61 protein-coding genes (1 of these 61 cut by a window edge) are annotated in these 54,526 nt (G+C 53.1%); 25 read left to right on the forward strand and 36 right to left on the reverse strand.

What is annotated here, in order from left to right:
* Positions 1-36: 36 nt before the first annotated feature.
* Complete coding sequence (locus NMK_RS10340; protein WP_109015683.1) at positions 37-354, reverse strand: hypothetical protein; 318 nt, start codon at positions 352-354, stop codon at positions 37-39.
* Positions 355-715: 361 nt separating this feature from the next.
* Here NMK_RS10340 and NMK_RS10345 point away from each other — a divergent pair, with 361 nt between their 5' ends.
* On the forward strand, positions 716-934 hold the full coding sequence (locus NMK_RS10345) for a hypothetical protein (RefSeq protein ID WP_109015684.1): 219 nt from the start codon (positions 716-718) through the stop codon (positions 932-934).
* Between the two features lie 190 nt (positions 935-1,124).
* Complete coding sequence (locus NMK_RS10350) at positions 1,125-1,679, forward strand: M48 family metalloprotease (protein WP_109015685.1); 555 nt, start codon at positions 1,125-1,127, stop codon at positions 1,677-1,679.
* Between the two features lie 44 nt (positions 1,680-1,723).
* Here the strand turns inward: NMK_RS10350 and NMK_RS10355 are convergent, their stop codons facing one another.
* Positions 1,724-2,260, reverse strand: a complete 537-nt coding sequence (locus NMK_RS10355; RefSeq protein ID WP_109015686.1) for a hypothetical protein — start codon at positions 2,258-2,260, stop codon at positions 1,724-1,726.
* Positions 2,261-2,759: 499 nt separating this feature from the next.
* Here NMK_RS10355 and NMK_RS10365 point away from each other — a divergent pair, with 499 nt between their 5' ends.
* The 3 genes from NMK_RS10365 (at position 2,760) to NMK_RS10375 (ending at position 5,769) form a co-directional block, all read left to right on the forward strand.
* A complete protein-coding gene (locus tag NMK_RS10365; RefSeq protein ID WP_109015687.1) occupies positions 2,760-3,356 on the forward strand; it encodes a hypothetical protein in 597 nt (198 codons plus the stop codon).
* Between the two features lie 169 nt (positions 3,357-3,525).
* Positions 3,526-5,349, forward strand: a complete 1,824-nt coding sequence (locus NMK_RS10370; RefSeq protein WP_109015688.1) for a site-specific integrase — start codon at positions 3,526-3,528, stop codon at positions 5,347-5,349.
* Between the two features lie 96 nt (positions 5,350-5,445).
* The gene (locus NMK_RS10375) at positions 5,446-5,769 is read left to right on the forward strand and encodes a hypothetical protein (protein WP_109015689.1); all 324 of its coding nucleotides are present in this window, start codon (positions 5,446-5,448) and stop codon (positions 5,767-5,769) included.
* A 1,515-nt stretch (positions 5,770-7,284) separates the two neighbouring features.
* Here the strand turns inward: NMK_RS10375 and NMK_RS10380 are convergent.
* The gene (locus NMK_RS10380) at positions 7,285-8,286 is read right to left on the reverse strand and encodes a ParB/RepB/Spo0J family partition protein (protein ID WP_109015690.1); all 1,002 of its coding nucleotides are present in this window, start codon (positions 8,284-8,286) and stop codon (positions 7,285-7,287) included.
* Between the two features lie 9 nt (positions 8,287-8,295).
* Positions 8,296-9,528: a ParA family protein gene (locus tag NMK_RS10385; protein ID WP_109015691.1), complete on the reverse strand. Its 1,233-nt coding sequence runs from the start codon at positions 9,526-9,528 to the stop codon at positions 8,296-8,298.
* Between the two features lie 693 nt (positions 9,529-10,221).
* On the opposite strand from NMK_RS10385, the gene NMK_RS10390 reads away from it, so the two are divergent.
* On the forward strand, positions 10,222-11,625 hold the full coding sequence (locus tag NMK_RS10390; RefSeq protein ID WP_109015692.1) for a replication initiation protein: 1,404 nt from the start codon (positions 10,222-10,224) through the stop codon (positions 11,623-11,625).
* Between the two features lie 4 nt (positions 11,626-11,629).
* Here the strand turns inward: NMK_RS10390 and NMK_RS10395 are convergent, their stop codons facing one another.
* On the reverse strand, positions 11,630-12,412 hold the full coding sequence (locus NMK_RS10395; protein WP_109015693.1) for a UCP032817 domain-containing protein: 783 nt from the start codon (positions 12,410-12,412) through the stop codon (positions 11,630-11,632).
* Positions 12,413-12,592: 180 nt separating this feature from the next.
* Here NMK_RS10395 and dsbG point away from each other — a divergent pair, with 180 nt between their 5' ends.
* Entirely contained in the window at positions 12,593-13,417 is an 825-nt protein-coding gene (gene dsbG / locus NMK_RS10400) for a thiol:disulfide interchange protein DsbG (protein WP_109015694.1), read from the forward strand.
* Positions 13,418-13,546: 129 nt separating this feature from the next.
* On the opposite strand, the gene NMK_RS10405 is transcribed toward dsbG, so the two are convergent.
* Positions 13,547-14,212, reverse strand: coding sequence for a hypothetical protein (locus tag NMK_RS10405; protein WP_146187175.1), 666 nt, complete (start codon positions 14,210-14,212; stop codon positions 13,547-13,549).
* Between the two features lie 61 nt (positions 14,213-14,273).
* Between NMK_RS10405 and NMK_RS10410 the strand changes: the two genes are divergently transcribed.
* The 7 genes from NMK_RS10410 to NMK_RS10440 all read left to right on the forward strand — a co-directional run bounded on the left by NMK_RS10410 (position 14,274) and on the right by NMK_RS10440 (position 20,430).
* Complete coding sequence (locus NMK_RS10410) at positions 14,274-14,816, forward strand: hypothetical protein (RefSeq protein WP_109015696.1); 543 nt, start codon at positions 14,274-14,276, stop codon at positions 14,814-14,816.
* 28 nt (positions 14,817-14,844) lie between these two features.
* On the forward strand, positions 14,845-15,219 hold the full coding sequence (locus tag NMK_RS10415) for a hypothetical protein (RefSeq protein WP_109015697.1): 375 nt from the start codon (positions 14,845-14,847) through the stop codon (positions 15,217-15,219).
* A gap of 243 nt (positions 15,220-15,462) precedes the next feature.
* Complete coding sequence (locus NMK_RS10420; protein ID WP_181376243.1) at positions 15,463-15,747, forward strand: DUF2274 domain-containing protein; 285 nt, start codon at positions 15,463-15,465, stop codon at positions 15,745-15,747.
* Positions 15,748-16,041: 294 nt separating this feature from the next.
* Positions 16,042-16,971 (forward strand): hypothetical protein, encoded by a 930-nt coding sequence (locus NMK_RS10425; protein WP_109015699.1) that lies wholly within the window; start codon positions 16,042-16,044, stop codon positions 16,969-16,971.
* A 3-nt stretch (positions 16,972-16,974) separates the two neighbouring features.
* A complete protein-coding gene (locus NMK_RS10430) occupies positions 16,975-17,793 on the forward strand; it encodes a hypothetical protein (protein WP_146187176.1) in 819 nt (272 codons plus the stop codon).
* Positions 17,794-17,804: 11 nt separating this feature from the next.
* Positions 17,805-19,331: a TraU family protein gene (locus NMK_RS10435; protein WP_181376244.1), complete on the forward strand. Its 1,527-nt coding sequence runs from the start codon at positions 17,805-17,807 to the stop codon at positions 19,329-19,331.
* A 1-nt stretch (position 19,332) separates the two neighbouring features.
* Complete coding sequence (locus NMK_RS10440; RefSeq protein ID WP_109015702.1) at positions 19,333-20,430, forward strand: TrbC family F-type conjugative pilus assembly protein; 1,098 nt, start codon at positions 19,333-19,335, stop codon at positions 20,428-20,430.
* Between the two features lies 1 nt (position 20,431).
* On the opposite strand, the gene NMK_RS10445 is transcribed toward NMK_RS10440, so the two are convergent.
* Both NMK_RS10445 and NMK_RS10450 read right to left on the reverse strand, forming a co-directional pair.
* Positions 20,432-21,121, reverse strand: coding sequence for an N-6 DNA methylase (locus NMK_RS10445; RefSeq protein ID WP_181376245.1), 690 nt, complete (start codon positions 21,119-21,121; stop codon positions 20,432-20,434).
* A gap of 14 nt (positions 21,122-21,135) precedes the next feature.
* Positions 21,136-21,930, reverse strand: a complete 795-nt coding sequence (locus NMK_RS10450) for a Mom family adenine methylcarbamoylation protein (RefSeq protein WP_109015704.1) — start codon at positions 21,928-21,930, stop codon at positions 21,136-21,138.
* 195 nt (positions 21,931-22,125) lie between these two features.
* Between NMK_RS10450 and NMK_RS10455 the strand changes: the two genes are divergently transcribed.
* Genes NMK_RS10455 through NMK_RS10470 form a run of 4 tightly spaced genes read left to right on the forward strand, consistent with a single transcriptional unit; the run spans position 22,126 to position 25,775 of the window.
* Positions 22,126-24,312 (forward strand): putative bifunctional diguanylate cyclase/phosphodiesterase, encoded by a 2,187-nt coding sequence (locus NMK_RS10455; protein WP_109015705.1) that lies wholly within the window; start codon positions 22,126-22,128, stop codon positions 24,310-24,312.
* 55 nt (positions 24,313-24,367) lie between these two features.
* A complete protein-coding gene (locus NMK_RS10460; protein ID WP_109015706.1) occupies positions 24,368-24,616 on the forward strand; it encodes a hypothetical protein in 249 nt (82 codons plus the stop codon).
* Between the two features lie 38 nt (positions 24,617-24,654).
* Positions 24,655-25,152 (forward strand): DUF4262 domain-containing protein, encoded by a 498-nt coding sequence (locus NMK_RS10465; RefSeq protein WP_181376246.1) that lies wholly within the window; start codon positions 24,655-24,657, stop codon positions 25,150-25,152.
* Positions 25,152-25,775 carry a uracil-DNA glycosylase gene (locus NMK_RS10470; RefSeq protein WP_109015708.1) on the forward strand — a complete coding sequence of 208 codons (624 nt, stop codon included), beginning with the start codon at positions 25,152-25,154 and terminating at the stop codon, positions 25,773-25,775. The genes NMK_RS10465 and NMK_RS10470 overlap by 1 nt, the downstream gene beginning before the upstream one ends.
* Here NMK_RS10470 and NMK_RS10475 read toward each other — a convergent pair.
* From NMK_RS10475 to NMK_RS10485, 3 genes are read right to left on the reverse strand one after another with little or no spacing between them, the layout of a single operon-like run.
* A complete protein-coding gene (locus tag NMK_RS10475) occupies positions 25,772-26,230 on the reverse strand; it encodes a hypothetical protein (protein ID WP_109015709.1) in 459 nt (152 codons plus the stop codon). The genes NMK_RS10470 and NMK_RS10475 overlap by 4 nt on opposite strands.
* Positions 26,227-26,613: a helix-turn-helix domain-containing protein gene (locus NMK_RS10480; protein ID WP_109015710.1), complete on the reverse strand. Its 387-nt coding sequence runs from the start codon at positions 26,611-26,613 to the stop codon at positions 26,227-26,229. The genes NMK_RS10475 and NMK_RS10480 overlap by 4 nt, the downstream gene beginning before the upstream one ends.
* 24 nt (positions 26,614-26,637) lie before the next feature.
* Entirely contained in the window at positions 26,638-27,195 is a 558-nt protein-coding gene (locus NMK_RS10485; RefSeq protein ID WP_109015711.1) for a hypothetical protein, read from the reverse strand.
* 292 nt (positions 27,196-27,487) lie between these two features.
* Here NMK_RS10485 and NMK_RS10490 point away from each other — a divergent pair, with 292 nt between their 5' ends.
* The 3 genes from NMK_RS10490 (at position 27,488) to NMK_RS10500 (ending at position 29,095) form a co-directional block, all read left to right on the forward strand.
* The gene (locus NMK_RS10490) at positions 27,488-28,018 is read left to right on the forward strand and encodes a hypothetical protein (protein WP_109015712.1); all 531 of its coding nucleotides are present in this window, start codon (positions 27,488-27,490) and stop codon (positions 28,016-28,018) included.
* 379 nt (positions 28,019-28,397) lie between these two features.
* The gene (locus tag NMK_RS10495; protein WP_109015713.1) at positions 28,398-28,850 is read left to right on the forward strand and encodes a hypothetical protein; all 453 of its coding nucleotides are present in this window, start codon (positions 28,398-28,400) and stop codon (positions 28,848-28,850) included.
* Positions 28,847-29,095 carry a hypothetical protein gene (locus NMK_RS10500; protein WP_109015714.1) on the forward strand — a complete coding sequence of 83 codons (249 nt, stop codon included), beginning with the start codon at positions 28,847-28,849 and terminating at the stop codon, positions 29,093-29,095. The genes NMK_RS10495 and NMK_RS10500 overlap by 4 nt, the downstream gene beginning before the upstream one ends.
* Positions 29,096-29,144: 49 nt before the next feature.
* Here NMK_RS10500 and NMK_RS10505 read toward each other — a convergent pair whose 3' ends face one another.
* The 4 genes from NMK_RS10505 to NMK_RS10520 all read right to left on the reverse strand — a co-directional run bounded on the left by NMK_RS10505 (position 29,145) and on the right by NMK_RS10520 (position 36,304).
* Entirely contained in the window at positions 29,145-31,190 is a 2,046-nt protein-coding gene (locus tag NMK_RS10505) for a S8 family serine peptidase (protein WP_109015715.1), read from the reverse strand.
* A 104-nt stretch (positions 31,191-31,294) separates the two neighbouring features.
* Positions 31,295-33,343: a putative bifunctional diguanylate cyclase/phosphodiesterase gene (locus NMK_RS10510; protein ID WP_109015716.1), complete on the reverse strand. Its 2,049-nt coding sequence runs from the start codon at positions 33,341-33,343 to the stop codon at positions 31,295-31,297.
* A 205-nt stretch (positions 33,344-33,548) separates the two neighbouring features.
* Positions 33,549-34,793: a glyoxalase superfamily protein gene (locus NMK_RS10515; protein ID WP_109015717.1), complete on the reverse strand. Its 1,245-nt coding sequence runs from the start codon at positions 34,791-34,793 to the stop codon at positions 33,549-33,551.
* Between the two features lie 920 nt (positions 34,794-35,713).
* Positions 35,714-36,304, reverse strand: coding sequence for a hypothetical protein (locus tag NMK_RS10520; protein ID WP_109015718.1), 591 nt, complete (start codon positions 36,302-36,304; stop codon positions 35,714-35,716).
* 156 nt (positions 36,305-36,460) lie between these two features.
* Here NMK_RS10520 and NMK_RS10525 point away from each other — a divergent pair, with 156 nt between their 5' ends.
* Complete coding sequence (locus NMK_RS10525) at positions 36,461-37,243, forward strand: hypothetical protein (RefSeq protein WP_109015719.1); 783 nt, start codon at positions 36,461-36,463, stop codon at positions 37,241-37,243.
* Between the two features lie 41 nt (positions 37,244-37,284).
* Here the strand turns inward: NMK_RS10525 and NMK_RS10530 are convergent, their stop codons facing one another.
* The 3 genes from NMK_RS10530 to NMK_RS10540 form a co-directional block, all read right to left on the reverse strand.
* Positions 37,285-39,246 (reverse strand): helicase-related protein, encoded by a 1,962-nt coding sequence (locus NMK_RS10530; RefSeq protein WP_109015720.1) that lies wholly within the window; start codon positions 39,244-39,246, stop codon positions 37,285-37,287.
* A 150-nt stretch (positions 39,247-39,396) separates the two neighbouring features.
* Positions 39,397-39,672, reverse strand: a complete 276-nt coding sequence (locus NMK_RS10535; RefSeq protein WP_109015721.1) for a hypothetical protein — start codon at positions 39,670-39,672, stop codon at positions 39,397-39,399.
* Positions 39,673-39,705: 33 nt separating this feature from the next.
* Entirely contained in the window at positions 39,706-40,047 is a 342-nt protein-coding gene (locus NMK_RS10540) for a hypothetical protein (RefSeq protein WP_109015722.1), read from the reverse strand.
* Positions 40,048-40,387: 340 nt separating this feature from the next.
* Here NMK_RS10540 and NMK_RS18305 point away from each other — a divergent pair, with 340 nt between their 5' ends.
* Positions 40,388-40,852 (forward strand): hypothetical protein, encoded by a 465-nt coding sequence (locus NMK_RS18305; RefSeq protein ID WP_146187177.1) that lies wholly within the window; start codon positions 40,388-40,390, stop codon positions 40,850-40,852.
* A gap of 30 nt (positions 40,853-40,882) precedes the next feature.
* Here the strand turns inward: NMK_RS18305 and NMK_RS10550 are convergent, their stop codons facing one another.
* The 16 genes from NMK_RS10550 to NMK_RS10625 form a co-directional block, all read right to left on the reverse strand.
* The gene (locus NMK_RS10550; RefSeq protein ID WP_109015724.1) at positions 40,883-41,158 is read right to left on the reverse strand and encodes a hypothetical protein; all 276 of its coding nucleotides are present in this window, start codon (positions 41,156-41,158) and stop codon (positions 40,883-40,885) included.
* 51 nt (positions 41,159-41,209) lie between these two features.
* On the reverse strand, positions 41,210-42,199 hold the full coding sequence (locus NMK_RS10555) for a hypothetical protein (RefSeq protein ID WP_109015725.1): 990 nt from the start codon (positions 42,197-42,199) through the stop codon (positions 41,210-41,212).
* Positions 42,200-42,261: 62 nt separating this feature from the next.
* Positions 42,262-43,008 (reverse strand): beta/alpha barrel domain-containing protein, encoded by a 747-nt coding sequence (locus tag NMK_RS10560; protein ID WP_109015726.1) that lies wholly within the window; start codon positions 43,006-43,008, stop codon positions 42,262-42,264.
* Positions 43,008-43,682, reverse strand: a complete 675-nt coding sequence (locus NMK_RS10565; RefSeq protein WP_109015727.1) for a thiol:disulfide interchange protein DsbA/DsbL — start codon at positions 43,680-43,682, stop codon at positions 43,008-43,010. Before NMK_RS10565 ends, NMK_RS10560 begins: the two co-directional genes overlap by 1 nt.
* Positions 43,672-44,256 (reverse strand): rhomboid family intramembrane serine protease, encoded by a 585-nt coding sequence (locus NMK_RS10570; protein WP_109015728.1) that lies wholly within the window; start codon positions 44,254-44,256, stop codon positions 43,672-43,674. Before NMK_RS10570 ends, NMK_RS10565 begins: the two co-directional genes overlap by 11 nt.
* Entirely contained in the window at positions 44,256-44,549 is a 294-nt protein-coding gene (locus NMK_RS10575) for a hypothetical protein (protein WP_109015729.1), read from the reverse strand. The genes NMK_RS10570 and NMK_RS10575 overlap by 1 nt, the downstream gene beginning before the upstream one ends.
* 15 nt (positions 44,550-44,564) lie before the next feature.
* Positions 44,565-45,248 carry a BtpA/SgcQ family protein gene (locus NMK_RS10580; RefSeq protein WP_109015730.1) on the reverse strand — a complete coding sequence of 228 codons (684 nt, stop codon included), beginning with the start codon at positions 45,246-45,248 and terminating at the stop codon, positions 44,565-44,567.
* Positions 45,245-46,054 carry a hypothetical protein gene (locus NMK_RS10585; protein WP_109015731.1) on the reverse strand — a complete coding sequence of 270 codons (810 nt, stop codon included), beginning with the start codon at positions 46,052-46,054 and terminating at the stop codon, positions 45,245-45,247. Before NMK_RS10585 ends, NMK_RS10580 begins: the two co-directional genes overlap by 4 nt.
* Before the next feature lie 95 nt (positions 46,055-46,149).
* A complete protein-coding gene (locus NMK_RS10590) occupies positions 46,150-46,617 on the reverse strand; it encodes a hypothetical protein (RefSeq protein WP_109015732.1) in 468 nt (155 codons plus the stop codon).
* Between the two features lie 80 nt (positions 46,618-46,697).
* Positions 46,698-46,904, reverse strand: a complete 207-nt coding sequence (locus NMK_RS10595) for a hypothetical protein (protein ID WP_109015733.1) — start codon at positions 46,902-46,904, stop codon at positions 46,698-46,700.
* An 82-nt stretch (positions 46,905-46,986) separates the two neighbouring features.
* On the reverse strand, positions 46,987-48,117 hold the full coding sequence (locus tag NMK_RS10600; RefSeq protein WP_109015734.1) for a hypothetical protein: 1,131 nt from the start codon (positions 48,115-48,117) through the stop codon (positions 46,987-46,989).
* 102 nt (positions 48,118-48,219) lie between these two features.
* Entirely contained in the window at positions 48,220-48,849 is a 630-nt protein-coding gene (locus tag NMK_RS10605) for a transglycosylase SLT domain-containing protein (RefSeq protein WP_109015735.1), read from the reverse strand.
* Positions 48,850-48,970: 121 nt separating this feature from the next.
* Positions 48,971-49,621, reverse strand: coding sequence for a hypothetical protein (locus NMK_RS10610; protein WP_109015736.1), 651 nt, complete (start codon positions 49,619-49,621; stop codon positions 48,971-48,973).
* 82 nt (positions 49,622-49,703) lie between these two features.
* A complete protein-coding gene (locus tag NMK_RS10615; protein ID WP_109015737.1) occupies positions 49,704-50,843 on the reverse strand; it encodes an AAA family ATPase in 1,140 nt (379 codons plus the stop codon).
* A 65-nt stretch (positions 50,844-50,908) separates the two neighbouring features.
* Positions 50,909-51,316, reverse strand: a complete 408-nt coding sequence (locus tag NMK_RS10620) for a hypothetical protein (RefSeq protein ID WP_109015738.1) — start codon at positions 51,314-51,316, stop codon at positions 50,909-50,911.
* 66 nt (positions 51,317-51,382) lie between these two features.
* Complete coding sequence (locus tag NMK_RS10625; protein ID WP_181376247.1) at positions 51,383-52,921, reverse strand: Sak single strand annealing protein; 1,539 nt, start codon at positions 52,919-52,921, stop codon at positions 51,383-51,385.
* 169 nt (positions 52,922-53,090) lie between these two features.
* Here NMK_RS10625 and NMK_RS10630 point away from each other — a divergent pair, with 169 nt between their 5' ends.
* Positions 53,091-53,324 carry a hypothetical protein gene (locus NMK_RS10630; protein WP_109015740.1) on the forward strand — a complete coding sequence of 78 codons (234 nt, stop codon included), beginning with the start codon at positions 53,091-53,093 and terminating at the stop codon, positions 53,322-53,324.
* Positions 53,325-53,359: 35 nt separating this feature from the next.
* Here NMK_RS10630 and NMK_RS10635 read toward each other — a convergent pair whose 3' ends face one another.
* The gene (locus NMK_RS10635; protein ID WP_109015741.1) at positions 53,360-53,698 is read right to left on the reverse strand and encodes a hypothetical protein; all 339 of its coding nucleotides are present in this window, start codon (positions 53,696-53,698) and stop codon (positions 53,360-53,362) included.
* 164 nt (positions 53,699-53,862) lie between these two features.
* On the opposite strand from NMK_RS10635, the gene NMK_RS10640 reads away from it, so the two are divergent.
* Positions 53,863-54,384 (forward strand): hypothetical protein, encoded by a 522-nt coding sequence (locus NMK_RS10640; protein WP_109015742.1) that lies wholly within the window; start codon positions 53,863-53,865, stop codon positions 54,382-54,384.
* A gap of 44 nt (positions 54,385-54,428) precedes the next feature.
* Here NMK_RS10640 and NMK_RS10645 read toward each other — a convergent pair whose 3' ends face one another.
* Positions 54,429-54,526, reverse strand: partial view of a hypothetical protein gene (locus NMK_RS10645; protein WP_109015743.1) — the final stretch only. It continues 733 nt past the right edge of the window; the window shows 98 of its 831 coding nt (coding positions 734-831); the start codon falls outside the window, past its right edge — the gene reads right to left on this strand; its stop codon occupies positions 54,429-54,431.

Raw genomic sequence — 54,526 nt, forward strand, 5'->3', positions numbered from 1 at the left:
CGACAGATTTAATTGTTTGCTACTGATGGGTATCTGTCAGTAATCGACCTTGAGTCCTAGTGATTTGCGCTCATCAATTAAATGCAAAGGAGCATCGGCAAACCCTTGGGATTCATCAAGCAGGTCGCAAAACACCAGCTTTAGCCCACCTTTCTCTAGTCCTAGGGTATGTCCAGTTTGGTAGACCACCCAATCTGGGCCGAGAAGTTCCTTAAACTGAGGAACGGCAACAGGGTCTGCTTGCACTCGAAGGTGCGATAAAGCCATTGCGGCGTTTAACCCTATCAACAAGTCGGCATGCCAATCAGCTACCGATATTTCTGGCGAACTTGTAATTCTATGAACTCGAAGCATAGTAATCCCTTATAGACCGGTGCTCGGGATTGAGCACCCATACATCTATATAGGCAAAACCAGCTTTAACTCTAAATCTCGACAGACTATCGCGTAATTTTTTTTTATACCTATCCTTTCCGGCGCCCGGTCCGACAGACTTTCTCGGCTATTTGTAATTCATACGGGCTATTAAAATCAATGCCTTAGGAGGTAGCTCTCAGACAGACTTTATTGTTCGCTTTCACGCTAAACCATCTTGCCGCTTGATAGCCATCAAGAGCATCGCACGCATTCCAGGTAGATAAAGTTGTTTGCTGTGTCTTCTCGCAGCAGTTCGACCTATACGCCAATAGGTTTAACTACTCTTGAGGACATCCCTATGAACGACTCTAAGATTGTTTACGTGTTTCGGAATGAAGCTGATGAACCCCAGTTTGACGAGGCTTCGCATTCAGGTACTTTTGGTGACGTTCTGGAAGCTGCAAAGCGACTGGCACGCACGACCGCAGGCTTTATGTTTGCCCAGGTACTCGACCATTCCGGAAAGGTTATGGCCAACGTATGCCAAGAAGGCGTTCATCTCAGCAAAGACGCCTAACTCTCCAGTGCCCATCATCTCTCGATGGGCACTTGTTTTTACCCAAAATCCTTCAATTTTGTCAATATTGCAAAAATCTAATATTTAGCAAAATCACCAAATCCCGCGCTCAGCTTGGGTTCCACGCGCCTTAGATTTTTAAAACTCCTGTGATAGCCTATTCTTACATCAACAACAATCATGGAGTTATATGACAAAATTTGATAAAGCTGTAATCCTTGGCGGGATTGTTGCGCTAGTGTGTCTCTCAATCTGGGGCGAATTTTTGGTGGCTATTTACGACCGCTCTGTTGCCAGACCGTTGGATACCAGCAACCCTATTGAGGTGTCGATTGGGCGAACGGTGGAGGAGTATGCTCGGCGCAATAACATCCCTACGCCAGCCGTTCGAATCTCTGGAACGGACCCCCTTTCCCTACGGCCGTGGTTCACGAATGGCGTTATCGTCTTCCCAAGCACCCTACTCACTGCTGAATCTATAGATATTGCCGCAATTCTTGGCCATGAATCGGGCCATATCACAAATCAAGACAAGCTTTTTGGGGGTGTGGATTTGCACGGCCGTGAATCACGACTTCGCAGTGAATCTGCAGCCGACAAGGTGGCGATAGCTTTGGCAGGATGCGATGCACAACGTCACTTGTTGACGCACTATAGGAAGAAATTTGAGGAGGCTGCCGCAAATATCAAGGACCCTCACCCCTCCTATGCTGACCGTCTTGCCCTGACAAAGGACTGCAGCTAAGTCCTCTAAAGAAAAACCCGCTGAAAAGCGGGTTTCGAGAGCCATCAATTCGATGGGTAATCCACGGTTAAGGTGGCTTGCACCAGGTTGGCCACATGCTGATGGAAGTCGGGTCGATTAGCCAGGCTAGCCGGCAACTCAACCACATCAGAGGTGCGATAACTCCCCTCCTCCTCGCATTCCACTCGGTACTCCTCAGCCTCTTCTGCCGTATCCAGCAAATGCAGATAGAGCTCAGTGCTGCTACCGCCTTCCTGTATCACCGCATACACCGACCCTCGTACCGCGGGCACAATGCGACCAAGATACAGCGTCGCAGGCGTCCCCTCATGGTCAGACAAGTAATACAGATTGGAGCCGGTATCGAACACCGCTTCCTCAAGGTTTTCTTCAGTGAGAATCATTGAACAGGCTTGCCCCTCCTCGTCCATCCAGGAAAAGCGTGCTACCTGGTTCTCCGCCTCCCCTACAGCTTCTGCCAGACTGATTGCTTCCGGAAGCAAGGCCTTTCCATCAAGCCGAACGACGTCGACGCTGACCAGTTCACCCAGAAACTCCGATACTTTTATAGATGCACCCATTATTTCCTCCTATAGGCGAGAATGCCAATTGTGTATAGGAAAACATTTCGACCCTATACAGCGTAAGGCCCTACAGAAGCACCCTCATTGAATTTAGTGCTGGACAAATACACGCAATGAGTGTATACTGTGTTTCATGAAATCGACTAAAGGGACGCTTGAATCGGCCAATTTCCCCTTAGGGACAATAGCTCAGAGCATTTCAAGCAGAATCTCCCGCCCCTCAATCGATGAAATTAAGCGCGCCAGGACAGCTGCTGGTTTGAGTCAAGCGCAGGCAGCACAATTGGTATCACCCGCTCCAACCCAGCCATACCGCACCTGGCAGGGATATGAAGCCCCTCCTGGTCGTGGTCATCGAGAGATGCCACTGGCAGTTTGGGAGTTATTTTTACTGCTTACCGACCAGCACCCAACCCTTAAGGTCGTTAGTAGAAACACTGAATAGGTGCCGCTATACTTGCGGCGTCCAAAAACTCAAAGAATCAAAGGAAAAATCATGTTAGACGTAATTGCAAATGCACTTTATCTTGGCTTCCTGACCACTACTCAAGTCAGTCTCTTGACTGTTGGGGATGTGCCTAAGATGCCCTTACATACTGTGGCTCAAGTCGAATTCAAGCCACAAACCACTATTTTTAGCGAGAACTTCCGTTGCCGTTATTCCGGCATTACGGTTCCATTTGAGCGTGATTGGGAAGAGGTGACTGAAAACACCTTTACCCATAGCAAAACGGTCAATCCGCCGGAATTGGGCAAGACTTATAAGTACGCCATTCTGGTAAACAAAAAGTCATGCCCGGGTAAGCCCGTTGAACATATGTTCAGCACTGGAACGTACATGGCTAAGTTCAGTGATGCAGGAGTACCTGATGACATGTTGGTTGTCGCGATTGGGCTGAACCCAGAAGCTGACAAGCAGCCTCAATGGTTCCAGCAGGTAATGAAGGCAGTTCAAGATGCGGCAGGGTCAAACGCTGTCGCCAAGGACTTCTTGGATTTCAATGCGAGCGGTGTTCCCAAGGACGCTGTTGCAAAACAGTCTAAGAAGGAAGACGCTCAGCCCGGCGCTGAGCAAGCCAACAAGGCAAATTAAGCAAGGAAACCCCTTCGCTCTCTAACCCCGGTTCGCATGTCGTTCCGGGGTTTAGCTTTTCAGTCCCAACTTGGGATTTTTCGTTCTCAAATTGGGTACTCCCCTCCCCTATTCTTATTGCCGCTGATTGGGTATATTGACCTCATCTCACGAGGTCCCTACATTCAGCATGGCGCAGAATAACGACATTGCCAAACCGGTAAGGCGGTATACCCGCGTCGATTTTGCAGCCCTTCGTGCTTTTCTTAATGGGGTGCAGCTCGACCTCCTTGTCGACCGCTATTATTCGGAGGACGATATGCTCGACCGCGGCTGGGAATCAGCCCGGGATGTGCATAGCTGGCTAGAAGTCATGTCTCAAGACATGGCCGACCGGGCATTGAAGACCTACCCCACCATCGCTGGAATTCTTGCTGATTCCAGGAGGTCTGGAAGGTGGTCCAAACCCGTCATCGATTTTCTGACCGTCAATGCCGAGAAAGACCTTAGTCGCCCCTTTCCTACCGACTCCATCTCAGTATGGTTCAAGCCGCGATTGGCTGATGCCCTGAAGGGAGTTGGCCTGGCGTCCCTCGCCGACCTCAAGCGATATATCGAATCGGCTGGCCTTGGTTGGTGGCGCCCTATTCCCCGTGTTGGCGCTGGTAAGGCGCGAGTAATCGAGCACTGGCTTACCCAAAACTCCCAATTCATTGGGGCATTAACGCTGGAAGCCTCCCTCCCCGCTGTTACTAACCAGGTCACCGTTGGTATGGATACTGGATTGCCGGTTCCACTAGAGCGTATTGGAGGCATTACGCCTACCCTGAATGGGTCCCAAGGGAGAAACCGTAACACCTCCTTTTGCCTCATCTCGGCCAGAAATGACTTGGAAGCCATTCAAGCCTACCTTTATCGCTTTCGCGGTCGGGAAAAAACACTCCGCTCCTACCGAAAAGAGCTTGAACGGTTCCTGCTGTGGTGCGTTCTCGAGCGTCGTGTGGCCATGTCTAGCGTCCTGACGGATGAATGCGAGGCCTACAAGAACTTTATTGCCGATATCCCTGCAGATTGGTGCGGGAAGAACCCTCAAATACCCCGCCTTTCGCAGCGTTGGCGCCCTTTCGCGGGTCAACTCCAGCCTGAATCTCAGCGCTATGCCATCCAGGCAATTCGAACATTTTTCGAGTGGCTGGTGGATGTCCGATACCTCCTGGGGAATCCATGGAAAACGGTAGCTGACCCCAGCACCATCCACCGAGAGATGCCAATGCAAATTGAGAAAGCCCTCCCTCAGCAGCTATGGGAGGAATTGGCTAATCAAGGAGGGTTATTGGACAGGGTTTGTGATGGCGAAATATTCAACGCGATACGCCGGCCAAAGACCTCCTCGCTACCGGCGCAATTCCGGCTAGCCCGCGCCGCCATTCTTTTGATTGGCTTTACAGGGATTCGTCGTGAGGAGGCTGCTCGAGCCACTCGAAACAAGCTTAAACCAGTCCCTGGGCGGAATCTCTGGCAGTTAACCGTCGTCGGGAAGCGCAATAAGGAACGCACCGTATTCTTCCCACCACGTGTGATAGATGCGTTGAAAGCACATTGGCTAGACCGAGGACATGATTTTTCCGACCCCCACCAGGAGCTCGCATTAATTGCTCCTATCGTCATAGCGCCAACCAGGTCGGCCTGCGCGAAACATGAGGTGGAGGGTGATGACATCCTTTCGGGTCGAGGCTTTGCCCCTGACAGCTTAGGCCGGCTGGTCAAATCCTCATTGCTGCGCTTGGCTGACGACCATGAGGCGCCTATATCGCCAGAGGAACGTCACCTGCTGCGCTCAGTTGCACCTCACGCATTACGGCATACATTCGCCACTGTTTCCACTGCAAAGCAGATGCCCCCTGACGTCCTGCAGCAGCTCCTTGGCCACGCATCTCTCACGACCACCTCCATATACGTGCATGCTCAACGTCAGCGCAGTCTCGACGAAGTAGCAAAACTCTACAAAGGTTAGCCCATCCCCCACCCCTCAATTACGAGGTGGTTCCTATACATGAGTAGGTTATATCGCGAGCCCGTTATTACCGAGGGCACGCAAAAGGACATACTCATGACTTACAACAAAATCAAACAAAACTCAGCCCATAAAAACAAGGGCGATATCGCAGCAAAGCATGATGTTCTGGATGTCGTATCGTCAGGTTTCGTAAACCTGGTCGGTATGTTTGTCTCAGCCATCATTTTCGTTGCCATCATGCTTATCGCAGGTGGTCTTGGATTCATTCTCCATTGGGCACAGGTTAATTTTCCCTGGATGCCGCACTGGATGATTGACCTGGGACACATTCTCGAAGCTTCGCTGTTCGTACTCGACTGCGCCGGTCTTTTCTGGTCAGTGCTGAAGCACAGCGTTATGCAATTCAAGCATGCATAAAAGGACTTAATTCATGTTAGGAACCGATGTTTTTAGTGTGGAGCGCCTTCTTCGTGCAGGTGCCCAATCAGGCGTCAAGGAATTTTTCGTGCCTTGGCTATTCGTCTTCAAGTTCTTTAGCAGGTTCTAGCTTAGTTAAGCTCAAAACGGTCAAGCCATCTCGCTTGGCCGTTTTCATTTCGCAGTCGCGAATTTTCCCCAAAAAAGCTCACCATAAAATTTTTAGCGCACGACACACTTTGGAACCAGAGGAACTCTTTTATGGTGAGCTTTTTTGTTGGATTGGGACTGATAACCTCTGAAAAGTGTTCCAACTTGGAACACTTTTTTCGCTTATCGCACCGGCTCGAACTGCTAGAAGGGAATGACTTATGGTGAGCTTTTTTGTTTAATTTTAACTGCCATATTTAAAAGTGTTCCAACTTGGAACACTTTTTTGGCGTTTACATTTTGCCCGTGTGAATTTCAACCAAAAAAGCTCACCATAAATTTTATGTCGCCCAATACACCACACATCATAGTAATTGGCTTTGGTGAGCTTTTTTGTTGCCATGCTCCTGGCTACATATGAACAGTGTCCCAATTTTAAACATTTTGTCGTTTACTGATTAAATTCTGCAAGCCTTCTACTTCGTCCAGCCGCATTATTTATGGTGAGTCTTTTTGTTGAAGCTAAACTGCCCCATTAAAAAGTGTTCCAACTTGGAACACTTTTATTGTCGATAGCATTAGATGGTGTGAGTCTCCACCAAAAAGGCTCACCATAAATTTAATCGCGATTCATCCCGCGTAACCTAGTAATTGACGTCGGTGAGTGATTTTAAATGGACATCCCCTGGTTAATACTAAAAAGTGTTCCAACTTGGAACACTTTTTACACCTACGCCTAGGCTCAACTTACTTGAAGTAGACAGCTTAATGGTGAGTCTTTTTGTTCAGTCAAACCAGCAGTTCCAGCTGATTGAGGAATTCTCGACAAAAAAGCTCACCATATATACTGAGGATACCGGCGGTTTAAGCCTGATGAGGAAAGAATTTTCCAAAACATTATGAGCAAATTTACAAGGAAGAGTTGTTTTAAGTGGCGGCGGCATAAAAAGTGTTCCAAGTTGGAACACTTTTTATATTGAACCACTGGCCGATGGCCAGAGAAGAACTAATTTTTCGTGAAATTTTGTGGTGAGCTTTTTTGGACGGAATTTTCTACCTATCCAAAAGTGTTCCAACTTGGAACACTTTTTCCAGCCTTTGGGGTGAGGTAATTTGGGGAGTTTGTCGAAAGACAGGAAGGCAGCTTGTTGCAATAAAAAGGGACAGTCCGAGCTTTGGCAATTCCGTATTAAACCGAAAATACCATGCCCACTCACATCACTGTTGGAACGCGCAAAACAAGGAAGCTAAATTTTCCACGTGGAAACTAAAAAGGTTTAGCTTATTGAATCGATGGTGATGGATTTTAGCGCCTGAGAAACAGGCGAAGAAAAAAGTGTCCCGAGTTGAGACACTTTATATTTGCTAGGACGGGGTATAGAGCTTAGTAGTCAAACTTCTAAGTTCATGTTCAATTTCGGGCGTAAGTGAGGATGCCTTAATTTTGATAATGAAGTGATTTTGGTCTTTCGTAATGCTGCCTGCCTGCGTCCCCTTGAAGAATAGCTTATGAATGTCGCGGGTATCAGGAGGGGTGGTCTCGGTTGTTGCCGACGTCATTGCTGCCTTAAGCTGTGCCGTTAATTGACTCTGATTAATCGCACCAGAAACAAACTCTGGCCATAGCTTGCCTAGTGAATCTTGAGCCTTATCGCCATGGTTATCGAGGAGAGACTTAATTTCTTGCGCAGCAGCTGCACCAAGAAGTGAAGGCTGAGAATCTAGGTCGGATAAAACAAAATCAGGTAGCTCGTCAAAAGATTTAAGTCGGTAATAATTCGAGCGCTTCATACGCATTTCAGAAATGAGTGCTGTCTTAAAGCGAAATTTGGACTCGATGCGCGTCAGATGCTTACTAATTTCATAGTCCGAAAGGTTGACCCGGCCAATATTCTCAAGGAGGCCAAGCAACGCCATATCCGCATCAGATACTTCACGAATCCTGCCTGGAATGTGAGTTTCGCCGCGTAGCTTATAAGCTTCTACTCGACGCTCACCAGCAATTAATTGGTAACGGCCGGGGACCTCCGGGGAGGGCCTAACAAGAATAGGATGAATAAGGTCGCCAGCAACCTCGATATCGCGGGCAAGTTGGACTAGTTCTTCCTGGTCGAACTCAATACGAGGCTGTTCAGGATTGCGGTCGATAAGCTCGAGGGGTAGCTTATCTTCTTGTTTAGCCGCCAACTCCGCTTCAAGGCTTCTAATCTTTTCCTCATACGCCTGAAGCTCATCACGAAATTGCATAAGCTGGCCAGGAGCTGATTTATTCACTTGCCGTGCGGAATTTCTCTCCCTTGAGGCGAGCGCAAGTGCGTCATCGAGACCATCTCCCGTTATCTCTCCTAATTTTTTTCCAACTGACATAGCTTCCTCCTAAGCGCCTGCGCCGAGTTGACGTGCCCATACTTTTCTTATTGAATCTTCTAAGCTGAGCGCCAGTTCTTCATAGGCATCACGTGCACGTTTATAGGTCCGAGAATCACCTTCGTATTTCGTAATATCGAAAACGGTCATGAACTGGTTGACCTTACTCTTGGTCACGGTCGTCTCGGGTATCTCGCAGCGAAGAACTTTTTCACCATAGACCTTAGAAATCCACTCTTTAACCTGCTCGGTGGTGGATTCTTTGTTGTCGACTCGCGATAAAAGGATGTTGATAAAGTCGTAGTCCTTCACCACTCCCTTTCTAACCAATCGCCCAGAACCATCAAATCTGTCCTCGGCAATTTTCCCGGCATATGTGCCGAAAATTTGCCAGAACTGTGCGCTACTGGCGATATCCAGCATATTGGTAGTCATGGGCACGAGCAGCCCATCTGCGGCGTAAAAAGCATTGAAGGTCATATAAGAAAGGCTAGGCGGTGTGTCTATCAGAATGACATCGTAGTCATCCTTTACCACCTCAAGCCCCTTGTTCAACACATTCCAAAACTCGAAACTAGAGTCTTTCATTTGTCGACTTGGCAGTGAAAATTCAGCCGAGAAGAGCGTGCTGGATGCTTGAATTAAATCGAGGTCCGGCCAATAGGTATTGCGAATGCAATACCTGACGTCGTCCTGGTCACCATCAAAGAGAGGGGCTAATGTATCCTCATAGGCGATATCTGCATCTGGGGCCAAGCCATGAAGGGTAGACAGGCTACCCTGAGGGTCAAGGTCAATATTCAATACTCGATGCCCAAGTAACGATAGGCCCTGGGCAAGGACCATCGTTGAGGTGGTCTTTGATACGCCGCCCTTGAAAAAAGTAATGCCAATTACCGCAGCTTTTGCGCCGTCAGGTCTTAGCTTGCGAGTTCTCTCAGCTCGCGCCCATTGTTGCGCCTCAGCAACCGTGAATTCCCTGCGACCGCCTCGCCCATGAAATTGTCCGCCTGGGGCGCCATTCTTTAGACGGTAGGCCATTTGCCCTTTAGTTAATTGGCACATGTCAGCGACTTTATCGCTGGAAATCATGGGTGGAGACTTGGTGCGGTCAGGAATGAGCAGCCTACTTCTCAGAAAGTCTATGAGCGCACTAGCACGGTCACCAAGTTCCATAATTTCATCTAAGTCAACCGGCTGGACGATTGGAATGTCAGTTAAGATAGCCTCTTGGTCCGTCATTACCTCTCCTCTTTTAAAATAACTCGTCACTTTTAAGGAAATTCCTCAAAAAGTGAACTACTCCCCATTAGTCAAGCTATGATACCAAATCTGGATAGTTAAGCTACACTTATTCTAAAAAAAGACAAGCAGAATCGCTGTTTAAGCGACTTTCTTGAAGTGATGTATACCTTGGCCTTAAAAAAGGGCACTTGTTGGCCTAAGGACCTTAAAATGGGCTTGCTGAGGATGCAAATATTTACAAGGGACGAGGTTATGGGGCTATGCTAGAAGTGCTGAAGTACAAAAATATAGAAATTAACATTCAACAAAAAGGCTCACCATAAATCCAACAAAACTACTCACCATAAAAAGACCAACAAAAAAACTCACCACACTCCACAATAATTCCCACCACTTCCAACAAAAGTTCTCACTAATACCTCACAAAAGTGCTCACCACTTGAGAACTAAGTGATTGATTCTCTACGCGCGCGTACGCATGCGAGGTTTGTTAGTTTGTTTTTTTAGATATTTTGTATTTTTAAAAACCAACAAACAGTTTTTTCTTTCCTGAATGGCTTCAAATTTATGGTGAGCTTTTTTGGTGCGATTTAGTACATTCGGTCGGTAAATTTATGGTGAGCTTTTTTGTGTTGACTACTCACCAGTACCGGTTTTAGATTTGCGGAACTTATGAAAAGGAGGCTTTGAATGGCCATCGAGAATCTACCAGAATCAACGCCCATGCAGATGGCCTTTGATGTGTTTGAAGACCTCTTCTCGAAGGACATGTCAATTGTCGAGTCTACGACCGACATCGGCTTTCAACGCAATAATGCAATTTTTCAGGTCACGAATCTTGGCGCTGCCTGTTACAAGCTGCTGGATACAGTAGTCTTTGTGGTCATCCAGGAAAAGGATGTGCAGGGTCGGTATGACGTTGACTTGGACTACTTCAAATGGCTCATGAAGTATGAAAGTAACAATTACGGGCATCTCAGGACTATTTTCCGTGAGCTGCAGAAGGCTGCAATCGAGCTTGTGCCGCTGACACCTGAGGAGGCGCTGGCCCAGGGAGAATCTCCTGAAAACGGAGGGGCAATCCCGATGATTGGAGCCTACCGCATAACCAAGGGTAGAGTTTTTTTCGAAATGTCACCCCCGTTGCAGCGGCATCTAAAAGACCCTACCTACGCACATTGGCAGAGTTTGAGGGTTACAGCACAACTCACCTTGGTCTATGCCCGAGTGATTTATAACCATTTGCTGCCCTATATCGATGATGGTCACACCCCTTGGTTTACGGTAGAAGAGGTTCAAGGTTGGCCAGGAGCGAAGGCCTCTAAAGCCGCATACAAATACTTCAAGCGCGACCAGCTAGACCCCGCTATCAAGCAGCTCAATGAGGTTGAACACCTCGATATCAACGTTAGTTATGAAACCAAGGGAGGGCAAGGCCCCATTCCGGTGACTCATTTGCGCTTCAGGGTAACGAGGAAGGGGGGGCAACATAACAATGATTTCGAGCAAAAACCTTTGGCCCTAAATGAGGCAGATGAGCTCTACCATGTGTTGAATGAAGAGTTCGCCATCGGCCCGAAAAACTTTGGTGAAATCCAGGCCAATCGTGAGAAGTGGACGGACCAATGGATTTGGCAGGCCGTGGAGTTTACGAGGTGGAACTTAGAGAAAGGTAAAATCACCAAGTCTCCTTCCGGATTCTTGATGCATGCCCTCAGAAATAATCTGCGGGTGTCCTCTGCTGAAAAGATAATGGAGGAACAAAATAGATTACTGGCTGAGAGTAGGGCAGCCAAGGCAGGGATAGCAAAAGCCCGGGAAGATGCGCTCAGCCAATCCCATGATTTGAGTAAGCAAGAAACACAGAACGAAGCGGAATCTCTTGCCTTGCAAGGGTTGTCGCAATTTGATGCACTGGACTTGGTTGGACAGGAAGCCTACTTCAAAGAGTTCTGCAATACATTCCAAGCGAAGCTAGTTGCAAAACGTGAGAAAGTTAACCTAGAGGCGATTTCAATTGAAGAGTTACGGAATAACAAACTCCTTTCCCATGCGCTAGGAATATTTGTTCAACAGGCTATAAGCAAATCATAAATCTTTAGCACCCTCCACAGCCGCTACCCCCGCCACCACATCCAGACCCGCAGCTGCCTCCACCGCAGCCACTTCCACCAGCGCTGCAGGAGGTGCCTGCGGAGCCACAGCCGTCGACCGCAACAACCCCGGCGACGGCAGCTGCGCCATCCGTGAATTCATTTACGGTCGAACCACCTTTCTTATGCGGGGTGAGGGTGGCGGTATCAAGTCGCTTTAGCGACTCTTCAGACCAAATCCAACCAGGACTTACGCTGCTCGAGCTGTCCGCAGCAAATAGCAAGGGAAGGCCGTTGAAGGGTTCGAACAGGCCGGGCCACTTCTTGTAGTTCTGCTTCAACGCCTTCCAAGTATTCATGACATCGGGCTTGAATACTCGAGCATCTTCCATGGAATGGGGAAGGGCGCCGACATCCGGAAAGTGATGGATGAGTCGGCCATAAAAGTGCTTACAGAACTTCTCGTAATCGTGCGTGCATACAATAAACGCGTGCCAGGCATCATCAATGAGCGCCGACGGCATTCCCAGCTGAAGAGACCGGTTCGCTTCCTTCTCCAGAAACAGCAGTAGAAAGAATTCACACAGACCCTTGAAAGCCAGGTCCTCATCAGCCTGGTCGTACCCGGGATGCTCGCGACGGAACACGTATCGAACCACCTCCGGAAACTGATAGTCTGCGAGCTGCTCCACCTTGGACTTCTCAGGGGTGCCCTTGTGCCAAAAAACAGCCCACAGGTATACGCCGCCGAGAGCGACAGGGGTGATGAATTGCAGGAACTCTGACATAAGCGCCTTCTCGTTATTAATGTTGGTTGAAGTTGGTAATTACACTATAGCAAGAAATATGCAATGACGCAAGAATATGTCAGTATTAGAAACAAGTTGACAGAACTGATATTTTCCAATATACTTCAATCATCCGCAATGCATTTTGCGTCACCTAAATCCAAAAGGAGCATACCTTAGATGTTGAAACGCACCCTTATCGCTACCGCTCTCATGTCCTTTATGGGGGCTGCGATGGCCGCCACGGCGCTGCCTCCTTTCCTGAAGTCGGCAACTGATGCTGGCCAACTCCAAGTTATTCGTGATTTCAAGGCCGCTGCCGGGATGACTGGCTGGGTCGTGAAGGAAACCAAGGGCGGTCAAGCGACTGTTATTTACACCAGCGCCGACGGCAACTACACCTTCTCTGGCATGCTGCTCGACAAGGACGGCCACAACCTGACTGCCAAGTACGCCGAAGACTATGTCCCCAAGCCCGACTACACTCCAGCATTCAAGGCATTCTCCGCAGGCGGTGAAGCGGCCGGTGTAACTGTTGGTTCTCCTAATGCTAAAGCCGAAATCGTCGTGATTTTCGACGCTAACTGCGGCTACTGCAAGCTCCTGCACCGCATGACCAAGCCCGCCGTGGACGCTGGCGAGCTGCGCATTCACTATGTACCGGTTGCCATTCTCGGCCGTGACTCCGACGTGAAGGGTGCTGGTTTGTTGGCTGCCAAGGATGCCAAGGCTGATGCCGATGCAATCGTGTCCGGCTCCGGCGCAGAAACCTCCAGCGACAAGGCATTGCTGGCCAAGGTGCAGAACAACACCAAGCTGATGACCCAGAAATTCGGCTTCAACGGTACTCCGGTCGTGATGTACAAGGTCAAGAACGGCAGTGATGAAACCCTGTCCGTATCTCCTGGTGTGCCGAGCATGGCTGAAATGTTCAAGGCGTTAGGCATCTCCGGTCAGCTCGACAAGCTGAAGAACGACCCTGAGCTGGCGAAGTACCTGCGCTAGACTGTAATAGAGGGCTGGAAATCCCAGCCCTCATTGTCAGGAGAACGAAATGCGTAATGATAACATTGGTGGTGGAAGCAGCAATATTGGCGCAGGCTGCGCCGACGGTATCACCAAGATTTAACCGAGTTAAATAGCGTCCTCGCTATGGTTGTTCCGCCGGCATTGCTCGTTGAAGAGGATGCCGGCATCTGTTGCCCAGGCCCAGCCGTTGTCCGATAGGAAGCCTGTGCGTGTCGGCAGCGTTGAGGCGTTCGCAGACGCTTCCAGCACTCGCGCGGCCTCGATAGCGTCAGGGTAGGGTAGCAGCATACGGGCGGAGAGTTGAATGTTTCCGGCCACAGGGCGGAAAAGCTCTCCCCACCAGAGATTGGGTAGCTCGAGGTTTTCGAGGTCGAATACCTCCGGCGTGCTGCGGAATAAGGCCACAGCAGCAAAAATACGGTTCATGGGCACCGCGGTGTCGTAATGGGCAGGGTTAAACGGCAGACGCACCGGTAGCTTGGCTGAAGTCGGAAGCCATCCAATGAAGTGCAGCTCCGCGCATGGCTGATTCTGGTCCCTGGTAGGGTAGGGGAGGTGGGCAATAGCAACATTTCCCTCCGGCGGCAAACACTCGGGGTCATTGCCGGGCTCGATGTAAAGCAAGACCGGCGCACCAATCACTGTCGAGGGGTACCGGGCAAGCAGGTCGCGCATCAGCAGGGCAATTTTAGCCCGCCACTCAGTCGGGCAAGCGGCAAGCAGCGCTTCAGGTTCACCTTCTTCGGAAGACGCTAACCAGGCGCGCATCATTTCAACGCTTTTTAGAACATTCCCTTTTTTAAGGGTCTCCATTAACGACGGAAGCACAGACATGCTCATCAAAAATTCCTCCTCATTTGTCGCGAATGATACCAAGCGCGCTGTTAACCTGCAAAACAAAATGAACACACACCCGAAAACATCCTTGCGAGCAAAGGCATTTATTGCTCTGTTGTTAACATTTGGCCTGACCGGGATGGTGGCTGCGGCCGACACGGACCCTTTGGCCGGCGATGCTTGGCATGCGGTGAAGGGTAGCTGGCCGGGCACCATCAAGTTCGACGGTAAATCCAAAAAGGTTCTGCTGGAGCCGTACGGAAGTGAAGCAATTAATGCCAGTTACAGCTATACCTTAGCGCCTGCTGATTCTTTCGCTGCCAAATCCGGCAATAAGGCCGGTACCTTGGTGATGACCAATACCCTTGGGCAAGTGAGCAAGGCTGAGTTTCGCATTGAGGGAAAAGAGCTGACGCTTTCATTCCCCAGCGGTTTTCAGGCTGAGCATTACAAGCGCATGACCAAGGCGGAAGAAGACGCTGAAATTCATCGTATCGAAAAGCTGATGGCTGAGGGAAAGTTAAAACTCCCCAGGTAGCCATTGGCACAACCAGGAGAGTTTTAATATGACCCAATCCGTAACCAAGGCCACACCGGAACTGTTGGCCCAACTGCGTACACCTGAAGCCCTGGCTGCCATTCAAGTAGCCCGCGACAATAAGTGGCTGATGGTGGACGAGCCCTCGCTGCAGGCTGTATTCGCAGATGACAAAGAGCATCCCGTATATAAGCTGCTGGAGGAAGATGCCAAGACCGGCGGCCTGTTCGGGCTGGTGCAGTACTCGATTCTTGCGGTGTTCTTCGGCCTCGCCTTCGGCATGACCATCTTTAAGCCGCACATGCCTGCAATGCTGTTCGTCATGTGGGGCGCTATTGCAACGGCCACAGCCTTGCTCTACAAGAAGCATCCGGCGCTGATTATGGGCAAGTCCAAAAAGTAATCCGCCTTCGCAAGATAACGGCCGATGTCACCACGTGGCGTCGGCCTTTTTTATTTGATGCCTATACTCATTCTCTCTCTTGCTGGAAGGTAAGTCCCGCATACCCGTTTAATTTTGAACGGTAACGCTCCGCCCTCAGATGGATGCATGCCTGAGGTCCCTGCGGCACTAGGCTTCCAGCGATTGAGCACTTGCAATTTTGCATATTCTTTAGTATACTATCCTCAATGGAATGGAGCACTGATGAAACTTTCGCGCATCCCAGTAAGCGAGTCCACCGTCAAACACACTTTTTCTCTGAAAGAGTCGACTTCGGACCTGCTGCATAAGTACCAGGCCTGTTACATGGCCGAGCATGAAGTTGAAATTACGATGAAGGATATGGTGGAAGCCATGTTGACCAGCTTTATGGCTGACGACAAGACCTTCCAGAAATATCTGAAGCAGCCTCAAGCAGCTGCGGCCCCTTCGGCCCCGGCAGCTCCGGCTAGCAACTATGGCAGTGGTGCGGAATCCTCCACTCTCTAGTACCAGGAATTATTAAGTCGGGTGTTTCGTGCGAACACCTTCGTCAATAGCTGCGCATCGCGTGGCTATTGACTTCTATCGCACCAAGGAAATTTGAAGTTTGCGGGGTATCGAGCGCGGTCACGGTTGAGCCGCAGTAGGTATCGAATACCACCGTCACAGAGGCCATTTTGCGCGCAGTCGGCGTGCGAATGGGTCTGCGCAGCAATGCGCGGGAATTGCATCTCCCTCGGGTCAGCTGGCAAGCGAGTATAGCGCGCCACGCGGCTCTGGGATTTTTCTGTGAACCGTGGAATGCACACTTCTCCTGTTAAACACTTTACGCATCATGGCGAGCCGTTTGCCATTGATGTTTTGCTCTCCAACGATACGACCGGATTTGCCGAGTCGTTCGAGCATGTTGGCGCGGATATCGATTCCGACGAGACCCACCTGCTGGCACAAGGTAGTGGTGTCGATGACGATATTTCGCTGGACGACGAAGAGCTTGTCCAAGAAGAGCGGCCGCAACCTGGTCGCCGCGTTCGCTCGGCGCCTGTTCAGGTTCGCGAGCTTGCTGAGGGTGAGGTCGTATCGGTATACACCCGCCTCGTAGATTACGGCTTACTGAAGAAGCTAACCGACATTGTGCTAGCCAAGGTTTCCGTGCCCTGGCACCTGCGCGACGACGCGGCGCAGGAAGTGCACGCGGCCTGGGCTGCGTTGACCGCTAAGCCGAATTTTCAGCGTAACCAGCTGGCACGCTATGCCTACATGTCGGGCCAACATGCCGCTTTGAAGCTACGTCGCAACATCGGTGCGGTCGTCGCCATTCCGGGCGCCTTGTTCCGCACCGGTCGGGACAGCTCCTTCATGGAAGCGATTGGCGCCGCGGTTAATCCTAAGGACGTCGATGACTTCAAGGATTCGCTTGAACTGTCGGTTGAGCCAGAAGATTACAGCCAGCTGCCGCAACAAGTAACGCCGGATTATTTCCGAGTGCGCATTGAAGGGCTGCCGCTCTCCAAGAGCCAGCGCGCCGTCGCCGAACGGGTACTGGTGCGCCGTATGAACGTGGATAGCATCGCCACTGAACTGAATGTACGCCCGACGTATGTCGAGCGGTTGATTGCACAGGTCACCCAGATGCTCAATTCAAGGGATGACCAGGTACTGGGCAATGCATCGGCCGCCCGCAAGAAGTCCAAGAAAGCCGCCGGCATGGTGGGAATTAAAGGGGAGTAGTTGATGCTGCGCATCAGGGTGAAACACACATTGTTCTCCGTCGCCGCGCTTGCGGCGCTTAGCCTTGCCCATCCTGCCCAGGCGGTTGACCTCGGGGTGGAAGGGCAGGTCTACGAGGTGATTGAAGAGGATTTTCGTGTCACCCTGATGCGGCTTGTTGCGCGTCACGATTGGTCGACCGACCAGGAGGAACTCAAGGAGTCCGCGCAAGACTATACCAAGAATCTACCGTCCTACATGCTGCCTCGGGCAGATGTGACGCGCACGCGTTGGAAGGATGTGGGTATCGTTGTTTCGGAGGACATCTACCTGCCTTGGGTGGACTGGCAGTCAGGTTCCGTGTTTGCTCCCGGCAAGGTGCTTGCCGCGCAGGCGGGCACGTATCTCAACCCTATTGCCAAAATGCCAGCCGCGGGCATCGAGCGCTTGTTTATTTTTGATGGCACCGACCCGGCGCAGATGAGCTTCGCACGTGAGTTGCTCAAGCAGAACGTTGAGCAACTGAGCTTCATGATGATTGCAGGCGATGTTGGCGAGCTTTCGAGCGAAGTCGGTCGCCCCATTTACCATCCAGCGCCCAGCATGCTTGAGAAGTTTCATGTGGAAGCCGTGCCTACGCTGATTGGCTTTGGCCGGGGGCCGCACCAGGGGCATATGGCCATTACTGAAATCAAGCTCCCGGCCGACAGTTCCGTCGTCAAGGAGGCGTGGTTTGGCTTAGGGGATGCTGGAGAGGTTGCGCCTCCGCAGCCCGCTGTACTGACAGAAACAACGCCCGCCGCTGACCAGCAAGACGCCCAGCAGGATGGTGCAACCGAATAAGGATGGTCGCTATGCTGCGTAAAGTACAAAAATTCATTGCATCCCTCAGTCTGCTAGCTGCAGCTGTGCTCCCCCTTGCCGCTGAAGCGTCCCCTGGATGCGTTGGCAAGATGTGGAACCCTCTCACTGACCTTGATTTCCGCAACATGGGCGGCATCAAGATTGTCGGCTTTCCATTAATGGACGCTCCCAAGTCTGTAGGGGAGCCTCCAAAGCATAAGGCTGACCCGATTTGCTTCTGTGAGGATGGTCTGAACTCTGGCTTCGGGTTTGGGCTGACCTTCTGGATGCCTTCATACATCAATGACGTGGCTCGCCAGGCGGGCTGCCTGGGCTTCCTGTCCGGCATCAACATTCTCCCCGGCTTCATGTCGCTTTCCTCGGGCCAAGAGTACAACGCACACTCTCCGCGCAAAGACGGTGTTACCAATATGCAGGTGCACTGGGTCTATGCGGACGTCGCCGCGATTGCTGGCAAGGCACTGTTCGAGAAATGCAATGCTGTGACAGGTAGTATGAAAATCGGCTACCTGACCGAGCCTGACTTCATCTTCCAAAACGACGTTTACTCCGCCATCATGACGCCGCAAGTCTCCCTCCTGGCAGAGGCACCGCTCCTTTCCCAGATGGCGTGTGGATTCGAGTCCATGGCGAACACATTGGGCGATTGGCAGGACTGGGGTATTTGTGCCTGGAAGGGTACCCGCATGCCTCTCACGGCGAATGCCATCGCCAAGGATTCCGCACAGGTGACTAATATGGACGTCACCATCAAGTACCTGACCCGTTCAGCGCTTCTTGGCCTGACTATGCGCACCATGGGCGACGACGCGGTATGCAAACCGAAATACCAGCCGTTCTATGACCCGTTCCAGCATCGCTATCAATGGGCCTTCCCGGCTAAAGTAACGACGCGCTACAACATCGACATGATTCGCTGGGGGACTTTCATCAAGGATGATGGACAAGCCAGCATGATTTCGCTGAATGCGGATGCGGCTGCTATTGCCAACATGGACTCCACTATTGCGGTTGGCCAGGCTGGCGCGCCGTCCTCGAGCGGGTTGTCCATGGCTGAAGGGATTGTGAGTCGCCTGCCCAAGCCCCTTAACTTCCCGTCCCGTGAAGCCGGCTACATGCAGGTTTGGGAGGCACGTCAGTGCTGCCTCATGGTGCTGACCATCGAGAATGTGATTGAGATGATTGCAAGCAACCTGATTCCCCAAGGCAGCTTGTTGGAACAGCTCTATAACGCCTACAAGGTCGCGGATGCGGTGTATCAAGCCGTTACAGACCCGGTTGGCGCAGCCTTGGGATTCATCGGTGATGGCTTGGGTGCCGTTTTCGATGGTGTTGGCAGCAGCGTCGGGGATGTGTTCAGTGATGGCGTAAGTGGCGCTGTCAGTGGCATCGGCAACTCCCTTGGGCTGAATGGCGGCAATATTTTCGGCTCTGGCGCATCGCTTGAGCCGGCGTACACGGCCCCGACACCACTATCCATTGCTTTGGCAGATATACCTTTGACGGAACAAAACTGATATGAAGCCATCCTCCCTAACGCGCGCCGTGATTCTCGCGGCTTCCCTGGGGCTGCCGATGGCAGCCCTTGCTGACACCGAAGCCGCTACGGCAAAAATGCAGGCCATCATGAAAGGGGATGTTTCCCAGTTGCCGGAAGCGACGCAGAAAGCCATTGCCTCCGTCGAGGCCAGCACCAAGGCAGAAGCGGAAATGAACAATGTCCCGCAATCGGTCATCGACTTCTCGATTGAGCAGTCCGCCAAGCTGCGCCAACAAGCTTTGCAATCGTACGTTAAAGCGCTCCCTCCCAAGGACCAGGCGTTCGGCGCCCAAGTGTTGCTGGGAGATGGCTCCATTGGCGGCGGATACGGCAAATTCTACTTTTTTGTCTCTCGCTCTATGCCTGTCTCTCTCTTGAAGGCCTACTCGTTGGCGGCGCTCAATACTGGCGGCACGTTGGTAATGCTCGGCGTTCGCAAGGGTGACACCATCAAGGAATACATGGATGAAGTCGTCGAGGACTTCAATAATGCGGATGGACAGGTATTGGGCGGCATTGAGCTGAACCCGAACTTGTTCGACATGTTCGACGTTAAAGTCGTCCCCAGTGTCGTCTGGTCGAATCGCATGAACCTGGATGATATCGGCTCAGGATGTGAGGACGCCCCTGGTGCGCAAGCTCAAAAGCTCACGCTGCAGGGCCCGGATGATGAGCCCCTGGTCGTGGATAAGCCGGTATGCGCCAAAGCGAAGGAGAGCACCTATTTCAAAATTTCTGGGGCACTCAACATCAACTACGTCCTGGAACGATTCAAGGACGCTGGCGCCCCCGCAGAGGTCATTCAGCACTATCAGGACCTCCTGGCTGACCAGCATGGCAATGTGAATGACCGTAATCAGGCTGTTCAAGTCACCGGCAATGCCATCACCCCCATCAAGGGAGACTTGCATATCGACTCACTGCCCAAGCATGTGTTGCAGCATTGGCAGGAGGAGTTGGCCACCAAACACGTGATGCGCGGGCCGTACGGCCCGGTGTTCTCTGAAGACGGTAAGGATGACGTGATTTACCGCAAGGAGCTAGCAGAAAAGGTGGCACACGGGCTCGGCCTGTAAGTCATACCAGTCCTGGGGTGACAGCGGCCGCTTCTGCCAGGGCCGCCAGGCGCTCAGGGGAGAGTGGTGGCGCAACGACGATATCGGCAGTTGCGGTTCCATGCGCGACCACCTGCATCCCCTCCCATGGCATCAAGGAGTTCCCGCGGAGCACAAGCAGCTCCCCAAGCTTCAATGAGTGCACATTGCAATTAGCGATGAGCTGGACGGCCGTCATATGCGCACAAATCACATCCAGGTCCACGCCCGTTACTGAGATGCGCTGAAGCATCGATGGGCCATAGTCGGTCCACGCCGCATTCAGGAATGCGAGTAGCATCACGCCACTTCCGCAGGCCGGGTCACATACCCGAATCAAACCCCCGTCATGCGCCTCAAGGTCTCCCATGGACATCCTGGCCATCATTGATGCCACCGGGAATGGGGTAAAAAACTGGGCCAAGCCCTGTCTGGAGCCGTGGGATGCCAACTCCATGTACATGGGACCCAAGATGTCCTCGAAGGGCACAGAGCGCGATACGAGCTCGCTGTACGCCTCGATGCCGGCGACCACGGCATCACTTGCATCCTCGGGCACCGTATCAAGCTCAGGGAGGCCCCATAAAGTACGAAGGCCGCTCAAGAAGTAGCGCAGCATCTCATAGGGCCTGTATCGATATCCCATGTCCAGCGCAGACACTAAGGGCTTCATGCGCCGTGCATCCATTACGCCACCCTCCAGCTGAAGACATGGTTGCCTGGATGGCGACTTTTTCTAAATCCGCCCTCAGCCAGTGCGCGCTCGACGTAAGCGCGCCCATCTTCATGGGGAAGGCGAGCTGGGGCGCCTAACGCTATCAGCTGCCGAATGGAATAGTCGACACCGGACTCGCCTAACCTGATTTTTGACAAGCTGCGTTCCGATACCACCCGGCCATCTCGCGCAATGATGTGCGTCCGCGCAGAAGACCTGCCGTGATAAAGACCATTCAAGGCCCGATATACAATCCCCGCATGGCCAGGTTTAACCACTTCGCCATCTGCGTTGTAGCGGGTAACAGGGTCGGAGTAGGACACCACCCCCTTTACGTCCGGTAGCGCAGCTTTAAGCAACCGGAAGGCGCGAGCGACAAACCAGCTCTCCGCGTTGTACCCCAGAAGCGGATGGTCCAGAAGCACCAGTCGGCCTAACTCAACCCCTTCAAGCAGCGAGCCACCGAGGTATTTACTGATGGCGGCCGCCTGCATAGGTACAGAGAACACCGCCACCCCACCCAGGAAGGCGATGCCGTCCCGAGGCTTTGCAACAAGTCCAACACGGAAGCGTGCCGCGGGATAACTCCCGCTATAGTGATGCTGAATTACAAACTGCTTGGCCTCAGCTTCCGGTAAGGCCACGACTTCGCACCTGCCGGGGTCAAATCGATTGGAGGGAGGGACAAACGTATCCCGTCGATGATGCCATCGTTGAGCACCGTCACTGCCCATTACGGCGGTGAGCGCGAGTTGTGAAGCTTGCATGGGTTGCCTTTTGTAAGGTGTTAACAAGATATACATCAATGTTAACAAATCCACAACCAGAATTTAAGATTGATATCAAATTAACTCTACCCAAATGACGCCGCAATATAGCATTAAATGCTATACTATTGAGATTCCTGGCCGGACGGAGCGTAAGTGTCCGCCTCGACCGCCATTTATAATCAAGGATTAGGCATGTCGTTATCAACCACGGCCGCAGGCACCAATGCCGCGGCCCTTGTTTCCGTTAAAAACATGGATAGGCTAAAAATGTTCTCACCTGGTGGGCTGGAGAAGCTGTCTGTGTTGGTGGTTGAAGATGACCCTGCCATCCAGGAGCTGATGGTTTCCTTCATCAGCAATGACCCTCATGTGGCGGTACGCGCGGTCTCGACCGGCGAGGAGGCCATTGAGGCCTTCCGCGAGAAGTCTTACGACCTCGTCTTTATGGACGTCATTCTTCCCGGTATGCTGGGGACCCTTGCGGCCCGGGACATATCAAAGCTGGCAGCCGAGCGCGGCCATTGGCTTTATCTCACCTACGTGACCTTGTCTCCGCTGGACCCGGACGACCTTACCTTGGTTGAGCGCGGCGTTTGTGACGTCATCACCAAGCCGGTACTGCCGCCGTCCCTTACGGCCCGTATTGCAACCATTCGCGAGCTCGAGTCGGCCCGTCGCTATGCGCTCAACATGGAAATGCGCATGCGCTCGATGATAGAGCAGTCGATTGATGGCTTCATGCTATTCTCGTCCGATGATGAGGTGCTGGAAGCCAATCGTTCAGCCGAGCTTATCCTGAGCGCCGAGCCGGGGCAGTTGATTGGCCGCAAGGCGCAAGAATTCATTCACGGCGAGCAGCAGAAGGAGTATGAGGGCTTCAACGAAGAGTCGTCATTCTCCGTGCATCGCCAAGCACATCCCATTCAACTCGAGATTTACCGTCTGGATGGCACTAAATGCCTCATCGAGGCTCGGTTTAGCGAAGTCCATCTGCCCAAGGAAGGGCGGTGCCTGGCGGTAGCCTTCCGGGACGTCACGGAGAAGGTTGAATACGATAACGCTATTAATTACGTCGCCTCGCACGACCCCCTGACCCGCTTGCCCAATCGCCGACTGATGCAGCATCGCTTGGCGCAGACCATTCAGCTGGCCAAGCGCCATAACCGCAAGATGGCGCTATTGTTCATCGACCTGGATGGGTTCAAGATGGTGAACGACACGTATGGCCACGCGGCCGGGGATAAGGTGCTCCTCGAGATTTCTCACCGCTTCAAAGGGCTCATCCGGGACAGTGATACAGTTTGCCGCCAGGGTGGTGACGAGTTCGTCGTTATTCTCGCCGAAATTGAAGGTGAGGATGACGCTATGGATGTCGCCAAGCGGTTCTCCGAAGCGGCCTGCAAGCCGGTTCAGGACCAGAATCGGCTCTATCAGGTTGGTGCCTCCATTGGGATTGCCTCGTTCCCGGACGCTGGCGAAGACGCTGAAACCTTGATGCGCCATGCGGACATGGCGATGTATCACGTCAAGGAAAATGGGAAGGGCGCCGTATTGAGCTTCTCCACCGCGATGCACGAAGAAGCCTCGCGAAAGATTCAGCTCGAAAATGCGCTTCATGAAGCTCTGCGTAACAAGGAATTCGTCCTGCACTACCAGCCGCAAATCTGTTTCAAGACAGGACAACTAGTGGGTGTTGAAGCGTTGATTCGCTGGATGCATGAAGGCGAGCTCATCTACCCAGACAACTTCATCGCTGCAGCGGAGGAGAGCGGCCTGATTGTGCCCATTGGTGAATGGGCCTGTTCTGAGGCGGCACGCCAAATCGATTTCTGGCGCAAGAAGTATGGCTGGTCGCCATCAATCTCAGTCAATGTGACGGCAAATGGCTTCACGGGTCGCCTTGTGAGTCACTTGAAAGCGGTGCTGGAAGACTATCGCCTGCCTGAAAACTCGCTGGCGCTCGAGCTGACTGAAAGCATGTTGGCCACGGACTTCGATGGCACGCTCTCCTGCATGCATGCGCTCCAGGCGATGGGCGTGTCCATCTCCCTGGACGATTTCGGAACTGGTTACTCAGCGATGGCCCAGCTGCGACGGTACCCGCTGAGCGCCCTTAAAATCGACAAATCCTTCATTGGCAACCTGAGCGACCGCCGGGACGCCGCAATTGCAGAAACGGTGCTCATGATTGCGAAATCGCTCAACATGAAGACGGTGGCAGAAGGGGTTGAAACCCGCGAGCAATACGAGTGGCTAAAGGAGAAGGGCTGCGACGTATGGCAAGGTTACCTGGCGTCGGCACCCAAGCCCCCTGACCAAGTCGTCTGGATGTACCCGAATGAATTCAACCTGCGCAAGCAGGGTGGAAAAGTAACTTGACATAAAGCTACAAATTTGGCATAGTTAAGCCTCTCCCTCCGAGAGGCTTTCTTGTATGACCATCCGCCAAACAGAAGCGCAGTTCAAGGCTGCGTACATATCCCAGTTTCTTGCCACATATATGGCGCATCGGTATGAAGCAGACTGCATGAGCGGTCATGCTGGCGAGCCCTATAAGCATCAGCCTATCGAGGATGCGGCATTCCTGGCGAATGAAGCCTGGAATCAGATTTCTGAATTTGTGGAAAACTCGGCCCCGCACGCGCATACGCTATGTGGCGTCTTTGCCATTCCAGCGAAGTAATCTGGCATACTCTAGCAACTTTAAACGAGGATAGCTTGATGGCCGACCACGACCATGATGAAGATTGTGAATGCTGTCGCCTTGGGCCTGACGAATACCTTGAACAAGTAGAGGCCATAATCGAGCAATACGGGCTGGCTGTCATTCCTACTGGAACTGAATGTGCCGGTAGACCTGTCAAATTTTCCTACACGGTGGGGCTATCCTCTCAAGGAATGCCAGAATTGATTGTCTTCTCCATGCCGCCGGATATCTCCCAGCCTATCTTGAATCACGCTGCCAACTTGTTGCGCAAGAATGCGCTTGCTTTCGACGAGCCGGTCCAGTTCAAGTTCTTGCCGCTCCCGCTCGTTTTCAAGAAGGTTCCGGCAGGGGCTGCTGAAGATTTCATCTGCGTCGCCAATGTGCGTGCGGGAGAACCTCTTCCCGCGGTGCAGGTGGTCTGGTGTGATGCCGATGGTAACTTTCCTTGGCAAGCAGGCTTTGATGAGCGAGCAAAATTCGCCCAACCCTTACTGTTTGAGAGTATGCACTGATGACGGTCGTTACCCACTGGCAAGATAAATCGTGCCAGCAATGCCCCAGCCTGGCTTCCTGTCGCACGCAAATCGTTGTCGCGTCCCCTTGTCGTGTCGGAGGGCTGCTTGCCATTGGCGAGGCCCCTGGCGCTGACGAGGATGTGCAAGGTGTTGGCTTTGTGGGTACGGCAGGTAAAACCTTGGACCGGCTGATGTTAGCGGAAGGGGTGTCTCGAGATGAGTATGGTCGAGCCAACATCTGCCGATGCCGGCCACCTGAGAACAGGAAGCCCAGCTCGAGCGAAATCAAGGCCTGCATCCCGTACTTGGCCAACTTGCTTGAAACCTTCAAGCCGCGTGTTGTTCTAGCGGTCGGGGGAACCCCAACGGCTGTCTTGTCCGGGGCCGGTACGCTCTATTCGAAGCTGGAAGCGCGGAATTCAGATGGAGACTGGTCTGCGGCCAGGGAGGCCGGCTCCGCGCATCCTGGAATACAGGACGCATTGCGCAGCGTGGAGTTCCTGGTGCCGATGCCGCACACCAGCCCACTCGCCTTTAATCGCAATGCGCCGTCAGGGGAAAAATGGGCCAATGTTGCAGCGCGCCAGGTTGCGCTTGCTGTGGCCCTTGCCAAAGGTTAGTGGCGCGGTCTGTCGGTGGCGCGATTCATGGCTTTAATTTGGTCGGCCATCTGCTCCACCGTCATCTCCTCGTCGCCTATCATTACCTTGGCGCCTGAGGGCTTCTCCTCAACATCGCCATCATCGGAGTTGTCGGCCGTTGCAGCCTGCTGCTGAGCGACAGGGACCGCAGGAGATTGCGAGACCTCCTGGTGCTTCTCCTGAGCCTGAATCCGGCTCTCCTGGTCAGCCTGCGCATTCTTCATGACCGCGAGGTCGGCGGACAATTCCTTCACGATAGCCTCGGTGTCATTAAGCCTCACACTCAATTCCTTGGCTTGCGTAAAAAGAATAAACACCCACGACCCCATTGAAATCATGACCCCGAGCGCGACCAGCATGCCTGCGGCGATAAGGACCCCCTTGGGTACTGGCCGCTTGGCTTGGGCTTCTGTTGCCGCCACCTCCGCGCTCATCGAACACCTCCATTGACTGCTCGACGACGAGCGCTGATACGGCTGTTGGTCTGTTTCGCCGGGCGAGCCGCCGCAATCGCTTCCTGTCCCTTCCAGGTCAGTACGAGATACGCCTTGCGCCCACGCTTATCCCGCTCCCATGCCACCAGTTCCTGCAACTCAAGGGGGATAAGGTGCTCATTCAGTTGCTCGCGCAACTCCTTGGGAATCTTGCTCTGCGTGAGCCCATCCTCACCTGCAGAGGCAATCAACAGGAATAGGCGGACAGCTTCATCCGTCAGGCCATAGGCCTTGGTGCAACCGGACTTACCTTGCAGAATGCCAGTTGCGTCCAACATGCTCTCATCGACTAATGAGACGCGAACCCCATCTTGGTGGGCCATTTACTACTCCAGTGGTTGATGAATTTAGTTACGGAACCCGCAGTTCTGCTGTAACCCACGCGCAACCAGACCGCTTTCGTGCTGGTCAACTTTGAACCAGGCCGCCGCCAGGCCAGGCTGGTTGGCTTTTACCTGCTCAGGGGTCTGGGGGTACTGCAGCGACATTGCGGAGAATTGGGAAACGGCATTTAAGAGGTCGGGCGTTGCGCCGGCAAACACCCCGTCCAAAAGCGGAATGCGGCCGAACTGGAAGTCCAGCATCATGCGGGAAGGGATGGGCTGTCCATTCAGCTGCGTTATTCGAATCGCAGGGGCTTCCCCAGTACGACAACCTACAGCAACGCGATACTGACCGTCAGCGGACATCAGCCATACTGCGTAGCCCGCCTCAGTCTTGGCTTCGGCCCATTTGGTGGGCAGCAGGGGTTGTTTGTCCTGCCCCGGGGCCTGCCCGGCAACACCCTGCTTATTGGAGCCCTTGTCCGGGAAGTACTGCGACAACTGGGGGAATAGGGTCACCACGGAATCCGACCAGTAGTAGGTCATCGGAACAATCGCCAGGATGAACAGAAAAATCCACATAGCAGCCTTCAGTTACTCAGCAAGTAAATAAAAAGGCGCCATCAAGGACGTGAGTCGCATGATGGCGCAAAACCGAAAATTCGTTCCAACCAATGAGAGATGCACGGCGGCAAGCCAGGTAAGGCTGATAGATGTCAGTGCAGATACCACTCATTCACAGTGCCCGAGGGCATTAATTTGTCGGATATCGTAGTATAGTAAGAAATGCTATATAATGTAACGTCCGCATAATTAAGAGTGCGCGCCGGCGCTATACCTCCACAGGTATCTTAATTTTTATTCAGGAGGAAACATGACAACAGAAGTTAATGTCGCCGATGTCCAGGAGCGCTTCGGCAAGGTGATGGCAGCGCGCAAGACTGCCAATGAGCTGATAGGGCTCTTTGACCGTATTGTCGATAGCACGAAGTTTAGTCAGGATGAGAAGCCTTATTGCTTCGGCTACCTGCTTCAGCGTGCTGCCCAGACGGTACCGGCCAAGGACGCCAGCTCATTACTGGCCGCCATTCGACGTACGGAGGCTATGCCGGAAATGCGAAAGGCATTCAGTTATGACGACGCAGAGCGAATTTCTGCTGCAATCGTGCGCCGGATGCTCACCAGTGTTCCGTTGGAGCAGGAGCCGCTTAATCGCATGCTTGATGCACTCGAGCGCGCCAAGGTCACCTTGGATAGCGGCAACTGCATGAGTCTGGCGGTATTGGCCGAAATGGAGTTCGACACGTTGGAGCGAATTGCCGTGCTAACGGATTACGCTTACGACCCGAAGACTGACCCGCTGTTGAATTCTGAAGGGGTCGTCACCAATGAGGCTTTATTCTAGGAGAGCATGATGTGGACAATTTCGTATAAAGGCCTGTACATCCATGGCTACTGTGACAAGGATGTATGTCGAGTAACCGCCGCGGATGGCATGAGTATCGCCAGAAATTGCAAGTCATTGCATGCGGCCAAACTTGCTGCCACCAAACACCTTAAATCGGTATAACCTCTAACTGCCAGCCCATTTGGACTGGCAGTTTTTACGCACAGGCTGTGCACAGATTTTGTGTGAAACCTTGTGGATAACTCTTCCAACTTCAAGAATTCGTTTGAAAAGTTTTGCTTGCCTAAAAAATACTCAGCCCACTGCGGGATTGGCTAACCACTTGACAATTAACTAAAAATATGTATAATAAAAAGCAATCATTTGGAGTTAAACGATGGCTGAAAAGCTAACGGAATCGCAAAAGGCGCTAAACAAGGAAGCAACTCGATTGCGCAATAAAGCCTATAACGCGCGTAAGGCTGCTTTTTATGCCGCGGTTGATGCCGCAGAGCAGACCATCAGGGATGGCGCGTTGGGTGCGGCCTCGGATTCATCAAGCAAGGCGTTGGATGCGGCAATCACCCAGCGCAATGCTGCCTTGGCTGAAATTCGTGCTCAAATTGAGGTGCTGACCGCAAAGCTTGCTGAAACTGAGGCCGCGTATTCTCCAGTCCTTAGCGAGTTGAGGGCGGTGCGCGATGACGCCTACACAAAGTTGCGCGCCGCTGAACGCGAGGTTAGGCAGAAGATTGAGCAGGACTATGCGGATGTAGCCGACTGCAACAGCGCTACGCAATGGAAGGATTTCGAGGAGTTCTTGCCTGATGTTGCGGGGAAGACCGAATGAGCCACAGCATTGTCGTCTCGCCGGCAGAGCAGCACTGGAAAGCGCCAGGTGCTACACCGGCCACGGTCGGGGAATACCTTGCCGCCCTGGAGCCCGCGTCAGCGGACCCGGGCAATCGGCGCTGGTGGAACGGTAAATCTTGGTCCAAGCCCTATAATGTGTGTTGGCCTGAAGAATTAAAGGCGCAAGCGCGCGCGGAGCTGGATGACTTCTTCCCCTACTGGGTAGATGCTCGGTTGGACTGAGCAGACAAACAAAAAAGGCCGGGAATTCCGGCCTTTTTTGTTGCTGCGTTTAGTGGTGAACAGCCATGGAGCCGATGAGATTCAGCGCCACCGCACCGCAAACCACATCCTGAACTGCCTGGCTGGACGTTACGCCATGCCCATAGGAGAGCAGGTCGGCGCATTCTGCGGCGACGAGCGGGGAAGCCATTGAGGTTCCACCCCACACCCCAAGGGCGCCGTGCAGGTCATAGCCGAGCACATTATTGCCAGGAGCTTCAACGAAGTTGTACCCCGTTGTGCTACCCGTGTGGTTGCTGAATGAGGCCGAGGACAGGCCGGTGCTGGTTTGCTGGTCGGCCCCGACCGCGATGCAGTTGGTGATGGTCTGGGCATACCCCGCTGGATAATCAGGCGTGTTGCTGCCTTCATTTCCGGCGGCCATGCAGACAATCACGTTATGCGCCGATGCATACTGCAGCGCTTGCTGAAGAATGGCGTCAGGGCTGCTCGCGCCGAGCGACAGGTTGATGACGTTGGCGCCGTGGTTGACCGCGTAGTTAATAGCGGAGGCAATATCTGTATCCGAGCCGTTGCCGGCAGCGTCCAGCGCCTTCAGAACCATCAGGGTGGAATCGTAGGCGCCGCCCACGACACCATTCCCGGTATCAGCCGCGACCATTTCGCCTGCGGTGAAGGTGCCGTGGCCATTATCGTCCTGCACATTGGCGCTATTGTTGACGAAATTCCAGCTGTACTGGCTCAGGTGCTGGGTCAGCGCCGGATTGGTCAGGTCGATGCCGGTGTCGATGTCCGCAATAACCACGCCTTTACCCGTCATGCCATTCGCCCAGGCGTCCTGGAACTTCGGGGTGGTCACACTCCAGTCCAGATTGGTCGGGGTTGCGGCGGCCTGATGCACGGTACCGGTCACCAGATTCACAGCATTCAAGACATTGACTTCACCATAGCCAGAGGTTGTATCCCAGGCGCCAGGCACCGGGAAGGGAGTAGGTGATGTAGCCGGAGTCGTAGCCACTGGCGCCGTCACCACATGATTTAGGGTGCCATCGGCGTTGAAGTAGTCCGTCTCGAGCAGCGTGCCGGAGCCGTCGTACTTAGTCTCCGTGGTAAGTACGTTATTGACGTACCCAAACACATCATTTTCGAACACCGTCTGGCCGTGATAGTGCGTTTCAGTCGCCACCTTGTGGGCGGCGGTGTAGGTGAAGGTGTCGGTTTCAGTAATGGAGGTGCCGTCAGAGGAATACACATCCACCGATTGAGCAAGGCCCAAGCCGTTGTTGTATTGAACCTGGGCCAGTGTGCCGTGATTGTAGGTATCCACCTCAAGCGCGACGTGCCCTGGTCGGCCGGAATAGGTCGTCACAGACGCGAGCGTATTGTCTGCGTTATAGATGGAGGCCTTGGCCACTTGGCCATGCATGAGCACATCGGTTTCCAGCAGATTTCCTGCCGCGTCATAGCGATTTTCAAGAGCGCTATCCCGGGGCATGGTGGCGAGATAGGAAAACTTATCTACCTCCGTCACGCGACCGGTACTGTCCGCAATCACCGCCTGCGTCAGCACAAGTCGATTACCTGCGGGAGAATAGGTGTCGGTCTCTGTGCCACCGCTTGCGGTCGGCTTGATAGCGGTCACCCCGGTCAGGGTCGTGCCGGTGTAGCTGAAGGCGTCCTGCTCGACGATGGTCTTGCCATCAGGGCCATACAGGGTCGCCGTCTGCTCCAGGCCATTCGTGCCGTAGGTCAGCACATCACGAAGGCCGCCATTGCGCAGGTTGTAGTCCGTTTGGGTGATGCCTTGCGCGGATATCGCCACCGTTTTTGCGAGCGCGCCGTTGGCATAGAAATCACGCTCGATAAGCGTGCCATCCGGAGCGTAGCGGTCAAGCTCGGTTAACACTCCGCGGGAATATTGAAACCGGTCTTGCTCCTTAACGTGCCCATCGGCACCGAACTTCGTAATCGAAGAAAGAAGCCCATTGGAGCCATAGGTGGCATGCTCCTGGACGTGGACGTTGTCAACTGAATAGGTATCAACCTGCAGCTGATGATTTTGTACATACTTCACTACTTTTTGTTTGGCCGTCATAGGCACCTCTCAAAATCAGCGGGGAGTTCCCCCAATGCCCCGTATAGGCGTAAAAATGGCGCCGCTCCCTTGGTGGAGAGGCGCCAGATTGATAGCCGCGATACTTAGGCGATGCGGTGTTTCGTATGCCAGGCATTACGCCAGGCGATAAGGGCATCCGGAGGTAGCGCTCGAGTAGCAAGGAATCCTTGCCAGATATCGACGCCAAGGTGTTCCAGCACGTCGAGCTGGGTTCGACTTTCAACGCCTTCTACGACAGTCTTGAGTTGCATGCTGTCCGCCATGGCCAGTACCGCTTGCAGGATGGCGATATCCGGGCGGCCGCCGGCGGAGACCAGAAGCTTGCCGTTTTCAACCTTGGCATCCTGGGTGGACTGGATGAAAGAGCGGTCAATCTTAAGTGTCGCCACCGGGAAGGATTTCAGGCGTTCCATTGAGGAATACCCGGTACCGAAGTCATCCACATGAAGGCGAACACCAATATCGGCTAAGGCCTTCATGACCCGCTGGGCCTCATGATTGCTGGCCCCCATGGCAAGTTCAGTAACCTCCAGCTCGAGGAGGTGCGGCGGAAGATTGAACTCAGCGAGCACGTTGCCAACCAGGGTCAGCAGCTCGTCGGAGAAGTCGGCCGGGGGGACATTCACGGCAATCGGGAGTTCATGGCCTGCCGCGCGCCACAGGGCGCCTTGCTTCGCCGATTCACGCAGCGCCCATTTGGTAATACGGGTCACCACGTTAAGGTCCGAGGCTACCTGCAGGATGACATTTGGGCCTCGAATGACGCCGCCGTCGTTCCAGCGCAACAAAGCCTCGACGCCAGTGACTTCACTGGTCTTCACGTCGACCTTGGGCTGGTAGTACATGACGAGCTCGTTATTGGTCAGCGCCAGGAGCACTTTGCGCTCAATGAAGAGCTTGTCCGCATCAAGGCGGGTTTCCGGCGCGTAGGTCTCGATAGAGCCACCCGACAAGCCGTTGTGCTCGGCACGTGAGAGTGCGACTTGGGCACGCGCCAGCAAATCGGTAGTTGATTTCCCATGGGCTGGGAAGCAGGCAATGCCAATGTTGACCGGCAGCACCATTGAGGTGCCGTCATCAAACTCTATAGGCGCATTACAGGCTGCCTGTACGCGTTTTGCGACCATCACCGCGTCGTCATGGTCTGAAATCTCCTGGAGCAAGGCGACAAACTCGGTACCGGTCTCACGTGAGACGCTGTCTTCCAGGCGGAGCGCGCCCATCAAGCGCAGGGACAACTCGCGGGCTAGAACGTCCACAAAGTTACGGCCCTTGAGCTCAATGATGTCCTTCAGATTGGCCGAGCCAATGGAGATTTTGAGGACGCCTAGATTGCGTGAGTAGCGGGAGCAGAGCTGAATCGACTTGTTGAGCCGGTCATGCAGAAGAATTTGAGTCGGCAGTCCGGTCAATACATCCTGGAACAGCGACGGCGTATCCGCTTGCAGCTCAAAGTTTGCATTGGAGGGACGGAACAACACCATCCGCCAATCGCCTTGTCCTGGGACCGGAAGCGGGGGCAGGGCGCGAATCAGGTCCTGCTCGTGGAATCGCTCTGCAACCACAAGTTCCACTTCCTGGCCAAGCAGGGCTTCAATGGGGGCATTGAGTAACCGGCAAGCCTCTTGGTTGGCATGGGCAATACGCTGGTGCTCGTCGACCAGGAAGGCGCCGTCACGCAGATGCTCAAGCATGGCATGCTGCAACGTCGTCGTCTCGGTAAAGCCCGTCCATACCTGCTTGAAGGCCTGAATGCTATGCAGCTTTACTGCGAGGTCGCCTTCAGATTCTTCAGACCACTTTACTGCTTCACCAGCGCGGCCTTGCGTAGCACTCCAGTCCAGCCGAGGCGCATTGGCTTCAAGATGCCCGGCGTAAAGGAAGATGTCGAGACCACGGGCTATCGCGAAGAGGTCATCCAGCACTTCACGGCATTCGGCATCCGGTCCGGCAACGAGGACAATGTCACAGGGTTGCTGGTGGTAGTCCACCGGCGCACGATGCAGGTAGGAGCAGGTGACGACTACGCCATGGGGGTGAAGCTTGGCCACTGCGGCCGTGATTGCAGCCAATTGAGGCGCATTTGCCGCAACAACCAGTACGCGCAAAGGAGAGATGCTCTGTGATGACATAAGGTACGCTTACACCCGTTAACTCGTAAAAAACGGACCAGAATCTGGTCCGAGTAAGTCTGGTGCCCATGTATTAACTCCGGGCTCTTAAAGTTGTATAGCGTCGAATATGAAAATCAGGCCCTCAGATACAAACTAAATTGTTAATTTTCTGCTGTAAGCATTGCCTTACAAGGCCCGTTTGACCAGGCCTGGGGCACCCCTGTTAATGGAACCCATCTGGCGTCATGATGACCGTTGATGCGTTAAGTTGCTCTATCACTCGAGACTTGGCATTTGCATCCAGACCATCAAAATAAATCTTATGCCATGTGTTTCCCAGCACTAGCTCGCCTACGGTATCGTTGATTAACACCCCCTCGCGGGGGGCGGTCGCCAGAATGCTCCATTTTGCTGAACGCGCTCGCTCGATTAAGCGGCCAATAGTTGGGTTCAACATGTATTGGATGTTATGGGTACCAAGAACGTGAGGACGCTTCAAAACTCCTGCACCCGACATCTTTCGTTGCATCGCAAACGTGAGCCCACTCAACAGCAGGGCCGCCTGATGCCGCATCATCGCCTCATCACCCTGGAAAGCCAGGTCTATCAGCAACGGGGTTGTGCTGTTGAGCTGGTGCACATAGCTTTGAGCGGACGGGCTAGCAGAAAATAGCTGCTTAAAGCCAGCCATAGCCCTGAACCGACGTAACTCCTCCGCCCTCTTGAGTATGAGGGCCTGGATAGATGCTTGAGCACGCGGACCCAATGCTTCAAACTCCGCCAACACCGGCGGGTCCAGTAATTCGCTTGGCTGCTCAACTCCACGGCCCATCCGTTCAAGAAGGTCGCAAACTGCGGGTAGCGTCAAAGGTACCCCGGCTTCTAATTCGCGCTCGACCATGTTTTTCAGAAAGGCATTGACTAGCGAAACCCAAAAATTGCCGTTGCCTGGATTCAAGTGCAACGTTGTCAGTAACTCGACAACCTCTTCAGCGCTCAAGTCGCGTAGCAAATTGAATTCAGCTTGCCCCGTGGAATCGCCCAAATCCACCGAAATCAGCTTGTCTTGCAAGCCGACGGGGATGATGCTGTAAGCCAGCCCAAGGTTTAGAAAAAGGCCGCCAAAGCCGCGCTCAATTGCTTGACCCACGTGGCGCACCAGCCACTCACGTGTTTGCTCTGCAGTGCCATAGACCATTGAATGTCTGAAAAAGTCTTGGCTGGCTGCAGCTTGCAGGCAGGCACCATTCGCATCCCAGACCAGCTCAAACTCATCGGGCGCGATGGTTGGTGCGCCCTCATCGCTAGCCCAGGCACGTAGGGTATTCCAGTCTCGTTGCTGGTGAATGGCGGCAATAGCTTCCAGCGCGCTGGAAAGCTTGAGCTTTATACGATGTTTGTCGCCGAGGTAGGCTATAAGACGATTGGCTTGGTCTTTAAGGGCCGATACGTTTGGATGGTTTAGCATTACACCTCCTCCCGCAAATAGGCAGTCTCTTTCCAAAGTTGCTCATCAGAAACAGGGTACTTCCCGTTTTTGATTCGGCCACAATCCAGACAGACATGAATCTCCGGCCCATCACTGCAACCTGGCACACCTACCTCACTAGGCATGTATCCAAAATGCTCAATGCCTAGATGTGGAATGCTGGTGAAGTTGGAATTACAGGCTTTGGCGAAAACGGAAATCTCGCGATTACTACCGCAGCAGGGGCAGGGGGAGACGGCAGCTGACGTGCCGGACTCAGGCAATGTATTGCTTTGGCTTATAGCCATGGGGTATCTCCATAAGTAATGGCGCAAAAATTGAAGTCGATGCCTGCGTTTCGTCTACGCGCCAGGTCATGGGATACATGAATTAAGTAAGCGTGTCCTGATTCACCATCGGAATTACCGTGCAGGCGGCGGGCCAGGTGCCCACATGGAGAACGCATCTCCATGCAAGACCAGTATATCAATAAATATGATATTATGTAACCAACCTATACCCATGTGCAGGAAACACTCATTCAAGGGAGACATATATCATGGTATGCATTGTATTACCGAGTCAGTTATTGCATCAGAAGGGGAGCGTGTGATGACCATGCTTCCAGTCTATGTTCGCAAAGAGCCGACTCGGTGCGCAGTCACGCTGGCTTATGGTCCGGAAGGTAAGAAGGACACGGTGTTTTACCGTGATTCAAATTGCACGCAGTTAATTGCGCGCAAGCCTTGGCATCAAAGTGGTCATCCAACCAGACGGTCGTCGACCGTGACGCTCAACTGCAATCAGTGGTCCGTCAATTGGGTTAACTAACCCACTCAATCCCTCGCATTTGCGGGGGATTTTTAAGCGCAAAAAAGCCGGGATTCCCCGGCTTGGCTTTACGCGATAGGGCTGTAACCTTAACCGCCAGTGAACATAACGATAAGCCCACCGAATACAAAGGAGGCAGACCCCAGGAACAGCCCCCAGCAGGCACCTTCACTGAGTTCAGAGCGATGTTCACTCAGCTTGGGGTGAAATCCGAAGATATTGAATTTCTCGGGGTCGTAGCTAATCTCAGTGGTCGCGTAACGACGATACAGGGCATACATCACGATAGCACCAATCACCCACACCAGCACGCCGCCGACAAAATGCAGCATAGCGCCTCCAGCTATCTTCCAGACAATTAGCACCAGCGCTACCTTGCCAGCTGGCGTCGCCATGAAGTCGTTTAAGGCCATACCAACTTCCTTGGCCGCGCCGTTCAGAACCTGCCCGATGTGCGCGCCAACCGTGACCCACTCATCAATACGTTGCGCTGCAGGAATATTTTCTAAACTGGGCGAATTTTGAGCCGCCGTGTCAGCGACCTGTTTCATGATTTCAGCGCGCTGGCTGGGAGAGAGCTGGCGCCACCCTGCGTCCTCCATGGCGGAGGACGCCGATACGTTGGCAGCCAATACAGTGGCCGGCAGCAAGAACAGGACAAGTAGCAATAATTTCTTCATAATGACACCCTTTTTATACCATTGAGTGCCTATAATATACCTTAATATAGCTAATTTGTCAACCTATCAGGGTAGGGTATCTGTTCTTCTATTGGGTGTTTCATCGATGGATTGCCCTATACCAAGGCATTAGGACAAATTTTTAAGGAGAATCAAATGAATCGAACTGAATTTGAGCAATTGAAGTCGATGATGGGACCCAGCGAAATCCTGGTGGAGCATCTTAATAACAAAACACCTCGCACGTTACTGGTAGGAACCCTACTGGACAGCAATGGAAAGCTAGAAAAAGCATTGCACATTTACCTGACCACCAGGGGAACCATTGCTAGACTGACATACGCTGCCGATACAATGGATTCGGTTTTCGACAGTTATTCGGAAAGCACATCAATCCTTGCCAAGAACTGCATCCCTTCCAAAATATCCACTGTTGCCAGCGACTTCGAATTCTGCTCATTAATGGCCAAAGCGGTAGGCCACCTTCCGATTTCGGAATTCGCGGCGGAAGTCATGCCGCAGATTGAGGAGTCCATGAAACTAAACAATGGCTATGCAACAGCGACTGCCATTGGATTCATCAAGACGCACCCACAGTTCTTAAAGCTCACGAACGTGACGTGGAATTACACTGCTGATGATTTTGGCCTCGGGCAAAAGCTTCGCTCGCAAGAGTTGGTTGACCGGCTTAATGGCTTGGTTGCCGCTGAAATTGAGCGTGCCTTCCCGAGTAACCGGGTCCCGGATGATAAGACCGACTATGAAATGGAACTTCAATATATCCATCAAAAAGTCGGCGCTTTTGTCGCCCGGTATTTCGAAATCGATTCATGGGGAATGCCGGCAAGCCACGCCGAGAAATTGGTGGCGGCTGTAAGGCAGAACTATTTCAGTCGAAAGAGAGGTGTCATTAACCTGCGAGATACGCTCTCTGCCTAAACTCAAACGGCCCTTTTATAAGGGCCGTTTTTCATTTCCGCCTACCGGTTTTTCCGGTATTGCCAATACCAGCTTGGCAACCCAGGCTTACCACCACCGGCGCCTTGCTTTCTTCGGCTGCGCAAATGCTCGTCCACCACCGTGGTCCACGTGGCAAGCAGTTGCTCTGTCTCCTCGTAATCGATAAAGAGGTTGGGCAGACGGTAGCCCATCCAGCGATAGGCGGCCAAGAGTCTAACCACCGTCTCAGCATCACCCAGTGACGCACGTTCAGGCTTCGTTGTGATGAAATCCACCGGTATCAGGAGCCCCTGGTTGGCTCGGCGGGCCCATTCCGCCCAGACCTGCTCCATCTTTTCTTCCCGTGAGGAGATGGGGGTCATCGAGAAGGTGTACTTGAGGGCCAGCGCCATATTCGGCAACTTGTCGAGATAAGCGGCCCGCGTGAGCTGCTCCTCTGGAATCATCAGCGTGAAGAAGCCATCCCCCGTATCCGCATGGCGCTGCAGCAGTGACAACAGTGCTTCAAGCCGGTCATCCCCAGTTAGCGCGGCAACAGTCTCGAGGTACGAAGAGGTTGCCGTAATCTGGAATCCCCGCGTGGGAAGCGGAAGTTGCTTGGCAGCCATCAGGGTTTCCACCACGCTGTGCTCCATGGCTGTCAGACCGACCACCTCGCCCGGCATCTCAGTTTGATGGCCATACCTGCCGGCCCGGCCGCCAATCTGCTGCGCAAGCGCCACCGGCAAGTCGGCCACCGCTTCCCCGTCGAATTTCTGCACCGATGTGAATACCACCCGCTGAATTGGCAAGTTGAGCCCCATCCCGACCGCATCCGTGGCTACCAGGATGTCGGCTTCACCGGACGCAAACCGTCGGGCTTCGCGTTCGCGCACTTCAGGGGACAGCGCGCCATAGATACAGGCGACGGATTTCTTGAGGGCAAGCAGGTCGTCGCGCAGGTTGAGTGCGTCCCGGCGCGAGAAGACGATGAAGGCGTCGCCGGCACGCGCTTGGCGTAGCGCGGTCATCGGGTGTGCCGCCAATGCCCGGGGAGACACTTCCAAGGGGTGCTTACGCGATTTCTTGTGTATCTCCAGGGGCAGCCCCAGGCGTTCGGCCAAAGCCTTGATAGCGGGCTCTGCCGACAGGGCACCCAGCAGCCAGATTTCGCTGGCATTGGCGCTCACGACCGCGTGCGTCCATGCCCACCCGCGGCTGGGGTCATTCAACATCTGAATTTCATCGATGACGACGCAATCATAGACCTTGGATGGGTCCAGCATCTCGATGGTGGAGGCTGTAATACGGCTACCCTCGACAATGCGGCGCTCTTCCCCGGTAATAAGCGAGGCGGTCACACCAAACTCCTCATTAAGCCGGGTGAAGGCTTCCAGCGCCAATAGCCGCAAAGGGCCGAGATACGCGCCGCTGCCTGCAGTCGCGAGGCGCTTAAAAGCGTCGTAGGTCTTGCCGGAATTCGTAGGGCCGAGAACCGCGATGAGCTTTCGTTGGCGACTACGGGCCGGAAAAATATCAGGAAAGTCGGAAAGCTTGATGTTCTGGCCAATCTGGTCGGCCAACTGACGATGGCGTTGATTGGACCGCATGTCTTCCAGCGAACGCATCAGAGACTGACCAATCTTAGCCAGGTTGAGCGTGCCGCTTGCCCAGGAATCTCTGAGCTTTTTGAGCTTGGGTTCCAGGTTCTCACGGAAGCAGGCTTCGAGAAAGGAGGCGATTTCTTCTGAGGCTGCTGTGACTGCTGCAAGCAGCTTTTCTCCGTAGGACTCGAGTACAGAGCGCTCGGCTGCGTCACGTTGTTCAGGGGTAAGGTGCTTCCAGTGTGTTTGAGGGCCCAGGCAGGTCTCGTCGATGTAGCCGCGAATCTTGATGTCGCCGGCGGAGGAGAGGACCTCCTTGCCCGCAACCAACCACATCTTGTTGCCGCTCAGGAGACGGGTAACCCGAATGTCCGGGGCTGGAACAGCAATCGCGTCCATGAAAACTCCTCAGTAAATTAAGCCGGGGTGGCATGGCGCTGGCGAGAAACAGCACCTCCTGAGTATATGAACGAGAACGCCGAATCGGACCCGAAAGGTGGCCTTCAAATAAAAACGACCATCTAAAGAGATGGTCGTTGAGATGCGCTGTTACCCGAACCGCTTGGCAACAGGTTTGATGTCAGTGATTTTGTCCTCGGGCACGCGAATCCCATAGATATCGGCATCCGAGTACAGGATACTGCGCTTATCCTCGATAAACCCCAGGTCACATACGACCCAAGGGTCAGCCCCGCCATCAAGTTTCCTGCAACGAGTACCTGCTGGAACCGTCACGTCATACCGCATCCGGCCAGCACCAAAGGTGAGTTGCAGTTCTTCCTTGGTTACGCCGGTCGCAACATGGGGTGTTGGTGTGCTTTTCATGATGTTTTTCCTCTTTTCTGATTTGATTATAGCTTAGTAGTAGTGGATATTCCCGGACTGGACTTCAAGGTACCAGGCGCCGCCGTCGTGATTGCTAAAATCGATATCCGCCTCAGCATCCTCGTCAAACAGGATGGTCGGCTGGAGATAGTCCAGCGTTGAAGCAAGCCTTGCAGCAATGTTTTGATTGAAATCACGTCCGTGCTGGAAGGCTAGGTAGTGAAACTCGATGCCAGCCTTGATGGATTTTTCCAACACTTCCCTGGATAGCCCATTATTCCATTGGATAGCGCGATGAATAGCCTCCAGCAATGGCTTGAAGGTGTTCCCGAAATCGTTATCACCTAAAACTATCGCAATTGTTCGAACTGTCATAATATGTCCTCTCTAATGATGATGTTACCCCTCTGTATAGGGCGCAGACTTCACATTAGAAAGCTGTAAAGGTGTTTACATTTGTAAAAGAACTTTCTATACTAAAGTCGTTGGATTAACTGCAAGAGCATTAGTAGAGGCGTCTCCGGGATTGGCTTCTGACTACTGGGCAGCAGAAATCCGGTTATCTGCGGTAGCGGCAATCGTCTAAGACGGTTGGTCTCTGACCCCACCTAAGCACCCTTGCCTTAGGTTAGCTAAAGAGATGTTGCGACTACCAAATCCAACACACGACGGCTCCTTAACGGAGCCGTTAGTTTTTGTGCCGAAAGGGCGTGGATTGAACGATAGCGTTAAAGAACAACTCCTGGTTCCCGCCCCGCATCCAGCGACACCTATCCTCAACCCAAGTACCGGCACCCACGAATTCGGGCGATTCCCCGAAATCAATTCGCGTCACGTCAAGTTCCCAGCAGGACCTATCGTGCTTCGGCATGGGCAGCATCGAGGGCCGAATTCTGGCTTTGGGCTGGTGCACATCTGGAAAGAACACTTTCCGGTCCATGACTCGGTCGACCAGGCCTCCTCTCATGTCATTGGATTCATCCAGAATATCCTCCGGCCGGGGTCAAAAATCCACTATGAGTCTGAGCTTGGCCGCCGTGCGAACCGCCCCTTGGTGTGGCGCAATCGTGAGGGCACTGCCATCCTGGAATTACGCGAGGATACCGATGGACCAGTCTATTCCATCGTCACGGCATTCAGGAGCCGTGGGCCGGTAGGATTCCAAATCGGTAGCCTATAAAAAAGGCGCCTGGATGGCGCCTTTGAGGTATTAGGTCGAGAGGCCTAAGGAGTAGTTGAACTTATCCAGCGCCTTCTGAGTGGTTGCATGGTTCAAGGTGTGACCCCCACCAGGCGCGAGGCTAAGCTTCCAGCCGGGGAATCCAAACAACCCCTTCGCTAGCTGATGCCCTGCCTCACCGCGCATGATAGTGAGCTCAGTCGCCCCCTTTTCATCCGCTTCCTTGATGAAATTCACCAGTTGCTGTGTGGTTGGCTTGCGCACCACTTCAACAGATGCCGAACGACCATAAATACTGAGTTCCATAATGTATTTCCTCTATAGCAGAACAGTCTGCAAAGAGGTATAGCGCTGGAGCTAGAGGGTGGTTTCAGAAGCTGCAAGAAAGCGGAGCTGTTTTCCGAAGAATGTCTTTAGGTAGCGGTCGATGCTGGCCTTACTGCCATCAAGCCCTGCCTTGCACCAGGCATCAAGCCTGAAAGGCAGGTCTGGGTCCTCACAATCCGGATGCAACAGCTCCAGGTAGCGAAGACCTTTCGAAGACAGGGAAACCAGATTGGACGTTTCCCCTGTAACCTGCAACAAATCGGCCACCATCAAATTATCCACGATGTGCCCGCGAGAGGCCGGTGACCCAAGGGATACCTTCCCAGTGTATTTCCCTGTCCCGCCCCAGTTATTGGCCATCGAGCAGACGGCCCCCGTGGTCATGGGGCCTTTTGACTTCAGGGCAAACATCAATTGGAGCGCGAATTTCGACACGGGCGGTGAATTCTTGGGAACGTCCACGTGTCGAGCCACCAACCCTAAAATAGCCTGGCCATTGATATTCCAGTTCCAGTCGAAATAGCGCTTCACCTCCCCATAGGCAGCGTAATCTTTCCATGTCTCACCAAAGGGCTGCATGGTTTTGAAAATAGTTGCCAGCACCTCATCCGTAAACGAGGTGAATTTGATGGATGGGCATTCAAGTTCGCTGCCAGGGCCTCGCAGCTCCTGCATAATCACCTTGAATGCAATAGCGCCAGTGTGGTCAGGGTCGCAGGCATTTACGATAAGGTCGGCCTCATGGAAAAGGTCGAAGGTCATGGGGATGGATTCGAAACTGCCGTCGGCCCGTACACGAAGGGGAGGGCACTTCCAGTCTTCACAGGAGGCTAGTTTGTATTTTGGCGAGGAAAGCAGCGGGAACTCGGAAAGCTTTCTTCCGCGGGGATACATGAATTGGATGTTGCCGTAAGGCACGGCATGAACAAACACAATCTCGTCTGCTGGCCAATGCACTCGCGCCGGTGCGGCCAGCGCATGGGACAGGGAAGGCTTTTCAGAAACAATCAGGACTTTCATTTTCCGTACTCCAATAAAGGAAGGTTGATTTAGGCGTGGCTTAGCCACGAACCGGGTAATGTTTAATAGTTTACAGGGTGTAAGGTATCCAGCACCAATCGAACTTTGCCTAAGTCGAGGACATTGTTGGTGCGTACATTTGACTCCATGTCCACCCAGTACATGGCGTGCTCAGTCGCGCACAACTCCGACACCTGGTCGGCGCACTCCAATACGTTGTCTGGTCCAAGACCGCCGGCATAGCCTGTATCTACCGGCACATCGGCCACCCATAGCGGTTCTGGCCAAGCGGCCGGCGCCACACCACGTCCGCGGGAAGCATCCATCAAAACACTAACTCTGCCTGCGCGCACCAGTTCTGGATTGTTTTCCAGGAAGCTTTCAATGGCAGTCCGGCTATTTTCATGGAACTGCAAAATCAAATGTCCGGCATGCTGAAGCAGGTAGAGATAGACTTCGGCGATTTCGCTGTCAGAAAACACTCGATGGCGCGCATTAATGTTCACCTGCACGCGGTCGTACAGTGCCAATTCAGCCTCAAACACCTCGTCATAAACCCCTTCGATGATGTCTCGGTAAACCCGGGTGCCGCAGATATGCAGCGCGGTATTCAATGGATGCGCTTTACGCAGGTGGCTAAAGCGACGCCGCCATGACGTCGAGGGATTGCGCGCCTGCCCTTCCTTCTCCGGGAAGTAGAGGAGCGCCCATTCCGCATTGGGGTATACGTTGCTCAGCGCAACCAGCTGTGCCGGGTCGGTCTGGTCATCGGCACCGGTGATGGAGACGCGATAGGGCGGCAGGAGCATTATTTCACCTCTTCCTGAATTAGTTTGTTGACGAGCTTGCCGGAGTTGTCCAGCATCTTTTCTGGCGCATCCGCCGGCACGACATACTGATTACCAACCTTCATCGAGGGAACCCCTACGAGCTGTTGACGCATCATGTCCGTGGCTGCCTGATTGATACGGTCATCGATAGTCTTGTTTTTCAGCGCTTCCTCGAACTTTTTCACATCGATATGTTGGGCCCCAAGCCACATTTTCTGGCTGGCCAGAGCGTCGAGGGGAACATGGTCCTTATGGATAGCCTTGTAAATGTTTTGGCTTAACGTGGGGGTCATGACGCCCATGTCGGTCAGGGCCCAGTGCATACGAGCCAGTTCCTTCCAGGCCGTACGGTTAAAGCTGATTGGAAGACGCTTCAACTGAATACGCGCGCCTTGTGCTGCAGCCCATTTTTCGAGTTCTGGGTTGAAATCTGCGCAGTGCGGGCAGCCATACGAGAAATACTCCACCACTTCCACCGGCTGGCCAATAGCATGTTTGACGGGCGCCTCGCCAACAACAGGTCGAAAGGTTTGAGGCACATTGGCTTGAAGCTGCCATTTGGGGTCGAACGGGGCCTTACTCGGGGCGTCAGCATATGCGGCCCCGGTCAGTGCAAAGAAAATGGCTTCAGCCACCAGTAGTTTAATTAACATCGTTAGTCCTTATATTGGATGAGTACATGAGCTTGGCGGTGAGGATGCCGCCGATGATGCCGCCTAAATGGCTTTGCCAGGAGACGCCAGGGTAGATGGGCAGCACGCCAAACAGCATGCTCATGCCGTATAGGCCGGTAGCCGGAAGTGCACTCAGGAGCTCAGTGAAGCGGCGAGCGAAATAGCCACGGGCCACCACAAATCCGCCTAAGCCAAACACCACACCACTTGCGCCAATATGCACGGTTCCAGTGCCGCCGATAACCCAGGCTAGTAGGCCTGCGCCAAGCATGCTGCCAACGACTGCCGGGGCGAAGTCGGTCTTCTTTGGATACATGGTGAGCCAGCCAAGCACTAGCAGTGGGAAGGTGTTCGAAATAAGATGCGCCAAACTTGCGTGGAGCCACGGCGCAGACACGATTCCAACCAGGCCAGAGAGAGTTCGAGGATGCACGCCCAACCAGGCAAGATGCAACGGTAGGAGGAAGTGCGCCCAACTCACGAGCCAGATGGAACCAACGAACCAGGCCAGCGTAGCCGCCCGGCTCTTCCCGCCTGCGAGTAACGCCTCCATTAAACGAACATCTCCAGCCCGTTGCCGGTAAGGCGAACACCGCACTGGCACAACGTCATGATGTCTGGCCCGGTCGCCCGATGCTCAAGCGCTTCCAGGTCGACATCGAGGTAAATGACGTCATACCCGGTAGCCGAAATCATCGCGCGGCCCAGTTGGGAGGACTCTGGCAGCAAGCGGTCCAGCAGCAGGAAGGCGCACACATCAGGGCGCGGGCTCAGTTTGTGAGGCACCTCCTCGAATTTACGATACTCGCCGGAATATTTTTCGAATAAATCTCTTAGTTTAGACATGGCTTAATCAGGAACCTAGTATTCATGTACTTTGCGAACGAAGGCTTTTAGTTTTTCAGGGTCGAAATGGTTCTCGTCGAGCGAAACACCGGTGGCGACCAGGTAATGGGTAAAGTAGGGGAGGTATGCGTCTACATTGTCGACGGACATGCCACTTGCGACGGCTAGAGGGCCACCCTCCAGTGCCTTGCTCATCAACCTTGCCTTGGCAATGTCGGGAGCGGAGCCAGTCGCAGTGCCGCTGGTGGTAGGCAGCATGCCAAGGTCGCGCGCCATCACGGCGACAATATCCGGATTTGGCTCATGCGGTTGATACTTGAAGGCCACGGAACCGAAGAAATCAATGCTGCCGTCGATAATGTCAGCCATGCGCCTAGCTTCCTCCGCATAGCCGCCTTCGGACGAAACGCCTGGTGCATCAACCCAAACCATGTCGATGAGGTGTTTTCGCGCGTAACGATAAGCCGTGTAGGCATCCTTGCTCAACAGGTTGATACCAACCTTGAATTCCCTTGGGCTTGAGGAAATCATGCATTTCAGTTGGTACGCCAGCGGGGGCAGGTCACTATCCTCCCCATTGTGTGAAATGAGAAATACCCCATCTGCGCCACAAGCCTTCGCAACGCAAGCCTGGTGAATGGTGGTGACATCATCGAGGTGATGAATGACGGGATAGACCCATCGTTTTTGCTCAATCATAGAAATTCCTTGCTCGGCCCCGGCAATAGCAGGTTTGCCTGCTGCTCGATGGCTCGTTTTACATGTTCGTTATTGCCAAAGAACGCATCCAGTCGGTCAGCCAACTGGCACATCGACATCAGCATGTTGGCAAAGAACATGGCACCTTCCTCGGTGTAGGGAAGCTGCGGGAGCCGGCCCACTTGATAACCATCGCGCTGTCCGCTGCGAGGCCAATTCAAGCCGATAATGGCATTAAGCTTCTTGGCCCATGGCCCAAGTTGAGTGGCTTGGGTATCAGTCATCCACTCATAGTCTGTTGAAGAGCCTGAGTCACGGGTATAGGTGATTTTTTTGAACACTCGGGCTTTGAGGCCGATTTGATAGTATTCAGCGCCACGGGTGGCATCCAGCTTACCGCCCCAGCTTGCCTTACCGTCTTCATAACTCTTGCTGCAAAACGTGCCATTCGGATAAAGGGTGCCATCCGCATCCTTCATGTAGGCCACTTTTGATTCTTGGCTGTAGACGATAACAAACTCCTCAAAGACCTCGACCTTGAGGTATTCCTCGGCCACATGCTTGATGAAGTTCTTGCAATTGGAGAGCGTCTTGCCCGTAACGCGCAAATGAGTTCGAGGGCGGTCGATATCGACGCCATACATGCGGTGACTAATTGCGATGCGTTTGGCAATCTCAGCCAGCACATCCGGAATGGTGAGGGAGAATTCACCCGTTGAGTCGAGCACTGAGACTTCAGACCGGAATTCCAGAGGCTCTCCGGCTTTCGCCTCGAATTTGAAATCGATAGGCTTCAGTTTAGCCATGGCGCGAGGCACCCAGTTTACTTTGGATGATTAACTATAACACAGTAAGCGAAAATTGTCAATAAAATAGCCGCACAGGGCGGCTATGGAGAATGTTAATTTTCGATGTTTTTTGCGGTATGCCCAAATCCACGAATGACTTCAATGGTCATGCCTTCCAAGCCTGCGATGCCTTCCAGAACCGAGGTCCGGCTGGCCAGGTTAATGGTGGCCACTCGATTAAAGCGGTGATACTTCTGCCGGTACCAGATGTCTACCGTATCCTGCTCGTGTATCGTGATATCGTCAGGAGCGATTGGCTCCTTAACAATCTCAACGCGAGAGGATAGATGCGGCATGGCGCGGGCAATGCCTGTCGTCAATGATACCAGCAGCAACTTTCGCTGGTCGTCATACAAGCCATAGCTCAATCCTGGTCGGGCAGGTTTTCGCTTCGGCTCATCGATTGCGGTGACAAGAAATATCTCCGGCAGGATTTCACCGGTCTTTGGGTCGGGTATCCGCACTTGGGCGCCGACCTTGGCATGACACAGTTTGGGTAGGGTGGTGTTAACAGTCAGCATAATGGCCTCGAAAAATTAGAATCACCCGTTGTATAGCGCCAAGTAAAAAGCGGCTCAGCATGTGCTGAACCGCTTGGAGGTTAGTGAGTTTGTATTGCAATGACCTTGCGTTCAAAGGTGTCCAGCATGAAGGCGCCTGCAGACGGGCTTTGAATCAATTGCTGGTGATTCGGAAGCGGCGCGCCATCGACGTCGTCACACAGAAATTCCACGTCGGGTGCATCAAGGATTTGAAGCTCACGCGGGCCAAGCAATGGCTTAACCCAGGTCGGTACGAAATGTTGCATTTGAATCCCCTATAAAGTTTTGACCTAACTACAGTCCCGTATAGGAAAAAACTCCCGGCTTGCCGGGAGTGTGAGACGTTTACTAAACTGCCAAATGCTTTTTGAGCTGAGCGATTTCTTCAGGAGTGAAGGTCGCGTTCAAGCGGTCCATCAAGACGGCAGAACGGGATTCCCGTTGATGTGCTTCATACCGGCGCCATAAGGCGACATCTTCAGCCAGAAGCGCATCAGTCTGACGTTTCAGCGCGGACAAGCCCTGTATGATGGCGGCCGGCGCGCATTCAACGCTGACGGTACGCGTAGCATCATCAGAAAAACGTGCGGCATGGAATCGCAGAAATGCGCCATACTCAGCTTCAAGGCCACCTTCGTCAGGACAGGCTGGTACGGCAACCTTTTTTTCCAGCAAAAAGTTACCGTTGACCACCGACACCGCAACATCCGAAGGTATCTTGGACGCGTTATTCTTACTTGCAGAAATCACGAGCTGAGGGCTACGCAAAAAGTCTTTGTAGCCTGGGAGTGCAGTGACCAACGCGTTCAGTCGCTCCTGTCCTTGATGTGACCCCTCATTTTGAGGCGCAGGCAACTTAACGCCGAGCGCTTCATAAACGGAGTCCCATGGTAGATTGGAAACGAGCGTCATCCAGTAATTAAGACGGCCATTTTTCATCAGTTCCTGCTTACTGCCCAGGCGCTGACAGGTCTGGATGAAGCTGTTGCGACTTGCCTGACTGTAATTAATGGCTCTGCCGATTTCTGAAAGAGCTTTTGTAGCTTCCTTCCCCTGAACGTAGATGGTTTCAGCCGCCTTGGCCTGCGGAGCACATCCAAGATGTCTGTCACCATTTATCGCCTTTCCCAGCTTGCTTTGCATTGCGTCTTGAAGCCCTTTCGGGTTCAACACAAATTCCAGCACAACTTTTACGTTGTTGAAGAGCTCGCCAAGATTGGCATCCAACGTATACAGGGTTACCTCGTGAGCGGACTGTACAGACTGAAGATACCCATTCAGTAAATGCAGCGTGTCCAAAATGCTGTCGTGATAATCACGATAGAGCTTTGCAAAGGACTCTGCATCGTAGTCTGAGCCAAGCTTGTACTTGAGCTGCCGCGCGGTCAGAAGTGGCTGTACAGACAAGTCCAACAGCTTCAGCAACTGTGCCAAAGGCACCATACGATTGAGATACAAACTTGCGATGGTTGTAGCCATTTTTATTTCCTCCAATTATTGATGAACTAGGTTCTTGACCTGGTTCTGTATAGCGCTAAAAAAGCCCACCGAAGAGGTGGGCTTGAGGCTTTATGGAATGCCTCAGGCATCCCAGCGTTTATCGGCCATGGCCAGCACCAACTGCTGCTGAATCCCGGTCACACCTTGGTAATAGCGGTCGTTTTGGTACCGTGTCCCGTTGTAGCGCATCAAGGCATATCGAACATCGCCTTTTTCGCGGTCGAGATATTCCCGAACCACGCGCGCGCCGATGAAAATATTCTCAGACAGGGTCGTTTTATGGACGCCTCCTTCGAACTTTTCAGCATGCCACTTGCCGGTCACCTGCATGATGCCGTAGGGCCGCATCGGGTCATCCCCGCCGTCTGGATTACCGATTTGGCGGAATGATGATTCCTTGCCTGCGACAGCCAGCAACATCACCGGGTCAACCTTGTAAACCGCAGCTGCGATATAACTGGTCTGGACCATCTGGACTGCCTCGCGAGCAGGAACTTTCCAGTGTGCCGCGATGTACCGCGCGACACGCCGCTCCTTGGCGTCAATGGCCTGGCATTGTGAAACCATCATAGCCGGCTGCGGATACTGCGCATTAATCACGCTCAAAGCAGCCTGCCCTAGCCAACCCAAACCTGTAACAGCCGAGGTAAACGCGGTAACTAACCCTACAAATACGGCGACCTGACTCGCCTTGCTTTGCGATGCTTGCATAATATTTCCTCCTGATTGATATAAATCACGAGCTAAAGCTCAAAGAGGTATAGGGAGCCGCGTTAGCTGCCTGAGGGTATGTGCCCAAATAAAAGCAGCCCTCAATGAGGGCTGCGGAGTGCTAGGCTGCTTCTTTCATTTCACTACTTATCTTGGGATTGAGTTTTGCCCATTCTTCCCTGGTTAACGTCATGCGCTTTGCGGGATGTCGGCTTGGACGGCTGAACTCCCAATCACGTGAGCGTAAGCTGGTCATGTAGTCACTTGAGCGATACCGGCAAATAGTAATGGTGTCATTGCTCATTGACGTGCAGTGCCAAACTTGGAAGCCTTGGTACATTACCAATCCGGTGTCCTCATCATCTTTAGAGGCTGGCAACAAAAGTTGCAAACCAACCGCTATTCGATGATTGTTCATCACTTCCAGGTCGCGCCCATGGTGTCCGTAGGATGGGCGCTGGATAACTGCACGCGAAGCTTTCCATGGTTTCTGGCTGTAGTAGGTTTCCCACATCCGAGCGTACGTTCCTCCCGCCACCACAGCTTTGCTGTAGTAATCGAGTGGCCTGAAAACGCCAACTGAGGTTTGGATACCCAGCCGTCTTAGCTCCGCCCCATCGTTCTTGTCGAACGGAAAGCGTAGCCGGATGGCTTTCTCCATGATGTCGCACATACCGAAAATACGCTCACGGTCACCCAGTGTGCGAGGCATCGCCTCCGCAGCTGTCTGAATAAACGCCAACCCACCCGATACTTTCATTTTTGTAGCCATTATTGTTTCCTCTTTAAAAAATTGACCAAGTGATACCTATAGGTATAGGGCGGATGGCATTCATTGGCCGTAGGTTGCGAACCTAGGCTTGGTATCTCACGTCATGAGCTTCGGATTCCAGCGGCACCTCCCATCGATGCAGCATCTTGTCGATGGCCGCATTGGTAAGGGTCGTATCTCGCTTGTTATTCCGCTGCTTGATGGTGTGTTCTGGGCTCTCCAGGTACACGATAGTGACCTCTGCTCCATAGGCCAACAGCAGGTCGAGGCACTTGGTCCGCATCAAATGGCTGATATTGGTGGCGTTCCAGATAAACGACGCCTTCTTGCGGAGCAATTCCTTGGCCCGGTCGACAGCAAGATGCACCGCTGCGCCCGCTGACGTTCCATGCTTGAGTCCAAGCTCTTCACGCGCATCATCGAATGAAATCACGGGCAAGCCACCGCCATACTTGTCCACCCAGGTGTTCTTGCCAGATGCCGGAAGGCCCGCCAGTACAGTCACCAGCGACCCAGGCTCCTGATGGAAAGGGTAGTCGGGCGCAATACCTCCACTGGTGCGGAAGTAGGTGAGGCGGGTGTGTGGGTCAGGAAAGGCCCGCGGTGACTCGAAGCAGCCTTCTTCCATTGCCAACTCACGGAAGAGCTCGATGTTCACCAGAACGTCAGCGTTGTCATCGCAAACCCGGCCAAGGATGTCCGCTTCGGCGACGGCCGCAAGCTCGAGGAGATTCACCTCCCAAGAGAGCTTACGCACAATGAACTCTGCAGAATCCCCTGACCGGGAACCCTTAATGGCGAAGAATGGCGTCTGGTGCTGCAAAATGATGCGGCAAATTCGTTCCCGCAGGGTAAAGGGCACCCCGGCTCGCCAGAGCAGGATGCGTGTGTCTACGGCGCCACGCTTCGAGTGGCCCGGGCTTCGAATGCGGCCATGCTCGTCAGTGATGGTGCAGGACCACTTAGCGATATCGTGGAGCAGCGCCGCGTAAAACAGCACAAATCGGCGGTCAGCATCAGCCTCCTGGTAGGGCTTTAAGGTCACCAACGCCTCACACACCATTTGAGTGTGGATGAGGACGTTACCCTCGGCATGGAACACAGGGTCTTGCGGGACAACCGACAACGCGGCCACGTCAGGCAGCATGGGAAGCAATGAGCCCCAGGCAATCTGACCATTGGGCGCAGGAACCGCCTGGCGAAGTGCGTCGTAAGTTAACATGATATTGTCCTTAGATTTGATTAACTATATCCAAATAACCCACTAAAAGCAACATATTTGTTAACTTAACTTTGGTGGCGCAATAGCTTCCAGTACACGCCGCCCTTGGTTAGCGCTTTGATAGTGCCGGTGTCCTCCGCTAACGGCCCCGGTATCCGGAATCCGTCCGGTTGTATGAGGTTTCCCCATTTGTCATAGGTGAGCGCCGGTTCAAAACCATCCGGAAGTACGAGGGCGTTGTGTCCACAGGCCTTACGCACATCCTCAACCGAAACCTCGGTGGTTTCACACCTCCAATGGCAAGCGTCGCACACCGGAGCGCCATTACTCAGGCGATATCCACCGTCAGCAAACAGCTTGCGGTCTAGGATATGGTGCGCTGCCGTCGCTGGTGCGGAGCATAGGCAGCACTTTCCTCGAAGTAGCTTCAGTACCTGGACTTCAAAATCCTTGCGAGACAACAACGGGTCCATATCGCGCTCCAGAAATAGGAAAAAGCGCCCAGATAAACTGGACGCTTTTGAGGAGAGACTACTTAATTACTGCTCGATTGCAGCCAGGAGCAAGTCCATGGTTTCAGCAGGTACACCGCCAAGCTTAGCAAGACGCATCACGTCACCACTATTGGCAGCGACACCAGCGTCAACCAGCAAAGTCACAGCGTTCAGCAGGCCATCGTCGCTAACGGCCAAACCAGCCTTGAGGGCAGTTGCCGTCAGCTTGCCGGCGACAACATCACGACCATCCGCAGCAACGAAGTCCATCGCCTTGTAGGTTTTGATTTCGCCCAGCAGGTTCACGATGTCGTCCTCAGCAGTGCAGGCTGCAGCTGCCGGAACCAGTACACCAAAGCAAACCGGCTTTTCTTCTGCCGTGTACTTTGCGCTACCGTTCAAGTCGCTAAACAGCTTGATGATACCGGGGGTACCGTCAGCAGCACGGCGCTTTTGCAGCACACCCTTGAAGCGAGTGACGCAATCCGCAACAGCGTTATCACCAGCAGGAGCCGGTGTTTCCGTAGCTTGAGCGGCTGCTTCGGCCGGTGCAGGCGTTTCAACAGGCGCAGTGGCAGTCGCAGCACTTTCAGTAGCAGCCGCTTCAGGGGCGGGCGTTTCAACCTTGGTTTCTTCAACCTTGGGTTCAACAGCCGTTTCCTTGGCAGCAGTTTCCGGCGCCGGAGTTTCAGCAGGAGCAGGGGTTTCAGCCTTGGCGTTAGACTTCTTGCCGCCCTTGCCACCATCCTTGCCTTCACTGAACTTCTGGCCATCATCGACCTTCGCCTTCGACTTATTGCCGAACTCGTCGTTCGCGTAAACGCTGAGCCCGTAACCGGTGTTGAACGCGATGCACTTGGTCAGCGCACGCATCACTGCCTTGTTCCAGTCGAACGTCGTAACCTTGGCAGCCGGAATCGGGTTAAATGCAGCATCCATCACTGGAAGCGACAGGCGCTGGCTCTTACCCTTGTACACGGTGTCAACGTCAACCATCACGCCACCCATCACGGTACGGAAAGGCAAGCCATTCCATTCCACGACGGACCAGCTGAAGGACGGGTCGGTAATGCGGCACGCAGCAATAGCCACGTTCCACTCGACGTACGGCGCACCACCTTCGTTCAGCGTGGCAACCACGGCCTGAACATCAGGAAGGTTGGACGTCGGCTCGATGCCCAGCATTTTGGCGGCAGCAACACCGTCGCCATCGCAGCCGAGATATAGAGACAGGCCGTCACCATATACCGCAGCAATTGCCTTCACCAGACAGCGTTGACGACTGTTGTTCACATCCGTCAGCGTCATCTTGCTGGAATCGATTGCGCGATTTTCCTGGTCCATCACCGGAAGCCACATGCGCTGAGGCTTGAGGTCAGCACCAGGAATGACCAAATCGACCGCAACCAGGGCACCGTTCAAGCAGTCCAGCTGGGGCTTACCGTCAAAGTCGACGAATTCGACATTGGGGCGGCCGGCGAGACGCATGGCAGTAGCAGCGCTGAGGTACGACAGGCCAGCCTTGTTGGCAATTTCGGACTTATCGATAACCGCAGACATTGCATCATAGAAAGACTTATTCATTGTTTCCTCCAGAAAGTTAACGTAGCCAGAAAATGGGATGTCCATCGACTACAATAGCGTATAGCAACTATAGCACGTAAACACAATAACGTCAATTGATTGTTATACTGATTGCGGCAATCTATTTTGTTAACAATCTGTGAGCGTCAGCTCTATGAAAGGAAAAATTATGAACATCAATCAGATGAAGTTGGATGTCATCATTAAGCGCCAACGGCTCGCGGCCAATGAGTTGAATGTTGACTACTTGATAGCGATGGCGATTGAAGCCGAGGCGCGTGCAAACGACCTCGGACCCTTCGACCGCGCATACAATCGCTTCAAGCAACAACAGTTGGATTTCGAGCAGGCAGCTGCCTGTCTTGAATTGCTCAATACAACATCACCGGCAATGGCTGCCTAATAGCCTATCTCATGCCTCTCCTTGCGAGAGGCATTTTATTGCGAATCTGCCCCGTTTTCCTTGGTGGTAGCGTGGATGAGTTCTGCTAGTGCATCCACTTCTACGGTCCAGTAGGTATGGGACAGGGGTACATCTGGCTTGAGTGGGTCCATCCTGGCACGGTCACCAAGTCCTACCAGGAGCTGGCGGGCAACGCTTACGCGGCCAGCAAGCCCGAGCTTTTGAGCAAACTCCTCCGTGGTAATGCGAGTGGAGGTTGAGGCACAGAATCGCGTATAAGCCTGCTCAATTATCGAGGCAAATTCTTGCTTATTTCCCACCTCGGAGGATTGCACCATAGTCAGGAGTAAATCCTTGTAGCGCTCAACTGTCATACAACTCCAATCATCAAAAGACAACTCTAATGTTCAATTAATTGCCAAATTTGGTCAATGAATTGATGATTTTTCTCAACTAGGCCTATGTGACCTATCAAGCGATTCCTTCTCCTATTCATCAGGGTTATCATTCGTCCTTTATAACTGCGTGTGGGATTAGTATGGGGATTTCTGTTACTTACGGGGAGCCGGATGACGAGTGGGATTTTACCGATGCGCCAAAGTGGACAAAGGTTGAGGTTGATAGCCTTCTGGAAGCAGTTCAGCTAAAGACTAGCCTGGAGGAGCGGGGCATTTTCAATATACAAATCAGAAATGAGAATAATGATTCATTTGTTGGAAAGGAGGCATTAAAGGCAAAGTTAACCATTGAAATTTCATTTTCAAGCGAGGATGACGCGCAGACCGCTATTGCCGCCATATCTAGCGATTTAGAGAAAAACTTGATTGAGTTGGCGAAGGCATCTTATCCCGATACGCTCTACAATTTCAGTATCAAAGATGAAATTATCCCTGACCCCCTTAATACTGCGGAAATGGTTGCCTTTATAAAGCAGAGGCTATCTGCTGGTGATATTCCGAAAGCTGATATTCCATTGAAGCTGATTCAATATGGACTAATTGAACCAACTACCTTCATTAATAAACTGCGAGAGTGGATGATTGTCTCGCAAGGTATTTAGCACATAAAAACAGCCCGAATGAATCGGGCTGTCAGAGACAACGATTAAGCAGCTTTCTTGTCAGGCGCCTGAATAGCCATCTGGACTTGTTGCAGCAGCGTTTCCATCAGTTCGATGGTCGGCTTCTGCACAAAGGCGACAC

Origin of the sequence: Novimethylophilus kurashikiensis (assembly GCF_003112435.1) — a bacterium.
GTDB classification, from domain to species: Bacteria; Pseudomonadota; Gammaproteobacteria; order Burkholderiales; family Methylophilaceae; genus Novimethylophilus; species Novimethylophilus kurashikiensis.

What these genes read in the sequence shown, in the direction of transcription:
- NMK_RS10340 (WP_109015683.1), bottom strand. Translation starts at nt 354, where the DNA reads ATGCTTCGAGTTCATAGAATTACAAGTTCGCCAGAAATATCGGTAGCT.
- NMK_RS10345 (WP_109015684.1), top strand. Translation starts at nt 716, where the DNA reads ATGAACGACTCTAAGATTGTTTACGTGTTTCGGAATGAAGCTGATGAA.
- NMK_RS10350 (WP_109015685.1), top strand. Translation starts at nt 1,125, where the DNA reads ATGACAAAATTTGATAAAGCTGTAATCCTTGGCGGGATTGTTGCGCTA.
- NMK_RS10355 (WP_109015686.1), bottom strand. Translation starts at nt 2,260, where the DNA reads ATGGGTGCATCTATAAAAGTATCGGAGTTTCTGGGTGAACTGGTCAGC.
- NMK_RS10365 (WP_109015687.1), top strand. Translation starts at nt 2,760, where the DNA reads ATGTTAGACGTAATTGCAAATGCACTTTATCTTGGCTTCCTGACCACT.
- NMK_RS10370 (WP_109015688.1), top strand. Translation starts at nt 3,526, where the DNA reads ATGGCGCAGAATAACGACATTGCCAAACCGGTAAGGCGGTATACCCGC.
- NMK_RS10375 (WP_109015689.1), top strand. Translation starts at nt 5,446, where the DNA reads ATGACTTACAACAAAATCAAACAAAACTCAGCCCATAAAAACAAGGGC.
- NMK_RS10380 (WP_109015690.1), bottom strand. Translation starts at nt 8,286, where the DNA reads ATGTCAGTTGGAAAAAAATTAGGAGAGATAACGGGAGATGGTCTCGAT.
- NMK_RS10385 (WP_109015691.1), bottom strand. Translation starts at nt 9,528, where the DNA reads ATGACGGACCAAGAGGCTATCTTAACTGACATTCCAATCGTCCAGCCG.
- NMK_RS10390 (WP_109015692.1), top strand. Translation starts at nt 10,222, where the DNA reads ATGGCCATCGAGAATCTACCAGAATCAACGCCCATGCAGATGGCCTTT.
- NMK_RS10395 (WP_109015693.1), bottom strand. Translation starts at nt 12,412, where the DNA reads ATGTCAGAGTTCCTGCAATTCATCACCCCTGTCGCTCTCGGCGGCGTA.
- dsbG (WP_109015694.1), top strand. Translation starts at nt 12,593, where the DNA reads ATGTTGAAACGCACCCTTATCGCTACCGCTCTCATGTCCTTTATGGGG.
- NMK_RS10405 (WP_146187175.1), bottom strand. Translation starts at nt 14,212, where the DNA reads ATGATGCGCGCCTGGTTAGCGTCTTCCGAAGAAGGTGAACCTGAAGCG.
- NMK_RS10410 (WP_109015696.1), top strand. Translation starts at nt 14,274, where the DNA reads ATGCTCATCAAAAATTCCTCCTCATTTGTCGCGAATGATACCAAGCGC.
- NMK_RS10415 (WP_109015697.1), top strand. Translation starts at nt 14,845, where the DNA reads ATGACCCAATCCGTAACCAAGGCCACACCGGAACTGTTGGCCCAACTG.
- NMK_RS10420 (WP_181376243.1), top strand. Translation starts at nt 15,463, where the DNA reads ATGAAACTTTCGCGCATCCCAGTAAGCGAGTCCACCGTCAAACACACT.
- NMK_RS10425 (WP_109015699.1), top strand. Translation starts at nt 16,042, where the DNA reads ATGCACACTTCTCCTGTTAAACACTTTACGCATCATGGCGAGCCGTTT.
- NMK_RS10430 (WP_146187176.1), top strand. Translation starts at nt 16,975, where the DNA reads ATGCTGCGCATCAGGGTGAAACACACATTGTTCTCCGTCGCCGCGCTT.
- NMK_RS10435 (WP_181376244.1), top strand. Translation starts at nt 17,805, where the DNA reads ATGCTGCGTAAAGTACAAAAATTCATTGCATCCCTCAGTCTGCTAGCT.
- NMK_RS10440 (WP_109015702.1), top strand. Translation starts at nt 19,333, where the DNA reads ATGAAGCCATCCTCCCTAACGCGCGCCGTGATTCTCGCGGCTTCCCTG.
- NMK_RS10445 (WP_181376245.1), bottom strand. Translation starts at nt 21,121, where the DNA reads ATGAAGCCCTTAGTGTCTGCGCTGGACATGGGATATCGATACAGGCCC.
- NMK_RS10450 (WP_109015704.1), bottom strand. Translation starts at nt 21,930, where the DNA reads ATGCAAGCTTCACAACTCGCGCTCACCGCCGTAATGGGCAGTGACGGT.
- NMK_RS10455 (WP_109015705.1), top strand. Translation starts at nt 22,126, where the DNA reads ATGTCGTTATCAACCACGGCCGCAGGCACCAATGCCGCGGCCCTTGTT.
- NMK_RS10460 (WP_109015706.1), top strand. Translation starts at nt 24,368, where the DNA reads ATGACCATCCGCCAAACAGAAGCGCAGTTCAAGGCTGCGTACATATCC.
- NMK_RS10465 (WP_181376246.1), top strand. Translation starts at nt 24,655, where the DNA reads ATGGCCGACCACGACCATGATGAAGATTGTGAATGCTGTCGCCTTGGG.
- NMK_RS10470 (WP_109015708.1), top strand. Translation starts at nt 25,152, where the DNA reads ATGACGGTCGTTACCCACTGGCAAGATAAATCGTGCCAGCAATGCCCC.
- NMK_RS10475 (WP_109015709.1), bottom strand. Translation starts at nt 26,230, where the DNA reads ATGAGCGCGGAGGTGGCGGCAACAGAAGCCCAAGCCAAGCGGCCAGTA.
- NMK_RS10480 (WP_109015710.1), bottom strand. Translation starts at nt 26,613, where the DNA reads ATGGCCCACCAAGATGGGGTTCGCGTCTCATTAGTCGATGAGAGCATG.
- NMK_RS10485 (WP_109015711.1), bottom strand. Translation starts at nt 27,195, where the DNA reads ATGTGGATTTTTCTGTTCATCCTGGCGATTGTTCCGATGACCTACTAC.
- NMK_RS10490 (WP_109015712.1), top strand. Translation starts at nt 27,488, where the DNA reads ATGACAACAGAAGTTAATGTCGCCGATGTCCAGGAGCGCTTCGGCAAG.
- NMK_RS10495 (WP_109015713.1), top strand. Translation starts at nt 28,398, where the DNA reads ATGGCTGAAAAGCTAACGGAATCGCAAAAGGCGCTAAACAAGGAAGCA.
- NMK_RS10500 (WP_109015714.1), top strand. Translation starts at nt 28,847, where the DNA reads ATGAGCCACAGCATTGTCGTCTCGCCGGCAGAGCAGCACTGGAAAGCG.
- NMK_RS10505 (WP_109015715.1), bottom strand. Translation starts at nt 31,190, where the DNA reads ATGACGGCCAAACAAAAAGTAGTGAAGTATGTACAAAATCATCAGCTG.
- NMK_RS10510 (WP_109015716.1), bottom strand. Translation starts at nt 33,343, where the DNA reads ATGTCATCACAGAGCATCTCTCCTTTGCGCGTACTGGTTGTTGCGGCA.
- NMK_RS10515 (WP_109015717.1), bottom strand. Translation starts at nt 34,793, where the DNA reads ATGCTAAACCATCCAAACGTATCGGCCCTTAAAGACCAAGCCAATCGT.
- NMK_RS10520 (WP_109015718.1), bottom strand. Translation starts at nt 36,304, where the DNA reads ATGAAGAAATTATTGCTACTTGTCCTGTTCTTGCTGCCGGCCACTGTA.
- NMK_RS10525 (WP_109015719.1), top strand. Translation starts at nt 36,461, where the DNA reads ATGAATCGAACTGAATTTGAGCAATTGAAGTCGATGATGGGACCCAGC.
- NMK_RS10530 (WP_109015720.1), bottom strand. Translation starts at nt 39,246, where the DNA reads ATGGACGCGATTGCTGTTCCAGCCCCGGACATTCGGGTTACCCGTCTC.
- NMK_RS10535 (WP_109015721.1), bottom strand. Translation starts at nt 39,672, where the DNA reads ATGAAAAGCACACCAACACCCCATGTTGCGACCGGCGTAACCAAGGAA.
- NMK_RS10540 (WP_109015722.1), bottom strand. Translation starts at nt 40,047, where the DNA reads ATGACAGTTCGAACAATTGCGATAGTTTTAGGTGATAACGATTTCGGG.
- NMK_RS10550 (WP_109015724.1), bottom strand. Translation starts at nt 41,158, where the DNA reads ATGGAACTCAGTATTTATGGTCGTTCGGCATCTGTTGAAGTGGTGCGC.
- NMK_RS10555 (WP_109015725.1), bottom strand. Translation starts at nt 42,199, where the DNA reads ATGAAAGTCCTGATTGTTTCTGAAAAGCCTTCCCTGTCCCATGCGCTG.
- NMK_RS10560 (WP_109015726.1), bottom strand. Translation starts at nt 43,008, where the DNA reads ATGCTCCTGCCGCCCTATCGCGTCTCCATCACCGGTGCCGATGACCAG.
- NMK_RS10565 (WP_109015727.1), bottom strand. Translation starts at nt 43,682, where the DNA reads ATGTTAATTAAACTACTGGTGGCTGAAGCCATTTTCTTTGCACTGACC.
- NMK_RS10570 (WP_109015728.1), bottom strand. Translation starts at nt 44,256, where the DNA reads ATGGAGGCGTTACTCGCAGGCGGGAAGAGCCGGGCGGCTACGCTGGCC.
- NMK_RS10575 (WP_109015729.1), bottom strand. Translation starts at nt 44,549, where the DNA reads ATGTCTAAACTAAGAGATTTATTCGAAAAATATTCCGGCGAGTATCGT.
- NMK_RS10580 (WP_109015730.1), bottom strand. Translation starts at nt 45,248, where the DNA reads ATGATTGAGCAAAAACGATGGGTCTATCCCGTCATTCATCACCTCGAT.
- NMK_RS10585 (WP_109015731.1), bottom strand. Translation starts at nt 46,054, where the DNA reads ATGGCTAAACTGAAGCCTATCGATTTCAAATTCGAGGCGAAAGCCGGA.
- NMK_RS10590 (WP_109015732.1), bottom strand. Translation starts at nt 46,617, where the DNA reads ATGCTGACTGTTAACACCACCCTACCCAAACTGTGTCATGCCAAGGTC.
- NMK_RS10595 (WP_109015733.1), bottom strand. Translation starts at nt 46,904, where the DNA reads ATGCAACATTTCGTACCGACCTGGGTTAAGCCATTGCTTGGCCCGCGT.
- NMK_RS10600 (WP_109015734.1), bottom strand. Translation starts at nt 48,117, where the DNA reads ATGGCTACAACCATCGCAAGTTTGTATCTCAATCGTATGGTGCCTTTG.
- NMK_RS10605 (WP_109015735.1), bottom strand. Translation starts at nt 48,849, where the DNA reads ATGCAAGCATCGCAAAGCAAGGCGAGTCAGGTCGCCGTATTTGTAGGG.
- NMK_RS10610 (WP_109015736.1), bottom strand. Translation starts at nt 49,621, where the DNA reads ATGGCTACAAAAATGAAAGTATCGGGTGGGTTGGCGTTTATTCAGACA.
- NMK_RS10615 (WP_109015737.1), bottom strand. Translation starts at nt 50,843, where the DNA reads ATGTTAACTTACGACGCACTTCGCCAGGCGGTTCCTGCGCCCAATGGT.
- NMK_RS10620 (WP_109015738.1), bottom strand. Translation starts at nt 51,316, where the DNA reads ATGGACCCGTTGTTGTCTCGCAAGGATTTTGAAGTCCAGGTACTGAAG.
- NMK_RS10625 (WP_181376247.1), bottom strand. Translation starts at nt 52,921, where the DNA reads ATGAATAAGTCTTTCTATGATGCAATGTCTGCGGTTATCGATAAGTCC.
- NMK_RS10630 (WP_109015740.1), top strand. Translation starts at nt 53,091, where the DNA reads ATGAACATCAATCAGATGAAGTTGGATGTCATCATTAAGCGCCAACGG.
- NMK_RS10635 (WP_109015741.1), bottom strand. Translation starts at nt 53,698, where the DNA reads ATGACAGTTGAGCGCTACAAGGATTTACTCCTGACTATGGTGCAATCC.
- NMK_RS10640 (WP_109015742.1), top strand. Translation starts at nt 53,863, where the DNA reads ATGGGGATTTCTGTTACTTACGGGGAGCCGGATGACGAGTGGGATTTT.